This is a genomic window from Oscillibacter acetigenes (genome assembly GCF_025567605.1).
Taxonomy (GTDB): Bacteria; Bacillota; Clostridia; order Oscillospirales; family Oscillospiraceae; genus Oscillibacter; species Oscillibacter welbionis.
Genome location: NZ_JAOQKG010000007.1, coordinates 138,819 through 196,489 on the forward strand (window position 1 = coordinate 138,819; position 57,671 = coordinate 196,489).

General features: G+C 59.2%; 48 protein-coding genes (1 of these 48 only partly in view). 19 read left to right on the forward strand and 29 right to left on the reverse strand.

Translation table 11 applies throughout. The features are described from left to right. Positions 1-26: 26 nt before the first annotated feature. The 4 genes from OCV80_RS14570 to OCV80_RS14585 form a co-directional block, all read right to left on the reverse strand. The gene (locus tag OCV80_RS14570) at positions 27-383 is read right to left on the reverse strand and encodes a sporulation initiation factor Spo0A C-terminal domain-containing protein (RefSeq protein WP_267288523.1); all 357 of its coding nucleotides are present in this window, start codon (positions 381-383) and stop codon (positions 27-29) included. Between the two features lie 437 nt (positions 384-820). Next, complete coding sequence (locus tag OCV80_RS14575; RefSeq protein WP_267288524.1) at positions 821-3,775, reverse strand: S-layer homology domain-containing protein; 2,955 nt, start codon at positions 3,773-3,775, stop codon at positions 821-823. Positions 3,776-4,107: 332 nt separating this feature from the next. After that, the gene (locus OCV80_RS14580; protein ID WP_267288525.1) at positions 4,108-5,379 is read right to left on the reverse strand and encodes a hypothetical protein; all 1,272 of its coding nucleotides are present in this window, start codon (positions 5,377-5,379) and stop codon (positions 4,108-4,110) included. A gap of 276 nt (positions 5,380-5,655) precedes the next feature. Further along, positions 5,656-5,835, reverse strand: a complete 180-nt coding sequence (locus tag OCV80_RS14585; RefSeq protein ID WP_021750309.1) for a hypothetical protein — start codon at positions 5,833-5,835, stop codon at positions 5,656-5,658. 148 nt (positions 5,836-5,983) lie between these two features. Here OCV80_RS14585 and OCV80_RS14590 point away from each other — a divergent pair, with 148 nt between their 5' ends. Further along, positions 5,984-6,181, forward strand: a complete 198-nt coding sequence (locus OCV80_RS14590) for a ribbon-helix-helix domain-containing protein (protein ID WP_021750310.1) — start codon at positions 5,984-5,986, stop codon at positions 6,179-6,181. A gap of 196 nt (positions 6,182-6,377) precedes the next feature. On the opposite strand, the gene OCV80_RS14595 is transcribed toward OCV80_RS14590, so the two are convergent. Together OCV80_RS14595 and OCV80_RS14600 are read right to left on the reverse strand one after the other, a co-directional pair. After that, a complete protein-coding gene (locus OCV80_RS14595; protein ID WP_256264656.1) occupies positions 6,378-6,554 on the reverse strand; it encodes a hypothetical protein in 177 nt (58 codons plus the stop codon). Continuing rightward, entirely contained in the window at positions 6,551-7,651 is a 1,101-nt protein-coding gene (locus tag OCV80_RS14600) for an aldo/keto reductase (RefSeq protein WP_267288526.1), read from the reverse strand. The genes OCV80_RS14595 and OCV80_RS14600 overlap by 4 nt, the downstream gene beginning before the upstream one ends. 200 nt (positions 7,652-7,851) lie before the next feature. Here OCV80_RS14600 and OCV80_RS14605 point away from each other — a divergent pair, with 200 nt between their 5' ends. Continuing rightward, entirely contained in the window at positions 7,852-8,736 is an 885-nt protein-coding gene (locus OCV80_RS14605; protein ID WP_267288527.1) for a LysR family transcriptional regulator, read from the forward strand. Positions 8,737-9,108: 372 nt separating this feature from the next. Next, entirely contained in the window at positions 9,109-9,540 is a 432-nt protein-coding gene (locus OCV80_RS14610) for a cupin domain-containing protein (protein WP_267288536.1), read from the forward strand. Positions 9,541-9,681: 141 nt separating this feature from the next. Here OCV80_RS14610 and phnE read toward each other — a convergent pair whose 3' ends face one another. The 5 genes from phnE to OCV80_RS14635 form a co-directional block, all read right to left on the reverse strand. After that, positions 9,682-11,214, reverse strand: a complete 1,533-nt coding sequence (gene phnE, locus OCV80_RS14615; protein WP_267288528.1) for a phosphonate ABC transporter, permease protein PhnE — start codon at positions 11,212-11,214, stop codon at positions 9,682-9,684. After that, positions 11,211-11,957, reverse strand: coding sequence for a phosphonate ABC transporter ATP-binding protein (locus tag OCV80_RS14620; RefSeq protein ID WP_267288529.1), 747 nt, complete (start codon positions 11,955-11,957; stop codon positions 11,211-11,213). Before OCV80_RS14620 ends, phnE begins: the two co-directional genes overlap by 4 nt. A gap of 20 nt (positions 11,958-11,977) precedes the next feature. After that, a complete protein-coding gene (locus OCV80_RS14625) occupies positions 11,978-13,030 on the reverse strand; it encodes a PhnD/SsuA/transferrin family substrate-binding protein (RefSeq protein ID WP_267288530.1) in 1,053 nt (350 codons plus the stop codon). 384 nt (positions 13,031-13,414) lie between these two features. Continuing rightward, positions 13,415-14,278 (reverse strand): EamA family transporter, encoded by an 864-nt coding sequence (locus OCV80_RS14630; RefSeq protein ID WP_025545424.1) that lies wholly within the window; start codon positions 14,276-14,278, stop codon positions 13,415-13,417. Positions 14,279-14,865: 587 nt separating this feature from the next. Further along, entirely contained in the window at positions 14,866-15,222 is a 357-nt protein-coding gene (locus tag OCV80_RS14635) for a response regulator transcription factor (RefSeq protein WP_136891221.1), read from the reverse strand. 165 nt (positions 15,223-15,387) lie between these two features. Between OCV80_RS14635 and OCV80_RS14640 the strand changes: the two genes are divergently transcribed. Next, a complete protein-coding gene (locus OCV80_RS14640; protein ID WP_021750324.1) occupies positions 15,388-16,110 on the forward strand; it encodes a BglII/BstYI family type II restriction endonuclease in 723 nt (240 codons plus the stop codon). After that, positions 16,085-16,750 (forward strand): MT-A70 family methyltransferase, encoded by a 666-nt coding sequence (locus OCV80_RS14645; RefSeq protein WP_021750325.1) that lies wholly within the window; start codon positions 16,085-16,087, stop codon positions 16,748-16,750. Before OCV80_RS14640 ends, OCV80_RS14645 begins: the two co-directional genes overlap by 26 nt. A gap of 247 nt (positions 16,751-16,997) precedes the next feature. Here the strand turns inward: OCV80_RS14645 and OCV80_RS14650 are convergent, their stop codons facing one another. The 6 genes from OCV80_RS14650 to OCV80_RS14675 all read right to left on the reverse strand — a co-directional run bounded on the left by OCV80_RS14650 (position 16,998) and on the right by OCV80_RS14675 (position 24,043). After that, entirely contained in the window at positions 16,998-18,053 is a 1,056-nt protein-coding gene (locus tag OCV80_RS14650; protein ID WP_021750327.1) for a BMP family protein, read from the reverse strand. Between the two features lie 72 nt (positions 18,054-18,125). Continuing rightward, a complete protein-coding gene (locus OCV80_RS14655) occupies positions 18,126-19,052 on the reverse strand; it encodes an ABC transporter permease (protein WP_021750328.1) in 927 nt (308 codons plus the stop codon). A 1-nt stretch (position 19,053) separates the two neighbouring features. Beyond that, on the reverse strand, positions 19,054-20,112 hold the full coding sequence (locus tag OCV80_RS14660) for an ABC transporter permease (protein ID WP_021750329.1): 1,059 nt from the start codon (positions 20,110-20,112) through the stop codon (positions 19,054-19,056). A gap of 15 nt (positions 20,113-20,127) precedes the next feature. After that, positions 20,128-21,636, reverse strand: a complete 1,509-nt coding sequence (locus OCV80_RS14665) for an ABC transporter ATP-binding protein (RefSeq protein ID WP_119311703.1) — start codon at positions 21,634-21,636, stop codon at positions 20,128-20,130. Positions 21,637-21,652: 16 nt separating this feature from the next. After that, positions 21,653-22,465: a response regulator gene (locus tag OCV80_RS14670; protein ID WP_021750331.1), complete on the reverse strand. Its 813-nt coding sequence runs from the start codon at positions 22,463-22,465 to the stop codon at positions 21,653-21,655. A 63-nt stretch (positions 22,466-22,528) separates the two neighbouring features. Next, positions 22,529-24,043 (reverse strand): histidine kinase, encoded by a 1,515-nt coding sequence (locus OCV80_RS14675; RefSeq protein ID WP_249390900.1) that lies wholly within the window; start codon positions 24,041-24,043, stop codon positions 22,529-22,531. A gap of 197 nt (positions 24,044-24,240) precedes the next feature. On the opposite strand from OCV80_RS14675, the gene OCV80_RS14680 reads away from it, so the two are divergent. The 6 genes from OCV80_RS14680 (at position 24,241) to OCV80_RS14705 (ending at position 34,421) form a co-directional block, all read left to right on the forward strand. Beyond that, entirely contained in the window at positions 24,241-25,086 is an 846-nt protein-coding gene (locus OCV80_RS14680) for a tyrosine-type recombinase/integrase (protein ID WP_136891220.1), read from the forward strand. 303 nt (positions 25,087-25,389) lie between these two features. Continuing rightward, positions 25,390-26,274 (forward strand): tyrosine-type recombinase/integrase, encoded by an 885-nt coding sequence (locus OCV80_RS14685; RefSeq protein WP_158629747.1) that lies wholly within the window; start codon positions 25,390-25,392, stop codon positions 26,272-26,274. A gap of 30 nt (positions 26,275-26,304) precedes the next feature. Then, complete coding sequence (locus OCV80_RS14690; RefSeq protein WP_267288531.1) at positions 26,305-32,544, forward strand: S-layer homology domain-containing protein; 6,240 nt, start codon at positions 26,305-26,307, stop codon at positions 32,542-32,544. Positions 32,545-32,810: 266 nt separating this feature from the next. After that, positions 32,811-33,347: an LptM family lipoprotein gene (locus OCV80_RS14695; protein ID WP_136891160.1), complete on the forward strand. Its 537-nt coding sequence runs from the start codon at positions 32,811-32,813 to the stop codon at positions 33,345-33,347. 169 nt (positions 33,348-33,516) lie between these two features. After that, positions 33,517-33,729 carry a hypothetical protein gene (locus OCV80_RS14700; protein ID WP_136891159.1) on the forward strand — a complete coding sequence of 71 codons (213 nt, stop codon included), beginning with the start codon at positions 33,517-33,519 and terminating at the stop codon, positions 33,727-33,729. 245 nt (positions 33,730-33,974) lie between these two features. Continuing rightward, entirely contained in the window at positions 33,975-34,421 is a 447-nt protein-coding gene (locus OCV80_RS14705) for an RsiV family protein (protein ID WP_158629740.1), read from the forward strand. 853 nt (positions 34,422-35,274) lie between these two features. Here OCV80_RS14705 and OCV80_RS14710 read toward each other — a convergent pair. After that, a complete protein-coding gene (locus OCV80_RS14710) occupies positions 35,275-35,637 on the reverse strand; it encodes a helix-turn-helix domain-containing protein (RefSeq protein WP_021750345.1) in 363 nt (120 codons plus the stop codon). Positions 35,638-35,891: 254 nt separating this feature from the next. Between OCV80_RS14710 and OCV80_RS14715 the strand changes: the two genes are divergently transcribed. Together OCV80_RS14715 and OCV80_RS14720 are read left to right on the forward strand one after the other, a co-directional pair. Further along, a complete protein-coding gene (locus OCV80_RS14715; protein ID WP_119311695.1) occupies positions 35,892-37,163 on the forward strand; it encodes a site-specific integrase in 1,272 nt (423 codons plus the stop codon). A gap of 282 nt (positions 37,164-37,445) precedes the next feature. After that, positions 37,446-41,309 carry an S-layer homology domain-containing protein gene (locus tag OCV80_RS14720; protein ID WP_136891157.1) on the forward strand — a complete coding sequence of 1,288 codons (3,864 nt, stop codon included), beginning with the start codon at positions 37,446-37,448 and terminating at the stop codon, positions 41,307-41,309. A 65-nt stretch (positions 41,310-41,374) separates the two neighbouring features. Here the strand turns inward: OCV80_RS14720 and OCV80_RS14725 are convergent, their stop codons facing one another. Further along, positions 41,375-41,503, reverse strand: a complete 129-nt coding sequence (locus OCV80_RS14725) for a hypothetical protein (RefSeq protein ID WP_256264649.1) — start codon at positions 41,501-41,503, stop codon at positions 41,375-41,377. Between the two features lie 51 nt (positions 41,504-41,554). Here OCV80_RS14725 and OCV80_RS14730 point away from each other — a divergent pair, with 51 nt between their 5' ends. The 3 genes from OCV80_RS14730 (at position 41,555) to OCV80_RS14740 (ending at position 43,111) form a co-directional block, all read left to right on the forward strand. After that, entirely contained in the window at positions 41,555-41,800 is a 246-nt protein-coding gene (locus OCV80_RS14730) for a response regulator (RefSeq protein WP_021750350.1), read from the forward strand. A gap of 744 nt (positions 41,801-42,544) precedes the next feature. Continuing rightward, positions 42,545-42,814, forward strand: coding sequence for a hypothetical protein (locus tag OCV80_RS14735; RefSeq protein ID WP_136891156.1), 270 nt, complete (start codon positions 42,545-42,547; stop codon positions 42,812-42,814). Positions 42,815-42,832: 18 nt separating this feature from the next. Continuing rightward, positions 42,833-43,111 (forward strand): hypothetical protein, encoded by a 279-nt coding sequence (locus OCV80_RS14740; RefSeq protein ID WP_021750353.1) that lies wholly within the window; start codon positions 42,833-42,835, stop codon positions 43,109-43,111. 193 nt (positions 43,112-43,304) lie between these two features. Here the strand turns inward: OCV80_RS14740 and OCV80_RS14745 are convergent, their stop codons facing one another. From OCV80_RS14745 to OCV80_RS14775, 7 genes are all read right to left on the reverse strand, one after another. After that, positions 43,305-44,732 carry a sugar ABC transporter ATP-binding protein gene (locus tag OCV80_RS14745; protein ID WP_025544383.1) on the reverse strand — a complete coding sequence of 476 codons (1,428 nt, stop codon included), beginning with the start codon at positions 44,730-44,732 and terminating at the stop codon, positions 43,305-43,307. Positions 44,733-44,736: 4 nt separating this feature from the next. Then, entirely contained in the window at positions 44,737-45,555 is an 819-nt protein-coding gene (locus tag OCV80_RS14750) for a sensor histidine kinase (protein ID WP_021750356.1), read from the reverse strand. An 8-nt stretch (positions 45,556-45,563) separates the two neighbouring features. Continuing rightward, the gene (locus tag OCV80_RS14755) at positions 45,564-47,147 is read right to left on the reverse strand and encodes a response regulator transcription factor (RefSeq protein ID WP_021750357.1); all 1,584 of its coding nucleotides are present in this window, start codon (positions 47,145-47,147) and stop codon (positions 45,564-45,566) included. Positions 47,148-47,287: 140 nt separating this feature from the next. Beyond that, positions 47,288-48,265: a sugar ABC transporter substrate-binding protein gene (locus tag OCV80_RS14760; RefSeq protein WP_158629738.1), complete on the reverse strand. Its 978-nt coding sequence runs from the start codon at positions 48,263-48,265 to the stop codon at positions 47,288-47,290. An 80-nt stretch (positions 48,266-48,345) separates the two neighbouring features. Continuing rightward, positions 48,346-49,293: an ABC transporter permease gene (locus OCV80_RS14765; protein WP_021750359.1), complete on the reverse strand. Its 948-nt coding sequence runs from the start codon at positions 49,291-49,293 to the stop codon at positions 48,346-48,348. Between the two features lie 14 nt (positions 49,294-49,307). After that, positions 49,308-50,801, reverse strand: a complete 1,494-nt coding sequence (locus OCV80_RS14770) for a sugar ABC transporter ATP-binding protein (RefSeq protein ID WP_021750360.1) — start codon at positions 50,799-50,801, stop codon at positions 49,308-49,310. Positions 50,802-51,166: 365 nt separating this feature from the next. Further along, positions 51,167-51,421 carry a hypothetical protein gene (locus tag OCV80_RS14775; RefSeq protein ID WP_136891155.1) on the reverse strand — a complete coding sequence of 85 codons (255 nt, stop codon included), beginning with the start codon at positions 51,419-51,421 and terminating at the stop codon, positions 51,167-51,169. A gap of 627 nt (positions 51,422-52,048) precedes the next feature. Here OCV80_RS14775 and OCV80_RS14780 point away from each other — a divergent pair. The 3 genes from OCV80_RS14780 to OCV80_RS14790 all read left to right on the forward strand — a co-directional run bounded on the left by OCV80_RS14780 (position 52,049) and on the right by OCV80_RS14790 (position 54,731). Further along, positions 52,049-52,696, forward strand: coding sequence for a hypothetical protein (locus OCV80_RS14780; protein WP_181446428.1), 648 nt, complete (start codon positions 52,049-52,051; stop codon positions 52,694-52,696). A 201-nt stretch (positions 52,697-52,897) separates the two neighbouring features. Continuing rightward, on the forward strand, positions 52,898-54,202 hold the full coding sequence (locus OCV80_RS14785; protein ID WP_136891154.1) for a DUF4417 domain-containing protein: 1,305 nt from the start codon (positions 52,898-52,900) through the stop codon (positions 54,200-54,202). Between the two features lie 304 nt (positions 54,203-54,506). Then, a complete protein-coding gene (locus OCV80_RS14790) occupies positions 54,507-54,731 on the forward strand; it encodes a hypothetical protein (RefSeq protein WP_119311689.1) in 225 nt (74 codons plus the stop codon). Positions 54,732-55,245: 514 nt separating this feature from the next. On the opposite strand, the gene OCV80_RS14795 is transcribed toward OCV80_RS14790, so the two are convergent. The 3 genes from OCV80_RS14795 to OCV80_RS14805 all read right to left on the reverse strand — a co-directional run. Further along, a complete protein-coding gene (locus OCV80_RS14795; protein ID WP_119311688.1) occupies positions 55,246-56,442 on the reverse strand; it encodes a mandelate racemase/muconate lactonizing enzyme family protein in 1,197 nt (398 codons plus the stop codon). Beyond that, positions 56,439-57,149: a FadR/GntR family transcriptional regulator gene (locus OCV80_RS14800; protein ID WP_119311687.1), complete on the reverse strand. Its 711-nt coding sequence runs from the start codon at positions 57,147-57,149 to the stop codon at positions 56,439-56,441. The genes OCV80_RS14795 and OCV80_RS14800 overlap by 4 nt, the downstream gene beginning before the upstream one ends. 350 nt (positions 57,150-57,499) lie before the next feature. Further along, positions 57,500-57,671, reverse strand: the final stretch of a protein-coding gene (locus tag OCV80_RS14805; protein ID WP_136891151.1) for a TRAP transporter substrate-binding protein. The gene runs 869 nt beyond the window's last position; the window shows 172 of its 1,041 coding nt (coding positions 870-1,041); its start codon lies off the right edge, out of view — the gene reads right to left on this strand; its stop codon occupies positions 57,500-57,502.

Sequence of the window (57,671 nt, forward strand, 5' to 3'; positions counted from 1 at the left end):
ATCCCGGAACAGACAGGCGAGGGGCATCAGATCAGCACACGGCGGCTGGGGTCACTCAAAACTTCCCGTTGGATGTAGGAGGCAATGATATCAATAAACTGGGAGGCGCGGGGCGGAGCCGTCAGCGTAAATCCCGCCATTTTGACCAGAAGCGGTCGGTTTGTATGCCACGCGCAGAGAACGACAGTCCGGATGTTCCGCTCCACGTTGGAGGGATGGCACCAGGTCTGCAGGGCCACGACTTCATAGATCTCTTCGGTGACATTGAGCAGGCGGGATTCGTCTTCCAGGACCAGAGCAATGGCGCGGACCGTCTGCGGGTAACCGCGGTAATTGCGCGTAATGCCAAAGGGGCGCAGCGTTTCCCGGATGATCGTGTCCATGGAGAGCACCTCCTCGAAATTTGCGATGAGAAGATTGTACGACGAAAAACAGCAAAGCCTGAAAAAACGACATCTCTCAGAAAATTCGACATCTTCCATTGCGTGTGGAAGCTGCGCAGCCTGTCTTCCAGAATTTGGAACCCCCTTTCAATCTATCATAATATATTTTTTTACTTTTGTCTTGAATCTGGCTGTATTTTACAAAAAAATGAGCGCCGGAAGACCGGCACCCATGGGGAAGAGGGAAAAGTTATCTGAGCAGACAGGATCTCCTTCAACTCCTGGAGAGACCTTTTTGAAAGCTGCGGGCCAATACGCGGGGCTGGAGGACGATGTTCAGCACTACTGGCCTGGATGTGATGGAAACAGGGAAAGCCCCCGCTCTTACGAGCGGGGGCTTTCTTGCGCAACAAGTTACTTGAAAGAAACTATTTGCCTTACGGCTGGGCAGTGTAGACGAAGCGGACAGTGTTGGAAGTGAACTCATCCACAACTCTGCCGTCTTCATTTTCGATGGTGATAATTACATAGTAATTACCACTTTCCTGGATCGCGATTTGTCCCAGGTTGTTCCAATCATTAACCTCATAGGCAGTCTCGTTTACATGCTCCTTGGAGCCGACTTCCGCATCGCCCTCGGTGCTGTTGGCCTTCATCAGAGTCACAGTAACAGGATAGTTAGCGGGAATCTTTCCGGTGCCGACCAGGTCAACAGTAACGATATTGCTGTTGCAGACGAAATTCTCCACACCGGTCAGGTCCAGCTCGCCGCTTTCCTGCTCACCGTCGTCTTTGGCAACGCCGCCCACGTCGGTGACGCAGATGAAGGTGATCTCGCCGTCCTTCACGTACAGATCGATCTCCACAGTGCCCTTGGTCTCCAGATCCTCGTCTCTCACGGCATCCAGAGCGGCCTCCAGACGGGAGATGCTGTTGATCTCGCGGTCATACACGGAGTCGTTCCGGTCGGAGTTGCTGCGGCCATCGATGATGGTGGCGTTGGCGATGCTGACATCGTCGAACTTGACGTTATCGATGGAGCCGCTCAGAGCGTTGCGATAGATCTGGTCCGTGTTGTCCAGCGCCAGATCCTCTACGACGATGCCGTCGGAATCCTCATCGATAGAAGAAGCGGTCTTGTCATAGTCCTTCAGCGTGTAGACGCCGTCCTCGTCGATGCTGTCCACCTCATAGAAGCCATGGGCACTCAGCTTTTCATCGATGGTGATGTCCTCGCTGGTGTTGTCCTCCATGGACCAGAACTCGCGGACGTACTTGTCGGTGCCCACCTTGTCGGTGCTGCTGCCGGCGGCGTACAGGATGTCGGCGGAGCCAACGGAAGCGCTGCTGTCAACCAGAATCACATACAGGGCATCGCGGTCCTCATCCTGGTCAGCAATCACGATGACATTACCAGAGGTGCCGGCCTTCATGCCGCCCATGGCATAGACGGTGTCGATATCATCGGCATAATCATCCACGCCGAGGTACTGAGTGTTCTCGTCCACATAGAAGGTCTTGCTGCTACCGCCGGTGGTGGAGAACTTGGTGTCGTCCATAGCCAGAGCATTCTTCAGACTGGTGTCCAGACCATCATCCTCATCGATGCCATAGACGGTATAGTCTCTGTCCCCGTCCCAAGCAGTGGCAATGTCATCATCAAAGGTATACAGTCCCTTGACATCAGTAAACGCATCCTTACTCGCATCATCAATGATAGACTTCAGTGCATTGTCCGCATCAGTTTCATCCAGCTCGATGTCAGAGGCAGAACCATCCGCCAGGGACACGGCCTGGGCGTACCAGGTAAACTTGTTGGCATTGTAACGGCTCTCCTCGCAGTAAACGCCGGTCACATAGTACACGTCGTTCAGGTCCGCACCAGCGGCGCCCTCCACACCGATAACATAGCCGTCGGCGGTCAGGTAGATGGTGTACTCCTTGTCGAAGTCAAAGTTTTTGGTGATGCCGTCCACGAAACCATCGGTGCCATCCTTGCTGCGGGCGAACTCATACTTGGTGCCGTCCATGGTGACGGTCTCGTCCTCACGGAAAGCGGTGACTTCGCCGGTGACAGCCTCGGCCTCGTAAGAAGCCAGGACTTCATCGCCGAACTTGCCGTCGCGGAAGGCCACGGCCAGGACACTGCCCTCGTCATAGGAGGAGGCATAGCCCCGCAGGGTCTTCTCGGCATCGTCGTACTTGTCGTAGTAGTCGTTGCTGTTGTCGCCGTCCAGATCGGTGAGGGTCAGGACCTCGGAGGCGCCGTTGCGGCTCTCAGCGGTGCTGACGTCGGTGTCGACCTTGTCGATCTTGGCAACAGTGTAGCGGGAAACCACAACGGTCTCCACATCGCCGTTGTCATTCTCGTAAGCCTCGACGATATCGCCCACGGCAACCAGCTCAGAGGACTTCACCTCATTGTCATCGCCGTTCAGGAAGTACTTGGCATCCTTGGCTTCGGAGCTGCTGTAATTCATGTAGCTGGAGCTGGTGACCACCTGGCCGACGTCCATATCGTCGTCCTCCACCACATAAGTGGCGTCAGCCTCGTTGGCATAGGTGCCCACATCGTCGCCATCATAGACCCACTTGCTGGAGGGATGGCCGAAGATGTCGGTGGCATCCTCCTTCTCCAGGTCCTTGAAATACTTCTCGCCGAACTGCATCAGGCCGTCGCCGTTGCGCTCGCCATCGATGTTGCCGTCGGTGTTGGTGTTGTTTTCCACGTCCTTGCGGGTGGAAGTGGTGTTGATGGTGATGTCGCCCACAACGATGGTGTCCTTCTTGTCATACTCGACCATGGTGGCCTGCAGCATGTTGAAGGCGTACAGGGCGGCCTCCTGACGGGTCACAGCCTGGGAGCCCACGAACTCGTCGTTGCCATCGTCCAGACCGATGCCGCTGGCCTGCTTGATGACGCTGACCTGCCAGTTGGCGCCGGTGTAGCCCTCGATGGAGCTGTCATAGCCCAGAGCGCCCAGCAGCATCTTCATGAACGCGTTGCCGCTCAGGGTGCCGGTGGGACGGAAGGTGCCGTCAGCATAGCCGCTGATGATACCCTGCTGAGAGCAGTAGGTGATGTAGCCCGCGAAGGTGTTGGTCACGGGAACATCCTTAAAGGGAGCGGTGCCTGCGCTCAGAGCGGAGGCAGTGGTGGGGCCCAGGATCAGGTTGCAGATGATCTTGGCGGCCGCGCCACGGGTCAGGACATCATCGGGACGGAAGTCGCCGTCGGAATAACCGTCGACAACACCCAGGGCAGAGATTACATCCACAGCTTCTTTGTAGGTGATCTCGCTGTCGTCCGTGAAGTCCTTGGCGCCGGCGCTGACGGTGACCAGAGACATGGTCATCACCAGAGCAAGCACCAGAGAAAGGAACTTCTTCATTGGGATTTCTCCTCCTTCAAAAAATTTGCGGTCCGCCGGAAGACCCCAGGCGGGTCTGGGATTCGTGTGGGGGCTAGCCAACCAACTTGTGTCGGCCTACACCAACCGCAGAGCCGGATGCGGGGCGCTTCCGCCGTTCGCAAGGCCAATTTACGGGAAAAAACTGCCGGTGTCCAGCGTTTCGCAAACCTTTTAATCCAATTGAAAAACGGCGCACAAATCGCATGGACAGCCATGTCACGCCATCATAACACGGACGCGATTTCTGCTCCGGCCGCGGCGCGGGCCAAAAAAGAGAGCGGCCCCTGAGGGCCGCTCTCCTTTTGCGCCGTTCACAGCAGAACCTCCTCACGAATGGGAAGGGCGTACCGCTGCCCGGCCTGCACCAGGCGCCCGTCCTCCACCATGTGCTTGAGGATCAGGGCACACTGTCTGTCGCCGACGTGCAGGAGCGCCGCCAGATCCTGCCGGTAGGCCGGACCGGACTGCTCCAGAAATGTACGGATGACGTCATACTGCTCCTCCGGCGGCACCACCTGGCCGGCGGGGTAGTATTTGCCGCCGACCCGCACCAGCTTTCCCCGCTCAGCCAGCTGCCGGAGACGCTCGTAGGCCGCCACCTTGGACAGGCCGAGCAGCGACATGGCCTCCGACCGGGAGATGGTGCCTTTTTCGGCGGCGTAGGCCAGCAGCCGGGCGTCCTCGTTCTCCCGGCGCTCCTCCCGGCAGAGATCTCCCAGGCTGATGTGCTCCATCCCGCCCCGGATCAGGGCGGTCCGCACCATCTTGGACAGCCGGGGCTGGTCCAAGGGCCGCCGGGAGTTGGGCGTCAGCAGCACGTGCGGGTCCTCACCCGGCCGCCGGCGTCCCGCCGCCGCCCGCAGCAGGCGCCGCAGGGTGACGCCCAGGGCCAGGTCCCGGTCCGGCAGCCGCACCAGACCCCGGTCCAGATCCACCTGGTCCCAGGTCAGGGCTGTCATCTCCCGGACCTGCATCCCCAGCTTCCAACCCATCCAAAGGGCAAGCCCCACCGGGGAGCTGCCCTCCGCCTGGAGCAGCTTCCACATCAAAAAACCGTCCACCTCCCGCCGAGGGAGGGAGTCCTTCTGCCGTCCCTCCGGCAGATAGTCGGAGAAAACGGCATACAGAGTGGGGACGGCGATGCCGCTGATCCGGGCCACATAGGGCCAGTCGTGGGATTCCAGATGGCGGATGATGAAGTCGTGCCGCAGATCCATCAGGCTGATGCCGCCCAGCCCCGCCCGGTCCAGAGTTTTTCTGGCCAGGCGGGAAATGGACTCCGGCGGCATCTGCTGCCTGCGGCGGTCCGAGACCACCACGAAGGGAGTAGGCGGGTCGGGGCGCTCCGCCTGCCGGCGCAGGCAGCCCTCGGTCTCCGTCTCCAGCGGGATGGTCCGGTCCGGCAGCCGGAGCTGATGGGCAGAAAAGTCCACATCGTTCCAAGTGAGGCGCTGGATCTCCTCCCGGGTCAGCCCCTGCCGCCAGGCCAGGCGGAGGATCAGCCCCGCCGCCGTCTGCGTCTGCTCCGCCAGAAGCTGGGCCATGGCCCGGGCATCCGGCCGTCTCATGGTTACTTTGCTCACGTTCCGTCTCCTCCCGGTCAGGGGGAGCGATGAACGGCGGGTTACGACCGTATGACATACGGACTGAACCCTGCACCGCTTTGGACGCTCCCGGTCAGGAACGCCCAGAATTGTTCTGCTGTCTCCATGGGATGGCGGGTGCGGGCAGCTGCCCACGGGTGCCCGCACCGGGCGTACCTGCCGCCTCTGACTTTCACCGTGTTTCTGTCTGTTTCTGTCTGCCGCCGTTTGCCGGGAGAGCCGAAGGAGCTTCGATGGGGCCCGGCACCCCACCCGTCACACGGGCTGGCTATTCTTGCCGGACTGCTTCTCCCACGCCGCAAGGCCCCGGATGATTAGGTCCCGGAACATCGCGTCCCGGGGGACGCCGGGGTAGCTGCTCTGCTTTACCGCGGTCAGTTCCGCCGCCAGCTCCGGCGTCACGGAGATGGTAAACCGTTTTTGATCTCTGTTCATGTACGCAGCTCCTTTCCATATAGTGGTTAAGTGAATTGGTGAACCTATTAAAGTTATTATAGTGGTTCACTGAACCGAAGTCAAGGGGGCTGCGGCTCTCTTTACACCGGTGGTTCACTCGTGTATAATAGGGCCAGAGGTGATAAGGATGGCAACAGACAGACCGCGTTACACGGTATCCGTGGACAATGAGCTGTTTCAGCAGATCGAGGATTTCCGCTTTGAGCGCCGGTTCCAGACCCGTTCGGAGGCGACCGTGGAATTGATCCGGCTGGGACTGGAATCCCTGAAAAAGGAACAGCAGACCCCGCGGGAGAAGCCGGCGGACGAGGCACGTGACGACTGACCGTCCGCCGGCGGCTCCGGCCGCGGGGACACCCGTGAAAACGGGAGCGCGCACCCCCGCCCTATCCTATCGGAGATAACTGAAACAGTTCTGATTCCGGCGCACCTCCGGGGGAGGCGGGAATCAACGAAAAAAAGACGGCTGCCGGGTTGGCAGCCGTCTTGGTGATTTTGGGAGATAGATACGGGAAGGGCACTCAGTAGAATTCCTTCAGACAGGCCTCCGCATCCGCCCAGGTGCCGGTGAAGGGGACGGGCGTCTCCATCTTCAGGGGCACCAGGGCGGTGGCGGAGCGGAGGACGGTGGGGATGTCAGCAGTCAGCCGCTCATTGATGTAGCCGGCAAAGGTGCAAGGAACGGCCAGGGCCCTCACGCCTGCCGGAAGTAGGATGCGATCTCCCGCATCCGCGCCGACTGGGATACATGGAAGGGGCACCGGCGGTCACAGTGGCCGCAGCTGATGCAGGCATCCGCACCCAGAGACAGGTTCCGGTAGTGCTCTGCCGCCAAGGCATCCCCCGCACGGGCCAAGTCATAATACTTGTTGATGAGGCCCACGTCCAGGCCGGCGGGGCAGGGCTGGCAGTGGTTGCAGTAGACGCAGGTGCCCTCCACGTCTCTGGGGGTGAGGGAGCTGATGACGGAGTAGTCCCGCTCCGCCTCCCCAGCCCGCAGAAAGCCCAGGACCCGTTCCAGATCCGCCCGGTCTCGGACACCGGGCAGCACTGTCAGGACGCCGGGCTTGTCCAGGGCGTACTGGATGCATTGATATTCCGTCAGGGCCTGACCGAAGGGAGAGGTACGAGCATCCAGCAGCTGCCCGCCGGCAAAGGCCTTCATCACGGAGATGCCCACGCCCTCCGCCTCGCACCGGCGGTAAAGGGCCATCCGCTCCGTGGCGCTGCCGTTGGCATACTCGCCGTGCTGATAGTCGTAGCTGGGGTTGATGCTGAACATCATCATGTCCGCCAGGCCGGTGTCCAGCACCTCCCGGGCCAGGGCCGGCGTATGGGTGGAGAGGCCGATGTGGCGGACGACGCCCTGGGCTTTCAGCGCCTCCAGATACTGAAGAACGCCCTTGTCCACATACCGGCGCCAGTCGCCGGACTCGTCCATACAGTGGATGAAGCCGTAGTCGATGTAGTCCGTCCGCAGCTGCTCCAGCTGCCACGCTACCGACCGCTTGACGGTCTCCAGATCCGTGGTCCAGCTGTAAGGTTTACCGGCGGCGTAATTGGCGCCGAAGTGGACCTGGTAGAGCACCTGCCTGCGCACACCCGCAAGGGCGGCGCCGAAGATGGGGAAGCAGGCGGAGTCGGCAGTGGCCAGGTCGAAGTAGTTGATCCCCTGCTCCAGGGCCATCTCCAGCGTGGCGGCACCCTCTTTCGCCCCGGCGGCGGGGAGGCCGCTGGTGCCCACGCCCAGGACGCTGATCTGGTCCCCGGTGCGGCGGTTGACACGGTATTCCATAGGTCGAAACCATCCTTTCCTGTTGCAACTCTGCGGCAGCCGGAGTCCGGGCGCCGCGCCTCACATGACCCTATTATACCGCCTGAAATGAGAAATAGCGAATACCTGTTTTCTATGCTGAGACATACATTTCACACATATCACACTTGCGGCCCCACTGCGGCCATGATATGGTAGGGGAGAAGAGGAGGTGCGGCCCGGTGGAATTTCGGACGCTGAAGTATTTTTTGACTGTGGCCCGGGAGGAGAACATCACCCGGGCGGCGGCGCTGCTCCATCTGACGCAGCCCACCCTGTCCCGCCAGCTGATGCAGCTGGAGGAGCTGGGAGTCAAGCTGTTCCGCCGCAGCCAGCACCACATCGTTCTGACGGAGGCCGGGATGCTGCTGCGCCGCCGGGCTCAGGAGATCGTAGAGCTGGCGGAGAAGACGGCCCGGGAGCTCCGACCGGCGGAGGAGATCACAGGCCGGATCTCCATCGGAAGCGGCGACCTGCGGAGCATGACGTATCTGGCAAAGCTCCTGGCTGCCTTTCACCGCCAGCATCCCCGGGTCCAGTATGAGATTTACAGCGGAGACTCCGACGGGATCAAGGAGCGGATCGAGCAGGGACTCCTGGACATGGGACTTCTGCTGGAGCCGGTGGACACCAGCCGCTACCAGATCCTCCGGCTGCCCGTCCGGGAATCCTGGGGCGTCCTGGTGCCGGAGGATTCGCCTCTGGCCCGGCGGGAGGCGGTGACGCCCGGGGACCTGGCGGACAGCCCCCTGATCCTGACCACCCGGGAGCTGATGCGCCGGGAAATGATCCGCTGGTTCGGCCCTTACGCAGACCGGATCCAGGTGGCGGCCAGCGGCAACCTGCCTTACAACCAGACCCAGCTGGCCCGGGAGGGGCTGGGGATCTATCTGGTGATCCGGCTGGATTGCGCCTATGACGGGCTGCGGTTCGTGCCCCTCTCTCCGCCGCTGGAGTCGGGCACGGTTCTGGCCTGGAAGAAGACCGAGGTCCTTTCTGCCACCGCTGCTGCCCTGCTGCGATTTGCCGAGAAATACGTCGGCGGAATATCAGACCATCCGGTATAGGCATTGGACAAGGCGAAGTTCCGGATTTAGAATGGAGGCGTCCCTGCGGGGACGTCTCCACTTTCTGCCCTGAGGTGCGGGCGATGACGATCCAGGAGGCCAGCGAGTGCGATCAGATCTCCATGGAGGTCCTGAGGTCGGGCAGGCCGCGACCTGGAGCGGCTGAACCTGATCCTGACGCTTCGGGACATCGGCTTCACCGGAGAGGAGACGGGGGGCTATATGCGGCTGCGGCTACTGGTGGAGATACGGGCCGCCGCGCTGGCGGATATTCACACCCGTGAGCGGCAGGAGACACGCTGGCGGCAGAACATCCACACCGGGGCGGCGGTCTGCCCCGCATTCATAAGAAAGCATTGGGAGGTATGTTGCATGAAGATCATGGACAAGGCTACATTTGAGGAACAGAACGTGTTTGGCCTGGGCGCGCCCAACGACGCTTTTGCCCGGTACTTTGCCGGCCGGTCCTATCTCAATCCCCTGACCCGCCCGGAGGACGGGCTGTTTCTGGCCAACGTCACCTTCGAGCCCGGGTGCCGGAACAACTGGCATATCCACCACGCCTCCGAGGGCGGCGGGCAGCTGCTGATCTGCACCGCCGGCGAGGGTTGGTACCAGGAGGAGGGCAAAGAGGCGGTCAGCCTGGAGCCCGGCAGAGTCATCGTCATCCCGGCGGAGGTCAAGCACTGGCACGGCGCCAAGCGGGACAGCTGGTTCAGCCACATCGCCGTCGAGATGCCCGGTGAGGCCTGCTCCAACGAGTGGTGCGAGCCGGTGAGCGACGCGGAATACGAAGCACTCTGAGCGGCCCCCGGCCGGGGAATCGCAAGGCACGGACAGTCCAAAGACTGTCCGTGTCTTGCTTTGCAGCAGTTCCGCCGGAATCCTTCCCGCCGGGGCGGAACGGGGGGCTGCACCGGATCCGGCTGCTGGCGGGCATCGGCCTCAGGCGTCCCTGCGGCGGCAGAAAGCGGAGACCAGATCCACCAGCCAGGACAAGGCGATCATGCCCAGCGCCAGAGTGCTGACATCATGCCAGGCGTATTGGTTCAGGGCCAGGATCAGCGGCGCGCCGATTCCGCCCGCACCGGCCAGGCCAAGGGCGGAGGCCTCGCGGATATTGACGTCAAACCGATAGAGCCAGGCGGAGAAGAACTGAGGCACCAGCTGCGGCAGGGCCGCGTGGCAGACGCAGGACAGCTTCGGCGTCCCCATGGCCTCCAGAGCGTGATACGCCCGAAAATCCAAGGTGTCGATGGCCTCTGTGAAGCGCTTGCAGAGAAGTCCCACGCTGCACACTGCCAGGGTCAGCACTCCGGTAAAGGAGCCGGGGCCGCAGACGCGGATGAAGATCAGTCCATAGATCAGGAAGGGAACGGACCGGATGGCGGTCACCAGTGTCCGGAACAGCCAGGCGGCGGGGGCCGGGAAAAAGCGGCTGCTGCCGAGAAACGCCAGAGGAACGGAAAAGACGGCGCCGACGCAGGTCCCCACCAGCGCGATGGCGACGGTCTCCAGCAGGAGATAGGCAAGTCCGCTGCTGTCCAGGCGGAAAAACAGCTCCCAGTTCGGATGCAGGAGGCCGGTGAAGAGCGTCTTCACCATCTGCATGCTTGTGCGGGACAGGTCGGGCGGCGGAAGCGTGACCGTGCAGAACAATACCAGCGCGGCCGCCGCGCCCGCCAGCAGCCGGCGCCCCTGCCGGCCCAGGGTCCGCTCCTGCTGCACCAGACGGGTGAGCCATGTGCTGAGATGCTCCATGAGATAGACCACGGCGAAGAGGAGCAGCAGGATCGTCCCCACCTTGTCGTACTCCCGCCAGGAGACCTTTTCATTGAGCAGCAGGCCGATTCCGCCTGCGCCCACATAGCCCAGGATGGCGCTGTGCCGCACATTGCCCTCCAGCAGATAGAGGGCGTTGGTGAGATAGGCCGGCAGGATCTCCGGTAAGGTGGAGCGGAAGAACGCCTGGGCTGAGGCGGCGCCCATAGCCCGCAGGGCCAGATAGGGACCCTGGGGCGCGCTCTCGATGTCCTCATAGGTCAGGCGGGTCATGATGGCAAAGGTGTAGACCGTGATGGCGGCCGTTCCGGCAAAGGAGCCGATGCCCAGAAAGAATGTGGCCAGCAGGGCCAGGATCAGGGCCGGGAAGGAGCGGAGCACCTGGATGCAGAAGCGGACCGCCTTCTTGACCGGGCCGGGTCCCGGCAGGGCGGCGGCGCAGGCCATGGCGGCCGGGATGGACAGCACCGCGCCCAGAAACGTCCCGGTAATGGACATCTGGATCGTGGCCCACAGCAGGGGCAGGACCTTCCCGAGGAATCCCCAGTCCGGCGGAAACATCTTTGCGGCGATGTCCGTCAGGTGGTCGCGCCGGCTCCACATCAGGGACAGGTCGCATCCGGTGAACCAGGCGGCTCCCAGGAACAGCAGCACAAAAGCGGCCGCAGCGAGGCAGCGGATACGTCTTTGTTTCATACGGCCGCCGCCTCGCCGTAAATATCCCGCAGGACGGCCTCCGTCACATCCCCGGGGGCGCCGTCAAAGACAACGCGTCCCCGGTTCATGCCGACGATATGGGTGGAGAACTCCAGGGACAGGTCCAGATTGTGGCTGTTCATTAGGATGCTGACGCCGCGTTGGCGCTGAATGTCCCGGAGCAGGCACAGGATTTGCCGCCCGGTGACGGGGTCCAGGGACGCCACCGGCTCGTCCGCCAGCAGGATGGAAGGGTTCCGCATCAGGGCGCGGGCGATGGCCACCCGCTGCTTCTGCCCGCCGGAGAGGTTTTTCACCGGCTCCTCCAGCTTGTCCGCCAGCCCGACCTCTCGCAGGATCGCGGCGGCCTGTTCGGACCGCTCCCGTCCGAACGCCCCCAGCAGGGAGGCGGCCAGGGACATGTCCGGCAGGCAGGCGTTCAGCACGTTCTGGATGGCGGACAGGTTCTCCACCAGGCAGAAATCCTGGTAGATGGTGCCGATCCCCTGCTGGACCGCCCGCTTTTCCCGGCCTCGGGCGGCTTCAAAGTGCGTCCCGCTATAGAGGACTTCACCGCCGCTGCACAGCTCCGTTCCATTCAGGATGCGGAACAGGGTGGTTTTCCCAGCGCCGGACGGGCCGATGACCGAGAGAAACTCGCCGTCGCCCAGGGTGAAGCTGACATCCCGCAGCACCTCGCCGGAACGCTGAAATTGTTTGCGGATATGGATCGCCTGCAGCATGAAATCCCTCCTGAAGATGGTCACGCTTCCATAGATTTCAAAAGCGCCTGGGCCGCCCGCTCTCCGTCATAGTCGGAGTCGCTGCCCCAGTCGTAGCCCACCTGGCTGAATATGCCGAAGATCTCCTGGCCCTCCTCGGTCTGGGCCAGCTCAATGAAGGACTCGCCCACTGCCTGCCGGAAGGCTTCGTCCGCCATGGTGTCAGAGGTCTTGCTGTACGCGATCATGTCGTTGTAGATGCCGTCCGTCACACCGATCACGCCGGTCTGCTCCACCATGGGGGCTGTGCCGCCGAAATCGGATTCCCAGATGGGGGCGTTCTTGATGCGGATGTGGCCGTAGGACACCATCACATCCACCTGACCGGCAGCCAGCCGGGCCACGGAGGTGGTGTGGGAGTCGCACTCCACCACATTGTCCAGATCGCTGATCCCCTTACCGTAGTGCTCCTGCAGCCACAGGGAGGGATAGATGTACCCGGAGGCGGAGGTGGGATTCAGCACCGCCCAGGTGGCGCTGTTCAGGTCGTCCCAGGTCAGCTCCTCCCCGGCGTTGACCTTGGAGAGCAGCTCCTGGCCCTTCTCGCTGGGACCGGCCAGCAGGATACAGCGGTAGTAAGTGCTCATGTCCTCTGTGTTCTCCTCGATGGTGCCGTCGTTCCAGTCGGCGGGGTTCTCAGAGTCCTTGTTGATGGCATAGCGCAGAGCGGTCAGCAGCACATCGCAGTCGTCGGAGAAGAGCACGTAGTTGCCGCCGGAGATGAAGCCCAGGTCCGCGCTGCCCGCGCTGAGGGCCTCGCCCACGGCGGTGTAGCTGGTGCCCACGGTCATGTCGATCTCGCCCACGTCGTAGCCCTTTTCCAGAAGCTTTGCCTTCAGCAGCTGCTCCAGCGGCTCCGTGGACTCGGAGATGAGGTCGGCGTCCGCATAGGGAGAAAATGCGATTTTCAGAGAGTCCACCTGCTGTACATCGGTGTCGGACGGAGCCTCCGCCGTCTCCCCGGCGCCGCAGCCGGCCAGGAGTCCGGCGCACAGCGCCAGGCTCAACAAAAGTGCGGAAATCTTCTTTTTCATGGGAATCCCTCCAGTTTAATTTTCTGCGCAAAACAAAACGGGCACGCGCCTCATCAGCACATACCCGTTCAGACCTTCACGCAGATGCTGATGCCCCCGCTTCCGCCTGGGAAGCCGGGTGCGGTCGGCCCTTACTGGGACCCTCTCAGCCTGGAACACAGGCTCCCTCGCAATCTGGTTCTTGTCATCTATGTGAGCGTGGCGCCAGGGAGCTCCCCCTTTCGCCGCATTCCTTAAACCTCGGCCAGTATAGCACGCTGTACAGAAAAAAACAAGAGTGGAAATTTTCCCCCGGCCGCCAGCTGGCGGCCCGCCGAAAGGAACACCTGTCCGGCATCGGGTGGGCGCGAAGAGAACCCCGCTGGAGGGGGATGGCTCCGGCGGTCAGAACAGCATGGCCAGCGTCCCGGCCACAATGAGGGCAAGACCTGCGGCGGAGCGAGATGTGAGCCTCTCCCGAAACACCAGCCGGGAAAAGGCCACTGTGACCAAAATGCTCAACTTGTCGATGGGCACCACCACGCTGGCGGGGCCGCTCTGAAGCGCCCGGTAATAGCACAGCCAGGAGGCCCCGGTGGCCACGCCGGACAGGCAGATGAACGCCAACTCCCGCCGGGGCACCTGCCGCACCGCACCGGCCTTGCCTGTCACCAGCACCATGAGCCAGGCCATCACCAACACCACACCGGTGCGGATGGCGGTGCCCAGGTTGGACTCCACGCCCTGAATGCCGGCTTTGCCCAGGATCGCGGTGAGACTGGCAAACACCGCCGAGCCGAAGGCGTAGAGCATCCAGCTCCCGCACTGGGGTGCACAGCCGGCGGCGGGGGACCTTTTCTCCAGCATCAGGAAGGTGCCTGTGCCGATCAGCACCACCCCGATCCCCTGAGGCAGGCCGATGGGCTCCCCCAGCAGAAAAAAGGCCAGCAGGATGGTGAGCACGGTGCTGGATTTGTCGATGGGCACCACCTTGTTGATGTCACCCAGCTGGAGGGCCTTGAAGTAGCACAGCCAGGAGGCTCCGGTAGCCAGGCCGGACAGCAACAGAAAGAGGAGCGTTGTGGGGCCGATGTTCCGGATCTCCCCCTGGGAGCCCACGACAAACACCATGGTCCACGCAAAAACCAGCACCACAAGGGTGCGGATGGCGGTGGCCACGGTGGAGTCGGTCTTCCGGATGCCGCACTTGGCCAGAATGGCCGTCACACCGGCGAAAAGCGCGGATCCAGCCGCGAAGAGAATCCACATACGCATTCCTCTTTTCTGATGACTGCCCCTTGGACAGTGCGCCCTCGATGCCGCCCCCTGCGGAGACGCCGTGCCCCCGGATGGCACATCCGTGCTTCACGCCGTTCCGGCGGTGGTGCAGGCAGCCAGGGCGGAGCTCCCTCCGGCGCGTTGCGCCGCCGCCGGACAAGAGCAGGCGGCCGCCCTCCGGTAGGCTCCGGCAGTCGACACGGTCCTGATCGTTTGCACCGTTTTCAAAAATATCGGGGGAGGGCCGGACGGGGGGCGGCGGAGGCTGCCGTACCTGCTGTGATCTCCAGCCCTGCACACTGCGGTGCGCCGGGAAGCTGGACGTTTGCCCGTAAAAGCCCTGACAGGGCGGGGGCCGCGGCCGGAGAAAGGAGCGGCCGCGGCCCGGCGGCCACCAGCGATCTCAGTATGGATATTATACCACAATATTTGCCGCCCGCGCATCCATTTTCAATCAAGTGTGCGGACTCTGCACCGGGGAGCCATCCGGGTGCCTCTTGCGCTGCGGCAGCGGAGAGGCGGGACTTCCGGCTATGGCCTTTGCGAATTGACGCAGGGGACGTGACGGGACGGCGGGTTCAGTGTGTCTGCCGCTGCCACAGAACTTCCGCCTGTGCCCGTAGCGGGAAGGTGCGGTTGGGGCAGGACAGCAGCTCGTACAGGATGTTGAATTCCCGGATGGTCACGGGGATCTCCGCTCCAGCAAGAGAGGCCGTCAGCGCGTCGGCATACAGAAGAAGTCCGTCCACGGACAGCTTCCGGCTGGCCTCAATATTGGCCCGGCGCAGCAGTGCCCGCACCCGCATGAGCAGCCCGCTGAAGTCGCCGGGCTTCACCATATAGTCGTCAATGCCTGGGTCGTACCCCTTCTGAAAACTCTCTGGGGAAATGTACCATCCTGCCACAGCACCCAACTGGCTGCGCTCTGTTAACATGTGTCCTCTTTCCGAAATTTTTGCTGCCCGGCGGGGGCTGCGGGACCCGGATTGGTGAAACGTAAAAAAGAGGCACCCCCTGAAAATTATGGCGCATTCAAAAAATGGTGGTGAAAACGGGAGGAAAAGATGTTATAATATCTAAAACACAGGAGGACAGCCGCCTTGGACTTGAGAGAGTATATTGCGCCCGACCTTTTAGAGAAGTTTGAATTTTACAGCTATAATCACGCGCTTGAGATTATCACACAGGCATTTCCGGCGGAGTGGAGCGAGATTGTGGACTGCCTGCGTCAGCTGCGCATCACTACGGACGATCTTCGGGAGTCCGGCGGAAACGAGACCAAGATCCCCAAAAAGTTTGATGATGTGCTGTATCCCCGCGGATGGCGCGAGATCCGCATTTCCGGCGACCTCCACATCAAGTTCTATCCGCGGCAGGCCGAACAGCGGGGACGCTTTTCCCAGGAGCCGTTTGAGGAAAAGGTCATACCCGGGTATATCGACGGACATAATATCGACTTTCTGAAAAACCGGATCGCCTTCGATCTGGAGTGGAACAGCAAAGATCAGACGTTCGACCGGGACCTGCTGGCCATGCGGACGTATTATGACTGCGACCTTGTCAGTGCAGGGATCATCATTACGCGCTCTGCCGAGCTGAACGACATCTTCAAAACCATTTACGACTATGACGGAAAGACCCGCCAGTGGAAACCCATTCTGCGGAAGTACGGGGCCAGCACCACCTGGATGGGGAAATTGACCTATCGCTTGGATTCCCGCAGGAACGGCGGATGCCCCATTCTGGCAGTAGGCATCAGGAAACCGTGCATCACAGATTGGGAGGAAGGGTACATCGATGAGCACAATCCAGGAAACATCTGAAAATCTGCTGCGTTTCTGCGGCGATCAAAAATACGCCACCATATATGCCGACCCTCCCTGGAGGTTCCAGAATCGGACCGGGAAGGTAGCGCCTGAGCACAAGCGGCTGAATCGCTACGAGACCATGGAGCTGGAAGACATCATGGCGCTGCCGGTGGCACAGGTGGCGGCGGAGAAGAGCCATCTGTATCTGTGGGTACCCAATGCCCTGCTTCCCGACGGCCTTGCGGTCATGAAGGCCTGGGGATTCGAGTACAAGGGCAATATCATCTGGGAGAAGGTTCGCAAGGACGGAGAACCGGACGGCCGGGGTGTGGGGTTCTACTTCCGGAATGTGACGGAAATTCTGCTCTTTGGTGTCAGGGGCGGCGGGAACAGGACGCTGCCCCCGGCCAGGTCCCAGGTGAACCTGCTGCGGGCACAGAAGCGGGAGCACTCCAGAAAACCGGACGAATTCATCCCCCTGATCGAGCGATGCTCTCCAGGGCCGTTTCTTGAGCTGTTTGCCCGCGGGGACCGGGAGGGCTGGGCCATGTGGGGCAATCAGGCCACAGCGGAATATGAACCCACATGGAATACCTATAAAAACCACACGAAAAAACCGGAAGACTGCCGGGAGGAGAGAGCTTCCCGCTCCTGATGACCCGAAGAACAGGGCGGACCGCGCCGTTCCTGTGGGGCAGAATATCGGAAAAACGGCCGTGCGATTTTTGATCGCACGGCCGTTTTGCGTCTGCGGGCCAGGGAGGAGGGGAGCGGCTGCCCGCCATCCAATGCCCGGCACTGCAGGCCCCGTTCTACCGTTGGGCAGAAGTTTCCCGGGCAGGGGGGAAAGCGGCTCCATCCAGGCATCTGGATGGAGCCGCAGTGGTTTGCGGGTATAAATCTTACTGCATAAAGCTGCCGTCCACCATCTGGTCCAGGTAGCCCTGATACTTCTCCTGAACATCGGCGGGCACCAGGTCGCTGAGGGCACCCGCGGACAAGGCACCGTTCTGCAGGGTGCCGTAGATGACCTCGCCGCCGAAGGAGCCATCCTCCACAGCCTCCATGCACAGGCCCACAAGGGAGGCATTGTCCGTCACCTGGCTGCCGATGATGCACTCGTTCTGGCCCAACAGATCGGAGGGCTGGGCGATGTCATAGATGCTCACGGAGCCGCTGGCGGCATTGGCTTCGTCAATGGCCTGCCGTGCGCCGGAGTCCACAGCGGAGGCGTCGCCAAAGAACACATCAGCGCCCTGGTCGATCATGGCCTTGGCAAACTCAATGCCCTTGTCGGCGGCGGAAAAGTCGCCGGAGTAGACCACATCCAGAGTGGAGACGGTTTTGCCCTCCTGCTGTCCCACATAGGCGGCGGCTTCCTTGAATCCGTTATACTTGCCCAGGGTGGTATCCAGTTCCATGGCGCCAATGAAGGCCACCGTGCCGCTCTTGGTCATAAGACCGGCCAGGGCACCGGCGATCCAGCCCACCTGCTGGGCATTGGGCAGCAGGGAGGTCACATTGCCGTTGACGGCTTTGGCGGGAGTGTCCTCGCCGCCGTTCAGCAGGGCGAAGGCCACATCGGGGAACTCCTCCGCCGCCTGAAGGACGGCGTCGGTGTACTGGTTGCCAGGGGCGTAGATCAGGTCATAGCCCAGGTCACAATAGGAGATGATGGTGTCATAGTAGGCAGACTGGGCGATGCTGTCGGAGACCTCCGTGGCCCAGCCGCGCTCTGCGGCGGCATCCACCATGGCGTTGTAGCAGGACATGCCCCACCCGCCGTCGGAGATGCTGGAGTCGCAGATCATGGCCACCCGGTAGCTGCTGTCGCCGGAGTCTTCGCCGGTTTCTCCGCTGGACGTGTCAGTGCCGGAGGTGTCGGTACCGGAGCCGCCGCACGCCGCCAGCGACAGGCACATGACCAGGGTGAGAAGCAGAGCCAATAATTTTTTCATGTTCTTTCCTCCCAATTCTTCATAAATGTGGATGCCTTCTATTGATAACAGCCGCGTGGGCGGCGATTATCCTCAGCGCTCCTCCTTGAGATAGGGCTTGCCGGAGCTCTTGGGGCCGGCCTTCTTCATGCCGATGCCGGCCAATACCACCACGGTGGCGATGTAGGGGATCATCTGGAAGAACTGATAGGGCACGCCGAAGCTGCCCACCTGCAGCCGGATCTGCAGCGCGTCGCAGAAGCCGAAGAACAGGCACGCCAGCAGCACGCCGGCACCGCTCCACCGGCCGAAGATCACCGCCGCCAGGGCGATGAAGCCCCGGCCCGCCACGTTGCCGTCCACGTAGGTGTTGGCGTAGCAGGTGGTGAGATAGGCACCGCCGATGCCGGCCAGGGCGCCGCAGATGACGCAGGCGGCGTACTTCACGCCAATGACGTTGATGCCCAGAGTTGCCGCCGCCTTGGGATACTCGCCCACGGCCTTGTAGTTCAGGCCGGACTTGGTACGGTTGAAGTAGATAACCGTGAAGATCACCAGGCCGTAAGCCAGGTACACCATGGGCGTCTGGTCCAGCAGGAGGCGGACCAGGAAGTTGTCGGAGGTGATGCCCAGGGAGGAGGACAGCGTGTTCATCAGACCCACCTGCACCAGCTCGGACCCGGCGCCGAAGTAGACCCGGTAGATGAAGGCCGCCAGGGCCGGGGCGAAGATGTTGATGGCCATACCGTAGACGATCTGCTCCGCGCAGAGGGTGACGGTAGCGTAGGCGAAGATCATGTTCACCAGAATGCCCACCGCCGCGCCAGCCAGCACGCCCAGCATGGGGCTGCCGGTGATGAGGCTTACCAGAAAGCCCACCAGAGAGCCGATAGAGGCCAGGCCCTCCAGTCCGATGTGGACCAGGCCCGCCCGCTGGGAGTACAGCTCCGCCAGCGCCAGAAAGATCAGGGGCGTGGCCATGCGGACGCTGGAGAGGATGATGTTCATGACAAATTCCATATCAGGCCGCCTCCTTCCGTCTCTCCGTCAGCCTTCCCAGGAACGCCTTGAATCCGGGCAGCTTCACCATGGCCAGACCCGCCACGGTGAACACGATCACCAGGGCCTGGATGATGTCGGATACGCTGGTGGGCACGCCGGTGGCCGCCTGCATGGTGGTAGAGCCCACCCGCAGAGCTGCGAAGAAGATGGCCACCACAATGGTCGCCAGAGGATGCAGCTGACCGATCAGGGCCATGGCCACGCCGTCGAATCCGTAGCCGTTGCCGAAGCCGTTGATGAGCCGGAACTGGGTCCCCAGCAGCTCGGCGCTGCCGCCCAGGCCGGCGATGGCGCCGGAGACGATAAAGCTCATCAGGATGTACTTCTTCACCGCGAAGCCGTTGAACTCCGCCGCCGTCATGTTCAGGCCCACGGCCCGCAGCTGGAAGCCCTTGGAGGTGTAGAACAGGAAATAGTACACCAGCAGTCCCACCGCCAGGGCGATGACGAAGGCGGAGGTGACCCGCAGGCCGAAGAGGCGGCTGAGCTGAGTGGCCTCCGGCACGGCCTGCGTCTGCGGAACGCTGCCGTCCCGCAGCCAGTCGGTATATACCACGCCCATGAACAGCGTGGCCACATAGTTCAGCATGATGGTGATAATCATTTCATTCTGGCCACGGTAGACCTTCAGCAGGCCGGAAATCAGGGACCAGAGGCCGCCAGCCACGGCGCCGCCCACCAGACACAGGAGAATGGCGGGCAGTCCTTCGATCCCGCTCTGGGTGGCAATGTAGCAGCAGACGATGGAGCCCATCAGGAACTGGCCCTCACCACCCAGGTTGAACACGCCGCAGCGGTATGCAAAGCAGGCGCACAGGCTGGTGAAGATCAGCGGCGTGGAGCGGGCCAGGGTGGTGCCTACGTTCCGCAGGCTGCCGAAGGCACCGATCCAAAGGGACTCCAGCGCCACAAAGGGATTGGCACCCAGCACGGCCATGATGATGCACCCGATGACGAAGGCCAGCAGGATGGAGATGATGGGTACCAGGAAACTGACGAGTTTTCCGCTGTTTTTCATGCGTTCTCCCCCTCCTTATTTCCCGGCCATGGCCAGGCTGATCTCCTCAATGGGAGGATTTTTGCCGGAGAACACGCCCATGATCTGCCCCTCGAACATCACCACAATGCGGTCGGAAACCTCCAGGATTTCGTCGAAGTCCGCGGAGATCAGCAATACGCCGCAGCCCTTGTCCCGGGCCTCGATCATGGTGTCGTGGACGAAGCGGGTAGCGCCGATATCCAGGCCCCGGGTGGGGTGGACGGCCACCAGCAGGTCCGGGCTGCCCTCCAGCTCCCGGGCCAGGATCACCTTCTGCTGGTTGCCGCCGGAGAGGTTCCGCGTCTCCTGCTCCACAGAGGTGCAGCGGATGTCGTACTTCTCCTGCATCTTCAGGGCGTAGTCCCGGATGGCCTTTTTCTTCAGAAAGTAGCCCTTGGCACTGGAGAACTCCGGAGAGTCCGTGGCCTTGAGCACGATATTGTCCTTCACGGACATATTGCCGATGAGGCCCATCTTGTTCCGGTCCTCCGGGATGTGGGATACATTTTCCAGAATAAAGCCGTTGGGGGTGAACTGAGCCACCTTGGAGCCCTTCATGTCCACCTCACCGCCGTCCGGCGTCAGCACGCCGGTGACCACCTGGGCCAGCTGGCTCTGGCCGTTGCCGTCCACGCCGGCAATGCCCACGATCTCGCCCCGGCCCACGGTCAGGGAGACGCCGCTGAGCCCTGCGTGCTTGGATTCTTTGTGGTAGTCCACGCTCCGCATCTGGATGACGGGATCGCCCGGCTCCTCCACCTTGCCGTAGTGGGAGGGGGCCAGCTCCCGGCCGATCATCAGGTTGGCCAGCTCCTGGCCGTCGGTCTCGGAGCGATCCAGGGTGGTGATGACCTCGCCGGTGCGCAGAATGGTGATACGGTCGGAGATCTGCAGCACCTCCCGCATCTTGTGGCTGATGAAGATGACGCTTTTGCCCTCCTCCGTCAGCTTATGGATGATCTGGAACAGTCCCTCTACCTCGATGTCTGTCAGGGCGGCGGTGGGCTCGTCCAGAATCAGCAGCTCCGCGCCCCGATACAGGGTTTTCAGGATTTCCACCCGCTGCTGGGCGCCCACGGCAATCTCCGTGATGGGCCGGTCCAGCTCCACGTCCAGACCATAGCGCTCCGCCAGATCCAGGATTTCCTTCTTCCGGGCCTCCTTGTCGATGAAAATGCCCTTGGTGTTCCGGTCCCCCAGGATGATGTTCTCGAACACCGTCATGGCCTCCACCAGCATGAAGTGCTGATGCACCATACCGATGCCCAGCTTCACCGCCTGGGCGGGAGAGTCGATGCGGACCTCCTTCCCATTCAGGAAGATCTTTCCCTCTGTGGGCTGGTACAGCCCGATGAGGACGTTCATCAGCGTGCTCTTTCCCGCGCCGTTCTCCCCTAACAGGGTATGTACCTCGCCCTTGCGGACGGACAGGTTGATGTCCCTGTTGGCGTAGAAATCGCCGAAGCGTTTGCTGACGTGCTCCATTCTCAGTAACTCATCCAAAGTTTCAGCCCCCTCCTTACATGCGGTGCTTCCCCATGCGGGCAAGCATCAGCTCCTTTTTCTCCTGCAGCGTGCAGACCATGGGCTCCGCCCAGGAATACTGCTGCATGAACACCCCCTGAAACTGGCAGATGGCGTCCTCATCGCCGCTCATGAATGCCTGAAAATCCGAGTCCGCCAGGTCCATCCGCACCCGCAGGCTCCCCCGGCTGCGCAGGAACATCTCCTCCGCGCCATAGTCCCGCAGGGTGTCTGCCAGCTCCTTGATGGTGCGGCGGTAGCCGGTGCCGTCGGCGTTCTCTCCCCATAGGTTTTCCACGATCTCGTGAATGGACACCGGCCGCCCGTCCCGATACACGCACAGGGCCATCAGCTCCTTGGCCTTGCCGGAGCGGAAGTGCACCGGCTCGCCGTCCACCAGCATGTCGAAGGCCCCGAAGGTGTGGAAATGGATGCGCTTGCACTGGCGGCGGCGCAGCAGCTTGGCCCGCTCCATCACATCGGCGATGTCCTCCCGGTCAAAGGGCTTGAAGATGATGTAGTCCGCCTTCATCTTCAGCGCCTCCACCGCAAACTTCGGGTGGGCCGTGGCGAAGACGATGATGATGTCGCTCCGCAGCCGCCGCAGGGCCTGGGCCAGATGGATGCCGTCCATCCCCGGCATGTCGATGTCCAGCAGGGCAAAATCCACCACATGGCCGGCGGCGTACTCAATGGCCGCGTTGGGATCGGTGAATTTCCCCACAATTTCAAAATCAGGCATGTCCGCACATTTCAGCTCGAAGAGCTGCAGATCCAGCAGCATGTCGTCCACCAGAATGGTTTTCAATCGCGGTCACCCCTGTCTCATGTTTCTATTGTACCAGATGGAGCGTACGGAAACCGTACGCTTTCAGGTCGATTTTGAAAGATTTTCCATGTTTTTCCCCCGCTTTCCATAAGTCAGGACAGCCTGTGTGCCCATGCCCACTGTGCTGGTGATCCGCAGCTCGCTGCCGGGGAAGCGGGCTATGCGCCGCCGCACATTCTCCAGCCCGATGGAGCCCTTCTCTCGGACAGCTTCCAGGCCGAAGCCCACGCCGTCGTCCGTCACCGTGACCTGCCAGTGGTCCGGCAGCTCTTCCAGCTTCAAAGAGACGGTTCCGCCGCCCACCTTGGGCTTGATGCCGTGGAGGATGGCATTCTCCACAATGGGTTGGATGGTCAGCAGGGGGATGGGAAAGTCCACGTCGGGAATCTCGTAGACCATGTGCAGCCGGTCCCCCAGCTGCTGCTGGTTGATATCCGCATAGGCCCGGACCGCCCGGATCTCCTCCCGGAAGGAGCCGATCCCGCCGTCGGCAGTGACGGAGTCCAGTGTGAACCGCAGGTAGCGGGCGAAGTCTCCGGCCATTTTGTAGGCCGCCTCCGGCTTCAGGACGATCAGGGCCTGCAGAGCGTTGAGGGTGTGGTAAAAGAAGTGGGAGCGGATCTGGTTCAGCAGCATATTGCCCTGTTCCCGCTCCAGCTGCTCCTGCAGCTGCTGGATGGCCCGCTGGGATTTTTCCAGCTGCAGCTGCCGCAGCCGGCCCGCGTAGTAGACGCCCGCCGCAGCCAGCAACGCCACCAGCAGGCTCACCGCCACCCCCAGCCACAGGCTGATCTGGAGATACCAGGGCCGCAGGGGCGCCAGGGAGACGGTCCAGACAGAGTTGAACAGCTCCTGCGCGTGGTCCACAGTCCGCACACCCTCCGGCAGCGGGTCCGCCGTCTCGAGAATCACCTGTTTCTGTCCGTCGTCCGGATTGATGCGCCAAATTTGGCAGGCGAAGCCCTGGGCATTTACCCGCTCCACGGAGCTTCCGGACAGGGCGGCCGGAAAGTCCAGCGTCACGGAGACAATGCCCCAGAAATACCGCTGGCCCTGTTCGTCCGTCAGAAAGACCGGCAGCCGCCCGGCGATGCCCAGGCCGCCCTGGATCAGCTGGAAGGGGCCGGCGATATACAGCGCCTCTTTTTCGATGGCAGCTTGAGCCTCCAGATTGCCGGCCCCGTCCCCGTACATGTTCAGCCCGACGACATCCTCGTTTCCCTCCAGGGGAAAGACACCGTCCACGATCCCGTCCGGCGCGAAGAGGACGTTTCGCACATAGTCCTCCCGCAGCAGGACATGGGCGACCCTGCCGAAGTCCGAATAGTCCCCGCTGGTCTGGATGAGATAGGCCTCCAGAACGCGGGTTTTGCTCATCTCGGAGAGCATAAACTCATACGTCTCCGCCCCGATGGCGCTGGCGACATAGCCCATGCGGTCCCGCTCCTGGTTCCGGCGGCTCCACTCCATGCAGCCAACAAGCACCAGTCCGGCCGCCAGGGCCAGTACAAAAGCCCGTCCGGCGTGAATCAGAGGCGTCCGCTTTGCGGTCCGCACCAAGGCGATCCCTCCCTTTTTTTGGCACCTGCCTTTTTTATTAAAGAATACGTCAAATCGGCCCGCAATGCAAGCAGAGGGCCGGGGCCTATCCGTCGGTGTCAGAGCAGTGTTCTGCCGCGCAAAATCCATTGGATACATAGACAGCCGGCCGGAAGGTAAAATATAGAGGATAATTGTACGGGAGGCGATATGCAGTGCAAGACTATACCATCACAGGAGAACAGCTCCAGGCGTTCAGGCAGCGCCTGGTGTGGGAGGAAAAGAGCCCCGCCACCATCGAGAAATACCTGCGGGATGCGGCGGATTTTACCGCCTGGCTGGACGGCCGGGCGGCGTCCAAGGCGGCGGCGGGGGCCTGGAAGGCCGCCTTGCTGGAGGCGAAGCTGGCGCCGGCCACCATCAACGTCAAGCTGGCGGCGGTCAACCGGTTCCTTGTATTTCTGGGCTGGCCGGCGTTTCGGGTGAAGCCCCTGCGCATCCAGCGGCGGCTGTTCCGGGACGACAGCCGGGAGCTGACGAGGCCGGAGTACCTCCGCCTGCTGGAGACCGCCCGCACCCAGGGCCGGGAACGGCTGGCGCTGCTGCTGGAAACCATTTGCGGCACCGGAATCCGGGTGTCCGAGGTGCGCTATGTCACCGTGGAGGCCGTGTACCGGGGAAGGGCCGAAATCTCCTTGAAGGGCAAGATCCGGACCATCCTGCTGCCGGGCAAGCTCTGCCGCAAGCTCCTCAAATACGCCAGGAAACAAAAAATCGCTTCCGGCGAGATTTTTCTCACTAGAAACGAAAAAGGCATCTCCCGCCGGCAGATCTGGGCGGAGATGAAAGCGCTGTGCGACAAGGCGGGCGTGGCACCTAGCAAGGTGTTTCCCCACAATCTGCGGCACCTGTTCGCCAAGACGTTCTACCGTGTCTGCCGGGACGTGGCCAGGCTGGCGGACGTTCTGGGCCACTCCAGTATTGAGACGACCCGGATTTACCTGATCTCCACGGGCACCGAGCACGCCGGGACTCTGGCACGGCTGGGGCTGATCTGTTAGAAATAGGACAGAATCGCCATTCCGATGCGGATGGCTGCAAAAAAATAACTAGACATACATAATTGATTTTAACAGTAACCAAATTCTAGCACAAAGCACCGCCAGCCGCAAGAGCTTTTACCGATTTGGGCAGCATAAAATGGCCGGAAAAGCGTCGAATTTTGTCCGGCTGCTGTCTTTGCGCCATTTTTGAGCCCGCGCAGGCTGCGCGGGCTTTTTTGCGCACATTTGCCCCTGGTCTGCAGGCCCTGTTTCGGTCCCTTACAGGAGGAAATGGCGATTCTGTTGACAGGAGGCGGGGAGATGAGGAGTCCAGAGGCTCTGAAGCCGCGGGAGACACACCGCACACCGGACTGGCCCGGCGCCGAGCTCAGCATGGAGACCATCCGGGCTTATCTGGCGGACCTGTCCGGCAGGGGACGCCGCAAGGGCACGGTGCAGATGTACAGTGCCAAGCTGCGGGCCCTCTATGACTACCTGCCCCCGGACAAGCAGATCTCCCGGGGAACGCTGGCTGCTTGGCGAGCATTCCTGCTGGAGGCAGGGTATTCCCCCAGCACCGTGAATACCCACCTGTCTGCCGCCAACGGGCTGATGGAGTACATGGGGCGGCGGGACCTGCAGTTGGTGGGGCAGCTGGAGGCGGACAAGGGCCTCCAGCCGGAACTGAGCCGGGTGGAGTATCTGCGGCTGCTGCAGGCTGCCAGGATACTGGAAAAGGAGCGGACCTACCTGCTGGTGAAAATATTCGCCCTGGCGGGCATCCGGGTGGGGGAGCTGCCTCAGGTGACCGTTGAGCGGGTGCGGGCCGGGCGCCTGCCGGTCCGTACCGGCAGGGAGCGGCGATACGTCCCGTTGCCCGCCTGTCTGCAGGGGGAGCTGCTGGACTACGCCCGGCGGCAGGGCCTGACGGCGGGGCCGGTGTTCTGCACCCGGAACGGGAAAGGCATGAGCCGGACCCAGGTGACGGAGGAGATCCAGACCCTGTGTCATGACGCCCGGGTAGAGGAGGAAAAGGGAACGCCCCGGTGCCTGCGGAAGCTGTATCTGGCTACCCGGGCGGAGGTGGAGCGCGGCGTGCGCCTGTTGGCGGAGCAGTCCTACGAGCGGATGCTGGACACGGAGCAGCTGGCCGCCGGGTGGGCGGAGGGAACCGGTCATTCCATCCATAAGGATGTTTACATATAAGATCACTGAAATATAAAAGGAGGAGAAGTGATGAAGAAACGGATCTTGTCAGCATTTCTGGTCCTCTGTATGATGCTGACAATGGTTCCCACTGCTGCCTTGGCGGCAGAAGACCCTGGCGGCGGCAACGGGAGCGACCGGGTCCACACAGAGAGCAACGACGGCGTCGTGGTGGACAAGACGGTCAACTATGATGAGGACGGAAATTATTCCCTGACCCTGGAGGCCTATGTCACCAACGAGGTGACCAAGGGAAGCAAGACCACACCGCTGGATATTGTGCTGGTGCTGGATGTCTCCGGGTCGATGGATGATGACCTGGGAGAGAGCACGTGGGAATATACCCCCACTGATGAACAGAGATGGTCGTATAGCGACATCAACGGGTCTCGGTGGACGACGTATTATTTCCGCGATGATGACGGCAACTACTACGAAGTGGAAGCTGAAAGTGATGGTTCTTGGGGGAACCGGCAATATTCCATCGGGTATTATACCGGCAGCGGGGTTTACCGGGACTGGAATCAGCTCGGTACTACCAGCAGGAACCAGAATGCCAACCTTTGGACAGGTACTCTTTACACGCGCCAAGAGATAACGACTTCCAAGATGGAGGCCATGCAGAGCGCTGTAAACGGCTTCATTGATCAAGTGGCCGAAAACGCGGCGGGTGCAGACAATGACGTGACCCACCGAATCAGCATTGTCAAGTTTGCGGATGACTCCTACGCGGACAGCGTCGGAAACGACCGCCAAGACGACTATTATGCCTACAACTATACACAGATCGTCAAGGACTTTACCACCGTCGATGCGGCGGGCGTTCAGCAGCTGACCGGCGCAATCGAAGCGCTGGAGCCCGCCGGCGCCACCAGCGTAGACTACGGCCTGACCCTTGCGCAGGACGTCCTGGACGGACAGTGGAGACACGACGGCGGCGAGTGGTGGGTCGAGGATCCGACGCTGACCGGCGCCCGGCAGGACGCCAAGCAGGTCGTGGTGGTCTTTACCGATGGTGAGCCCAACCACGGCAACGACTTTGATGACGATGTCGCAGCAACCGCTGTCAATCTGGCCCACGATTTGAAAAACAACGGCGTGACCGTGTACACCATCGGTATGTTTGAGGATGCGGATCCCGATGATATACGGGACAACTTCAACAAGTACATGAACGGTGTGTCTTCCAACTATCCCAATGCCACGGCAACAAATCGGTTCGGACAAGCAAGCTGGAATTTTTGCAATCTTGGCACCCGCGTGACGGAAGGCAACTACTACTTCGCGGCGGACGATGCCGAGGAGCTGGAAAACGCTTTCAGCACCATCGCCGATAACGTGAGCACCTCCAAGGTGGCGGCCGGCGCGAACACGGTGCTGTCCGACACGCTGTCGGACTTCTTCACCTTCCCGGAGGGGCTGACAGGCAGTTCCGATGCGGTGACGGTCCAGTATGCGAAGGTCACTGGGCAGGACCAATACGGCAAATATACCTGGGATTCTCTGCAGACGCTTGATGGCGTTACCCCTGTGGTAAATGCCGACAGCAAGACCATCACTGTGGAGGGCTTTGACTATACAGACCATGCGGTGACGAAGACTACTGAGAACGGCAACGTCACTTGGTCCGGCGGCAAGCTGGTCCTGACGTTCCCCATCCAGCCCGATGTAAACGGCAGCTGGAGCGACGCCGATACCTATGTGACAAATGACACGGGCGAACACAAGGCCGGTCTGAGCGGCTACATGGTGGATGAGAAGCCGAATCAGTCTCTGGAGCTGACGGAGTCCCCCGAAGCGCCGGTGGAGACGTATCAGGTGTTGTATGTTGCCAACGCCGATGATGCCGACGGTACGGTCACGGACCCCAAGTACTACATCACCGGCGGCGAGGCCATGGTGCTCCAAAACATGTTCACCCGGCCGGGGTATGAGTTTACCGGGTGGAACACCGAGAAGAACGGCGCCGGAACGCCTTATGCGGCGGGGAGTGCCATCACTATCAAAAACACCGATGTGACCCTGTACGCCCAGTGGAAGTCCTCCACGGCCAGCTATCGGGTAGAGTACTATCAGCAGAATTTGAAAGATGATAACTACTCGATCGTTGCAGCTGATACATTGACACCCTCTGGTACTGTCGGAGATACTGCCACTGCTGAAATCAAGGAATACGAAGGCTTCACTTATAATGAAAGCCGTTCGAATTCCTCCGGTATCATCGCCGAGGACGGCACGCTGGTGCTGAAGCTGTACTACGACCGGAACGAGTACACAGTGACGTATGAGTATGAAGGTACAGTCCCTGCGGGTGCGCCGGAAGTGCCGGGTGAACAGACCTGCAAGTACGGTGAGACTGTGGAACTGGCAAAGATGCCGGATGTCACAGATTACCGCTTCAGCGGCTGGTATTCTGAAGATGTTGCGCTGAGTGGAGGTTCATTTACAATGCCCGATCATGCTGTTGTGATCGAGGGCAGCTTCTCTCAGCTCAACAGCTATACGGTGACTTACGACTTGAATGGCGGCACAACAACAAGTCCCCAGACCGTATTTCCCGGGCTGGCTTACGGCGATAAGACACCGAGAATTGAGGATCCGACTAAAGAACCCAGCGAACTTTATTCGTATGAGTTTACCGGATGGTCTCCTGAAATAGCGGATACTGTAACCGGGGACATTACGTATAGAGCGGAGTATACGCGCACAGAACGGGAATTTACCGTAACCTATTATCTGGACGGGACTCTCTACGCTGAACCAGAGTCCTACACCTACGGGGAAACCGTTGTAATCAAGAAGCAGGCAGAAGACGCTACTGAATGGACTACAAATGACCTTCAGGAAAGCGACATTATTGAAGGCCTGTTCTACATGCCTGAGCACAACGTTGTCTTCACCGCAACCACCGACGGCACGGTGACGCCCGACGAGTGCACATACACTGTCGTGTACCATTATGTGGACCGAGATGGGAATGAAGAAACAGAGACCGATCCCAAGGATAGGCCGTCCACGGCAGGCACGCCGGTCAGCGGGCTGTATAACACTGACCGTACGTCTTATAACGGTAGCACATACATCTTTGACCGGGCGGAACTGAACGATGTCGAGATTGTAGACGGTGAGACTCTCCAAGCAGGCCATAACTCCATCGACGTCTACTATGACATCGACGAGCTGGGTCCCGACGACGAACCCGACGGGACCCCCGACAAGGACCAGATTGTCTTCACCTATGTCAGTGCCGATCACGCTATGGGCTTTGTAAGCCTGGAGAAAGAAGTCGTCACCAGAGACCAGACGACCGGCATGGCCTCTCCGACGGGAGCTGTGGCGACAGCAGAAGAGGGCTGTGAGTTCGTGGAGTGGACCGATGACTACTATCATAGAACTGACACGAACGCGGGAATGAAGTCCCTGGCAGGCTTGCCCTACGACGAGGACACCACCTTCACAGCGAAGTTCCAGAAAGCTGGAGAGGAGCCGGGGAATACCATCTCGGTGATTTTCCTTGCGGAAAACGGCACGTTCAGCAATGAGCAGACCACCTACACGGCAATCGTGGAGGTTAATGCAGATGGCAAGTATCGCCTGGCCGAAGGCGATATCTTGGAGGCAACACCTGATACAGGCTATGGGGATCCCAGCTGGACCTGCAACTATGAGGACTGTGATGCTCCGAAGATCGGAGACCCGGTAGAGGATTGGGATCTCTTTGTTGTGACCTTCCACCCCGCAGGGGTCGTGCCGACCCAGGTCACGGTTACCTATGCGTGGGCCGGCGATCACCCGGAGGGCGTGGAACTGCCTGAAACGGAAACACTGGCTGCCGGCAGCAATTACACCATTCAGCCGCCCAGTGAATTGCAGGTTTCAGACGAGCAGGGGACCTGGTATTTTATCGGCTGGTATGACAAAGTCGGTGTCCCTTACGGCGGAACGATTTCTGCCATCGATGCCGACACCACTTTGTACGGGCGCTGGGATTTCCAGGCGACTCCCGAAGAGCCCGAGCCCGATCCCGGAGACGGCCGTTTTATGGTGATCAAAGAGCCGGATCAGACCTCTGTCACCGTGGGCGATCCCATCACTTGGACCATCACCATTGCCAGCATGACGGATGAGACGTTGACCCTGGATGTGACTGACAAGTTGGAAGGTGTGACGCTGACAGATGAGGAGGGCAATACGGTCACCAATCCGGTTATTGTCGAAGGCTGGACCTATGCAACGCTGTACGCCAGCTATCAGACCTCACTGGACGATGTGAACCAGAAGATCGTGAACACCGTGGTAGTCACGGACACGGAACATCCGGAGGATCCCCCGGTGGAGGTCCCGGCGGACCCCGTGGAGGTGAAGCCCTATGCCATCACCATCACGCCGGCGGACATTGTGATCTACACCGGCGGAACCGGATACAGCGGTGTGCTGGACGATGCGGGCGATTTTGTCGGCAGCACGGAACAGGGCCTGCCGGAGCCGGGTTATCACATCGATCTGCCCGACTCTGTGGAAGCGTGGCTCACCAGCCATGGCGTGGACCTGACGCAGGCTGCAAACCTGGCGGACTACCTGAGCTTCTACTATTATGACCAGGAGACTGGTGCGGCGATCCGCCGCTGGGATCTGATGGACCAGGGCGTCTACTCGAGAGATGCAACCGGCAACGTGAGCCGCTATGTATATAGCCTGAGCCCGAACCAAATCGAGGGTGAAAATGAAGGCGTCAAGGTCCGGCTCCAGTTCACAGATGACGGCAACATCATCACTACCGACAACATCCGAATGGAAGAGGGCGTTGTTTCTGCCAACTATGAGATGACCATCTACGACGGCGGTCTGAACCAGAGCGAGATTCAGGCGGTGTTCTCCGCCGGCGGTGATACGCTCGTCTGCAGCGTTGATATCGGTACCGGCCATCTCTTGGTCAAGAGCGTCACAGACGAGGGCACTTCCACCAACGAGATCGTGACCAGCGCCGACACTGTGGACGCGAACCAGATCACTGCCGTTGACAACGGCAATGTGACCTATTATGTCAATGACAGTGAGGTCCAGGTGGATCCCGGCCGCGTGCAGCTGCTAGTGGACAGCGTCTCCAACAGCGACGCGTTCGACGCCGCCATGGGCGCTGACGCCCTTGCAAAAGTCGCGGCCACGGACAACACGCTATCCGCCCCCCAGTACGAGATGGCCTATCTGGACCTGGTGGACACCCAGAACGGCAACACCGTGGTAACCCTGGGCAACCAGCAGGCGCTGACCATCTACTGGCCCATGCCCGCCGACGCCGACGAGGACGGCGCGTTCTACCTGGTACACTATACCGGCATGGACCGTGAGAGCGCCAGCGACACAGGCGACTTGGCTGGTACCGCGCATACTGTGGAAAAGATCCAAGCTACCCGCGACGGCGACCATCTGGTCTTCACTGCCGGCAGCTTCTCTCCCTTCGTGCTGGTGTACGAGAAGGAGAGCAGCGGGGGCGGCGGCAGCACCGGAGGCGGCGGTGGAGGCGGCAGCCGGCCCACCCTGAACACGGAGGACCATTACTCCTATATCATCGGCTACTCCGACGGCACGCTGCAGCCCTACGGCACCATCACCCGGGGCGAAGTGGCCACCATCTTCTTCCGCCTGCTGACGGACGACACCCGGGAGGAGTACTGGAGCCAGGTCAACGACTACACGGACTGCAGCTCCGACCTGTGGTGCAACAACGCCATCTCCACCCTGACCAACATGGGCATCATCGACGGGTTCTCGGACGGGACCTTCCGGCCCTATGCCAAGATCACCCGCGCCCAATTTGCCAAGATCGCGGTGGGCTTTTTCGAGACCACCCGGGAGGACTACCAGGGATACTTCACCGATGTGGATATTAACGCCTGGTACACCGAGTACGTAGAGGCGGCAGCCCGCGTGGGCCTGATCGAGGGCTTTAATGACGGGACCTTCCGCCCCAACACCAACATCACCCGGGCACAGGCCTGCGTGATCGTGAACCGCGCCCTGGGCCGCAGCCCGGATGAGGATCGGCTGCTGGACGAGGACGAGATGATCACCTGGCCCGACAACAATCCGGAGGACTGGTTCTATGCCGACATGCAGGAGGCGACCAACAGCCACGACTACACCTGGGTGACCGTCAGCGGTGACAAGGTCGAGAAGTGGACGGAGAAGCTGGAACAGCGCGACTGGGCGGCTCTGGAGCACGCCTGGTCTACGGCTCACTCTGCCCCCGGCGGCGAGGTGACCAAGTAAGCGCGTACTCTGGCAGAATTTGATTCCCCAAAGGCCGTGGGAGAGGCATTTGCCTCTCCCACGGCCTTTTGACGGCCTCCGATGGCGCATCGGGACTCTTCGTGGCCAGCGGTCGCGCCGGCGACATTCCGGAGGCGTGATCCTCCGGAGGTGGAAGAGGAAAAGCGGCCGCCAAAACTTTTTTGCCCTTTGGGGCGTCTTATAAGACAGCCGGAGTCCCACAGAGGATGACGCCGGCAAACATCTTGAGGAAAGGATCATAAACGATGCAGAAGAAGCTCATTTTCTTGGCATTAACAGGGCTCCTGTGCCTGTCCCTCGCAGGCTGCGGCCAGAGCGGCAGTACCTCGCCGGAGGGGGGCAGCTCTCCGCAGGCGGAGCAGCCCGCGGAGGAGACCGCTGGAGAAGATGGGGGCCGGACCCCTGAGGAGGACGGTGCGGATACGGAAGCGCCCCAGTATACAGATAATTTTTCCATAGATACGGAGGCTGTTACAGCATTTGCAGAGCAGATCCAGGCCGCAGTGGCGGAAAAGAATCTGGAGGCGCTGGCGGACCTGGCGTCGTATCCGCTGTACATCGGCTTTTCCGATGGAGGGGAATCTGTGGAGTCCCGGGAGGACCTGATCGCACTGGAAGCGGACCGGATCTTCTCAGAAGAGCTGGTCTCTGAGATCGCCGGGGCGGACCCCGGGGGGCTGGCCCCCAGCAAGGCAGGATTTGCCCTGTCCGCCAGCGGCAGGCCCAATGTGGTGTTCAGTGTTGTCGATGGCAGACTGGCCATTGTGGGAATAAATTACTGACCTGCTCTTCCGCAGGGGACAAAAGGCGGCTGGCGGCGGGGGAGGCGTCGCTGCCGGAAAAGCTGGAGCTGCTGGGCAGGACCATCCGGTATCCGGAGCTGGACGTCTATTCCGCCACCCAACTGCTGGAACAGACGGAGGAGCATAGCAAGGCCTAGGCGGAGGCGGCGTGGTGTATATCCAGGCCGACGGCAGTCTGGCCGCCGGTATGCTGTATTTGCGGGGCGGCCCGGAGCACCGGGATGACCATTGGATGATGGTGGACAAGGGCACGGGGCTGCCGGTGTGGATCGACTCCACACTCCGCTCGGCAAGGGGTTCCCTGGGCACGGCGGAAGCGCTTGGACAGGCCTTCCGCAGAGGTCTCAGGCTGGAGATCTGACAGTACGGCCCGGCCCCAGATGGAAGGTGGAGGGCCGCAGCGGGCGCGTCAGTGTGGAGCTGATGGGATTTGTGTGGGACCTCTCCGGGAAGGAACCGGCCTCCCGTGCCGCAGAAGGGAAATGATGCAACAATGATGCCTTTTTGCGGCTGCTTTGCCGGAAACAGGGCTTATGGTATCGGTATCAAAAGGGAACAGGCGCCCGGACGGGTGCTGCGGATGAATATGGAATGGAGGAATTCATCATGAAAAAGAATCGGATGCAGATTTCCACGCTCCTCACACTGCTGCTCTGTATGCTGCTTCTCACTGCCTGCGGCGCGTCTGCCGCGGAGAGTGAGGGGACGGATCCGGAGACTCCGCCGCAGGAATCGGCGGCTGCGCCGGAGACGGAAGAACCGTCTGCCCAGCAGGAGGACGTCACGCTGGAGGAGCTCCTGGGAGAGGACTATGTGAATTACCTGACGGAGACGATCACGATGCAGATGGCCAACCGCATGGACAAGGACCCGGAGGTCCGCTACTTCCCGATTGAGGACAACACGCCGTTGAGCGACTATGTGACCATCGGCGGGACCACGAAGTTCGAGGTGGACGAGGAGGGAAATCCGGTGATTTACTTCCCGGCCGGAACCGTGACGGATGAGGCAAATGGCGAGCAGAGCTTTCGGATCCCGAAGCTGTATCAATAACCGGAGAAACTGAAAACAGGCCGCCGGCTGCAGCCGACGGCCTGTTTCATTATTTCTGGGCAGAAAAGAACTGCCGTCCTGAAAGGGGGGGCTGCATTGCCGCCATCAGAGCAGGAATACTTTTGCAGACTCCAGCCAGAGTGGGCACAAGATCAAAAGGCGCCGGTTTACACTCCGGCGCACCCTGGTGGCAGGCGCCAACATCGCCGGCTTCAAGCGGGTGGCTGAGGCCATGATGGAGCAGGGCGTATTCTGAGGCAAAGCATCCCACGGCTCTTCAGCCGCATAGCAAGGCGGAGCGTGAATAATGGCGGACATGAGCAGATGGCTGATGTGAGAGATGGCATACCATCAGATATGTACCAGAAATGGGAACGGGCATCCGATAAGAGCACTCTGGTGAAGACCCGGGCGAAAGGCCCTGAAAAAGCCGGGCAGAGCTGCTGCGGACAGACAACATGGTTCTGACAGACCCACCTCAAGCAGAGATAGTAAAGAAGCACAAAAGCCAGCACCGGGCAAGATATTTCCTGTCCGGTGCTGGCTTTTGCTGTACGGATCACGCTGTAAGCTGGAGGAGCTGCTTCTATGCACCCATCTGAGCGTTTCTTGTTCTAAGGAATTCTATGTTTCAGCATTCTGTGTAAGGAAGCGTTTGTAAAGAGCGGCTGGCCGATGGGATATACTTCCGGACTGATGATCTCCGGGGGGCATAACACCGGAGAATGGCTCCCGGTCTTATCTTGACAGGCCAACGGCCATAGACTTTGCAGCCGGCCTGTGAACTTCATGCAGCGGTGCTGCGGGGAAGGCGATGCGTCTATCAATTCCTCCATATTGGAGGGAGAGGAGCTCATTCGTCACCGCTCTCCTTCATTTGCAGCAATTTGATTAGATCGCTGGTCATTCGGTCAACCAGAAGCAGCTGGGCAGGGGAGAGCCCGGAGAGCTTTTCCATAACGGAGGCTGCCAGCAGATTGGAGTCCGGAAGGAGGGCCCTGCCCCGCAGGATCCACTCTGTGGAGGTTCCAAGAACTTCACAAAGATGAATCACAGTTTCCAGAGAGGGGCCGGCCAACCCCCGCTCGATTGTGGAGATGAACTGCGTGGAACGGTCAATCCGCTCTGCCAGTTCCTCCTGCGTCAGCCCAGCTTGCTCCCGGGACTGCTGGATCCGTCTTCCGATTGCGATGTTCAGCGGCTTCTTTCCCTGCATGATGATATACTCCTCAATATAATATCATCAGTTTACGCATAATAATGCTTGACTTAAACGAAATGTTATGCTTATAATTCTAAGTGTAATATACTTAGTTTTTGCGGAAGCGGTGAAGGATGATAAAAGGTAGCTGCCCTTTTCCAGCCATTGGCTGGGAGAGGGCAGCGTTTGCGTTATCCGGAAATCCAAATCATTCTTCTGATTTGTTACATAAGGATAACCTTTTGCCGCCGCCCGCCAAGAGAGGCATTATGCGAAACGAGTTCCGCCAGCCGGATGAACAGAATATGCGCCAGCTCCTGCACCAGCATCCGGAGGACCTGCCGGGGCTCATCCTCCGCCTGGCCTGGCTTCAGGGGCTCAGCCGGGAGGAGATCGTCGCCCTGAAATGGGCCCAAGTGGATTTCCAGGAGAGGAGTCTGTTTCTGGAGGACCGGACGGTCCCGCTGGAGGAAGAGACTGCCGGATGCCTCGCTGCCCGCTTCGAAAATGGCGGCGCGGTGTCTCCTTATGTGGTGATCTCCGATAAGTTCCGGGAACCTCTGCGGCCGGAGTCCGTCTCCCGCATTGCCAGAAATGCCCTGACTGCGGGAGGCCTGCCTCAGCTCCAATTGAAAGATCTGCGGCGGGACTACTTTTTCCGCCAGCTGGAGCAGCACGACTGGCCCTATGCCGTCCGGGTCAGCGGTCTGTCGGTCTCCACCTTCCAAGCCTGCTTTGCCGGAGACACCCCGCACAAAAAGCGTTCAACACAGGCAGGGCAGCAATTCGATGAATTCCGTCTGTGGCAGGTCCTTCAAAAGGAGGACAGCTCCGCCGCGGGCATTGCTCTGTGGATGAGCTGGCAAATGGGCGTGCAGGGCAAGGAGCTGGTGAATCTCACCTGGGACCAGGTGGATTTAGAGCGGGGGCTGCTGCATCTGCCGGAGCGGGACATGCTGCTGACCAATGCCGTGCGGCGGCTGCTGGAAAAAGTGCAGAAGGTCCGCTCCCCTGGGGAGGATCCCCATGTGCTGCTCTCCCCCCAGTCCCGGCGGCCTATGGATTTGGCCCGGCTGTCCAAGGTGGTGCAGACGGCGCTGATCCGGGGAGGTCTGGAAAATATCACGCTCCGGGACATCCGGGCGGCAGGCGGACAGCGGGAGGACGACCAGACCCTGCTGGAGTGGACCCGGGCCCATGGCAGCATCACCCGGCGGGATGTGATGGCGCTGCTGAATCTGTCGGACACTGCGGCATATCTCCGCCTTCGCCGGCTGGTTGGCCGGCGGGAGCTGGAGCAGGTGGGCAAGAAATACTATCTCCCCGGAACAGTGGTGCCGGAGGAAAAGCAGTGGGAGGTGATCTCAGCCTATCTGCAGGAGGCGGGGTTTGCCTACTGCCAGGATGTAGCGGAGCTCCTGCACGTCGGAAAGCGCAAGACGGCAGGTATCCTGCGGCGGATGGTGAGGGACGGCCAGCTGCTGCAGTTTGAAAAGCGGTATTATCTGGCGAAGCAGCCTGGGCAGAAGCAGATTCAATGAGGGGCGGCGAAGGGCTTCGCCGCCTCTTTTATTCTCCGCGCCAAGGTTACAAAATATAACAAATTCAAAACGTATTGCGTCCATAAGTTTTCGTTTGGATTAAAAACGGGCTGAAACTGTGGACTTTTTAGAGAAGTTTGGATAGAGTTGCCTCAGCGGGGACGCCGGGGCGGATGCGACTCTTCGGCGAATGCGCCGGCAGGGCTAGCGCCGGCGGAGGCATCGAATGGGCCCGGAGGCCGCGGCGGACCACCGCAAATTTCAAAAGGAGGAGAAATCCCAATGAAGAAGTTCCTTTCTCTGGTGCTTGCTCTGGTGATGACCATGTCTCTGGTCACTGTCAGCGCCGGTGCCAAGGACTTCACAGACAGCGAAGACCTCAGCGGCGAAGCCTATGCGGAAGCTGTCAACGTGATGTCCGAAATGGGAATCATCGACGGCTATGCCGGCGGTGCTTTCCAGCCCCAGGGAACCCTGACCCGTGGCGCTGCCGCCAAGATCATCGCCTGCATGATGCTTGGCAAGACCACGGCTGAGGCCCTGGGCACCCAGGCCGCGCCCTTTAAGGACGTGCCCGTGGGTTCCACCTTTGCCGGCTACATCGCCTACTGCGTGGAGTCCGGCCTGATCGACGGCTACGCCGATGGCACCTTCCGGCCCTCTGCGCAGCTGACCGGCTTTGCCTTCCTGAAAATGCTGCTGACCGCTCTGGGTTATGACAGCGCCATCGAGGGCTTCACCGGCACCAACTGGACCGTCAATGTGGCCTCCCGCGCCATCGAGGCCGGTCTGACTAAGGGCAATGAGAACTTTGTTGGCACCCGTGCCGCCACCCGTGAGGAGGCCTGCCTGTATGCCGTCAACGCTCTGAAAGCCACCCTGGTGGAGTATGAAAACAAGGGCACCGACGTCACCGTCAACGGCGCCACTGTTGCTATCGGCGCTTCCAAGCCCACCTACGTGACCAGCAACATCCACGACGCTGCCACTTCTATCAACGACGCCACCGACAACGTGAAGAACGGCTGGACGGTTGAGTTCGCTGAGAAGTATCAGCCCGACCTGGCTCTGAAGGACACCGCCGACGACTTCGGCCGTCCGGCCCACACCTGGACCTGGAAGAAGGCCGAGATCGGCACCTATGTGGACTTCGACAAGATGGTGGCCGAGTACACCACCAAGGTCACCGGCGAGGACCTGTACAACCTGCTGGGCAAGACCGCCATTGATGACAACACCCTGTTCGTCTATGTGGACGGCGAGGATGAGAATCTGGGTGATGCCGCCTTCGGCAAGGCCGACATGGTGAAGAAGAACGACGAGACCATCGGCCGGACCGGCAACGGCGTGCTGACCCAGGTGTTCCTGGACACCCAGGACGACGAGATCACCGTGGCCATCATCAACACCTATCTGGCCAAGGCCGCCGAGGACTACGACGAGAAGAACGACGACGTGGACCTGGATGTCTACTATGTGGACAACAACGGCACCAGCCGCAAGCCCGTCTACATGAAGACCGCTGACGAGGATAAGCCCCAGAAGCAGACCATCTCTGTGGACGGCGAGGACTTCGCCATCGAGGAAGTGGCTGAGAACGACCTGTTCCTGGTGACCATCGCCCAGGGCGTGATCCAGACCATGGACGCTCCCGAGGTCCTGTCCGACACCAGCATCTCCAACTTCCGCCTGGAGAAGTATGTTACCGCCGGTGGTACCCAGTATGACTACGCTGACACCGTCATGTATGATGAGGAAGTGCTGGATCAGTATGACGACGCCAATATGAAGGACGTCACCTACAATGTGATCCTGGACGCCTACGGCTACATGATCGGCATTGAGCAGAACGAGGATCCCGACCAGTACGTGTTCCTGACCGGCATCGACGGCAAGAACAGCAACCTGTCTGTGCGGAACGCTGACGCCAACGTCATCTTCATGGACGGCAACATGGATACCGTCACCGTGAACATGACCAAGAGCGACATCGACACCACTGGCAAGAACCTGTCTCAGCTGAACACCTGGTGCACCTACACGGTCAACAACGACAACGTGTACACCCTGAAGGAAGTGGCCGTGTCCACCTCCAAGAACGTCATCGACGATGACACCGATGTGGCCCAGTATGCCCAGGATGTGGGCAGCAATGGCGCTACCATCGATAAGAAGCACGTGTCCCTGAAGGCCGCCAACAACAGCAGCTACGTCTACGGCAACGACGACTCCGTCTACCTGAACGTGGAACTGAAGAACGTTGAGGTCGAGGATACCACTGGCGGCGATCAGCGCCAGATCGTGGACGACGTGGAGTCCGTCACCACCGGCGTGAAGAACGTCAACCTGGTGATGGAGGACCTCAAGAAGGATGGCAACTACATCGCTCCTGCCGCCGAGATCTACACCCTTTACAATGATGACGGCTATGTGATCGCCGCTGTCACCATCGGCGAGAACGAGGGCACCTCCTCCAACTACGTCTATGTCACCAGCAGCAACGTGAACCGCGAGGCTTACGACGATGAGACCGAGTGGACCTGGACCCGCGAGGTGGTCGTCAACGGCGAGCTCGTGGAGATCTCCGAGGTCGGCGACTCCCTGGAGTGGATCGGCAACGCCTCCAAGAACCAGGGTGAGATGGCTCAGGGCGAGTGGTTCGAGGTCAAGTATGACGCTGACGGCAATGTCCGTAAGGTCGAGGCCATCGACTTCTCCAAGGCTGCTGACAAGTTCGTCGACGAGGTCGAGGACGTGGAGGACGCCGTGGAGGACTTCGACACCGTCCTGCTGTCCGACACCAACACTGTTGAGAAGCTGACCTTCAAGAACGGCACCCTGTACACCGACCGGAACGCCACCAAGGGCTTCTCCGTGTCTCCCGAGGTGAAGGTGGTTCTGTCCCTGGCCGACAAGAAGGGCAACGAGTTTGATGATGTGGATGACTCCTACACCGGCTACAACGGCCTGGAGAAGGCTCTGCGCGACATGAATGCCCAGGGCACCTTCGGCACCGGCGTGGTCGAGGTGAGCGCGATCCTGGATAACGGCGTGGCCACCAGCATCGTGATCAACGACAAAGCCAAGGCTGGCTCTGATGTGAGCAATCCCACGGTTCCCGAGGGTGAGTTCCTGCCCGCTTCCTGGAATCCGACTACGAAGGGGATCGAGCTGCGCTACTATGAGAAGTCCATGAGCGACAGCGAGATCAAGGCCGCCATCGAGGACCTGCTGGGCGCTCCCGTGGATCGCCTGAACAAGTTCATGGGCTATGTCACCCTGGAGAACGGCGACATGTACCGCGTGAACTTCACTCAGATCGAGGTCGTGGCCATCAGCATTGACGGCGAGGTTGTCAGCTATCCCGACAAGGGTGATGCCGCCAATCTGACCAACATTCCCGCTGGCAACTACTTCGACATCAATGAGAATCCCGATGGCTTCATTGGAGGCAGCAACAGAGGTCTGCTGACCGTTCCCAGCACCGGCAAGGTGACTGTGAGCAACACCAACAAGGACCGTGAGTTTGTCACCGCCTACGAGCTGGATATTGACGGCACGATCACCTCCGATGTGTCCGCCGAGGTCAACGGCAAGACCGTTTCCGACGGCGACTACATTGCCGACGGTGAGGTTGTGGAGCTGACCTTCACCACCGCTGGCGACTACACCGTGAACGGTGAGCTGGTCCGCGCGGCTGCCAACGACACCTATGAGATCGAGGCGACCGAGGCCATCATGGTGAGGAGTGTTTCCAACTACATGACTGAGGAAGATATCGCGGACATTGTGGATGCCTATAATCCTGGTACTCCCACTGGTGCGACCATCACTCGGAGCGGCGACACTCTGAACATTGTTCTCAACAATACCGTATCTGATTGGACCGATGTAAGCGGCACTGGCTTGTTTGTTCTGGCAGAAGATCTGCTGGAGGATAACTCCATCCTGATTACTTTCCCGGATGGATCTGCCGAGCGGATTGATAAGGGTACTAATGCAGCTGCGGCAGCTGCTCAGCTGACTCCGAAGCTGGGTAATGTGAGCGATCTGACGCCTACTCCCATCGTGATTACTGTCACGGTTGAGAACGCTGGCAGTGGCGCTTCTGTGGAGTATACTGTAAATCTCAGCCAGGCTGACTAAGCAGTATAGCTTCAAAAGTTTCTCAAGCAAAGCGGAGCCCCCCGGATTTCCGGGGGGCTTCCCTTTTATTCGTCCACTTCCAGAATCGTCACCAGACTGTAGGTCTGCCCGCTGGTGTTGCAGATGTAAATGGCGTTGGGGTAGTCTGGCGTGGCGGTAAATTTGACGCTGTTTTTGACCCATTTGACGGGCACAATTTCTCCTCTGCATCGACCTGCTGTATGCTGCGGACTCTTTCGGCACCCATGCAGGGAGGAATCTGCGCCATACAGGAGGATATCCTGCGGGGACGGAACGTGGAGCACGAGGGGAGGCCCTTTTCCAGCACGGAGAATCTGGAAGCCACGATGCGGAAGGGGGCGTGGTTCAACCTGTTCTGTCTGGACATCTGTATGGCTGGCAAGAGCGGCATGGAGTTTGCCTGGGAGCTGCGGTCCTGGGACGAGAGGGCGGGAGTCTTTTTTATCACCACCGCAGCAACGCATATTTGAAGGCGGGCTATCAGGCCACCCCATTCAATATCTCTTTAAACCAGTGCAGCGGGAGGAGCTGGCCGAGGCCCCGGAGGCGGATCTGCGCCAGCGGCAAGTACCCCGGACATTGACGCTGCGCGGCAGCGGCCGTGCTCTGCGGAATGGAATTGATGGCGGAATGGCCCGTGTAAACTTGAGGGGCCAGCCAGGCCAGCCGTTCCCCATCTCCTCCCGCTGGCGCTGCTGCCCCCGGCCTACGCCGCGGTGGAGGCTGATTGATGCGCAACCGCATGCTGGAGTTCCATGGACTGGTGGACAGCCGGGGCAATCTCATTACAGATAAGAAGATCACCGTGGATGGGGGAACTACACTCCGGAGGAGCTGAAACTGGTCCTGGACATCGAAAAATACTTGGCCCATGTCCAGGCTGCCTACTTTACAGAGCGGGACATCGCAGAGAAACAGCGGGACAGCTTTTATAATCCGGCCGACCCCTGGGACAATGGTGACATCTCCTTCACCGGCGGCATCCAGCCGCTGATGGTGAACGCCCTGACGGACGAGGGGCCTTCCGGCATCGACTACAGGGAGCGCGGGCCGATGTGGAGGTGGAGCAGACCGGAGCGAAAAGCAAAGCTCTCCATATCCATCAATCACCATCACACTGAACCGGCACAGAACGCGGACGTGGGATGTATGCCAGGGCTGCTCCTCCCGGCCGTGCCGGCATTGCCCTGGTGGCTCTCAACGGTGGCCAGAATGTGGAAAACGCGAATGGCCTTACCGTGGCGCGCCTTCCCGACGCAGAGAGCACCGCCCTCCGGTTTAACTTTGCTGTGGGACAGGCTCCCTTCCTGGTGATCCCACAGAGCGGTCGGACCATCACGCTCCGTCAGGGCGGCGCTGTGGCGGTGAACTGGTCCAACAACCGGCGCCAGAAGAACGAGGGCACTGCGCCAAAGTACGCGGGCTTCAGGCCCCCACATCCCATGTGGCGGTATTGTATCCGGATCTCACTGGCGGAGGGATAAAAATGTGGATCTGCTCCCATGGGACCGGACACACTGACCACCACCAGGGAGAACCAGACCTTTTCCTCTGTCACTCCGCCCTGGGAGATGGTGCGGGCGCCCATCTATGAGAGCGGCGCCTGCAGCTTCCGGGTGGCAGGTGTACGCAGTGTGCTGGGAGCAGTATTACGGCAGCTGCAATCCGCCCTGCTGGTCTTTGGGAAGGTGGTTCTGGGAACGATTTCTCACCCGCTTGGGGAAAAAGAAAAGCGTCCGGCTTGCCGCAAGGCAGCTAAACGCTTTTCGGCGGGTATCTGAAATGGGGATAAAACCCATGAATAGCGCTGCATGGCGGGCCGGGGCACCGCCAACGGGCATGTGCCGACACCGGCGGGCAACTGCCGCGCCATGCAAAATTCTGCGGATGCCTTTCGTCCTGCAGCAAAAAATGCTGGATGGAGGAAAAAGGAGGTCTTTGTGCCACAAGTCTGCCGCCGGTTTTCCATGGAAGTCAGTTGATGGTTCGCAGGCGCTGGAGAAATTCCTGGTTTTCCGTCTTTTCGCAGATCGCGTCAATGTTGGAGGAGATGACCCAAACCGCCATCCCGCGTTCTGCGCAGGCAACCAGCAGGTCGATAATCAGTTCATGATGCGCCGTCTCCTGCCCGGAAAAGGGAAAAAAGCAGACCAGCAGCTGCGGATTCAGCAGATACCATTTGAAATAGGAGAACCGGAGGCGCGCCGGTAAGGACCAAGTGCGCAGAGGCCGCAGCAGATCCTCTCGGGGAAACCATCTGGAGGCCTCCTCCAAAATATTCTCCGCGACCCGCCGGCGAACCAGACGGTATCCGGCCTTGGGAAGCAGGCAGGTCGTCAGGTTGTCCAGCGCGGTGAGGTTGTCAAACAATACACCGCCGGGACGGTCCGGCCGTTCGGTCTGAATCCCGATCTCCGTGCCGATCTGCTTTGTCATCTCTTCATGTGTCTGTGCCTGCCCGTTCAGCCACAGCATCCCACTCAGCCAGTTCCTGCCGCCCAGAAAGCACTCCCGGAGTCTGGCAGCAGCCGTGTAGTTCTCGTCCCGGAAGTAGGCGATCTCTCCGCTGTGAATCTGGCAGGTCAGCGGCGCCATTCCCGGAAAAGTGAGACCCTCCAGCCGCAGCACCTGCTTGTCTTCCCAGCGGCACTCTGTATGCTCCGCTCCGCGGTCCCGGGGCTTCCAGCCCAGAACTGCATAGAGCTGCTCCCCGTACTCCTCCGGGTAAAGCCGATAGCAGGTCCTGCGGTCCCGGATGACGTCGATCCGGTCACAGTAGCGGTACATGAATGTCTCGTCCAGATCCAGCAGGAATACCGCCGTCCCTTGGCGCAGCAGCAGCTGTACGCACTCCATCAGTTTTTCCACATCCCGCCGCCGCAGGATTTCTGTGATCCGGTCCAGGACCAGCAACTCTCCCCGCCAGAACCACACCCGAAATACACAGAGGCGGTAATAATCCAGCAGGGAGAGGTCGGCAAGCCGGCTCTCCAGCGGCACACGCAGTTCCATCCGCTGCCGGATCTCCTGGCTCTCCGGACTGTGCAGGCGCCGGACCGCGCCCCATCTCTGCGGCCAGCCGGCCGGACGGTCCAGCGCCAGCAGGAAGTCCCGCACCGTCAGCTCCTGCGAATGGAACCGGTGCCAGTTCACGATCCTGGCGTTTTGCAGGATCCAGCGTTCCAGTTCCAGCGGGCCCACCCGACGGCCGCAGGAAAAGGCCCGTCCCCGCTCCAGGTGTGTGCCGCCCTTGAACAGGTCCAGATATGCGGTGCCGGAGGTAAAATGGTCGTCCACATAGACCCCGATGCACTCCCCCCGGGAAATGGAGATTTCAAAACGGTAGAATTCGTCCTCCCTGCGGAAGCAGCCGTTCTCCACCCGGATCAATTCCTCTCTCACGGTTCTACGCCTCCCGGAAACGCAGCGGCAACGTCACGCAGCACTCCGTGCCAACGCCCGCGGCGCTGAACAAATGCAGGCCGTAGTCCTCTCCGAACATGAGCCGGATGCGGCTGTTGACATTCCGCAGGGCGATTCCTCCGCACGGCTGGGTCATATCCGCGCCCCCAACTCCGCCGAACTGCGCGTTGAGCCGCTCCACCTGTTCGTCCGGCATCCCTACGCCGTCGTCCCGCACCCGCAGGAAAAATGTCCGGTCGCTGTTTTCCACAATGATGCGGACCGTGCCGTGGCCCAGTTTGCCCTCCAGCCCATGTGATACTGCGTTCTCCACCAGAGGCTGCAGGATGAGCTTCGGCATCCGCACTTCCAAAAGCCGCTCGTTCTCCAGCTCCAGTTCCAGAGAGATTTTGTCACCGAATCGGCAGCGCTGGATGGTAAAGTAGTTTTCCGCATTGTCCAGCTCATCTGAAAAGGTCACATACTCCTGGACATTGGAGATGGTGTATCGGAAAAAGGTCGCCAGAGCCTCCGTGGTCTCGGCAATATCCGGACAGTTCGCCAGCAGGGCGTCTGTGCGGATGGCCTCCAGGGCGTTATAGAGGAAGTGGGGGTTGATCTGGTTTTGCAGCGCCAGATATTCCGCCTGTTTCTGCCGCAGTCTGGTGATCTCCTCTCCGTGAAGCCGCTCTTCCACATCTGTGAAAAATGCGCTCAGATCCAAATCCCGGTGCCAGTCCATCTGCAAAACGGCCTCCAGGTCCCGCTCCCGCCGGTAGCGCCGCAGCGCCCGCCGCAGTTTCCAGTCCGTCCACGGCCACATGGTATCACCTACTTATAAAGTTTCTTATAATCTGACGGGCTCACACCGGTAAGCTTTTTGAACAATCTGGAAAAGTATTTGAGATCCCGGTACCCCACCTGCTCTGCCACATCCTGCACAGACAGCTCCTCACCGCACAGCAGCTCCTTAGCTTTGCTGATGCGCAGCTCCGTCAGATAGTCCATGAAGTTCTGCCCGGTCTCTTTTTTGAACAGTGTGGAAAAATAGGTGGCGTTGAAGCCCACGGCGGTGCTGACATCCTCCAGCCGCAGGGCCTCCTGATAGTGCTGCTGGATATAGTGCTTTGCCTCTGTGATCGGCCGCATCTCCCGCAGGGCTTTCGCCTCCTTCAGCCGCTGGATCTCTGCCTGGATGCCCTGCCGCAGCAGCCGGTATACTGCCGCCATGTCCGTGCAGTGCCAGAACCGCTTATCCATCTCCTCCTCCAGGGGCGCTTCCGTTTCACCGCTTTGGCGCATTCCGTAGAGGCATGCCTCCAGAACCTGGCGGAACCAGTCCTCCACCATCTGCCCGTTCAGGTCCGGCAGCGCCTCCACCGTCCGGCAGCTCTCCTCCAGCTCCTGCACAAAGCGCACCTCATCCAGGCACTCGGCCGCCACCTGAAAGCTCTTTTTCCGGGACGCGTCCATCTGATACCGCCGGGCCAGATCCGGCATCTCCAGCGCGGCATCCCGCCAGGACTGCGGCCGGCACAGCCGATCCCTGCACAGCCAGAGCGCCTCCCGCATGGATTCCCCCACCTGCTCCAGAGAGTCCCTCCGGCTGCCCAGGCAGACGGTGGCCTGGACATTCCAGAACAAGTCCCGCTGATTTTCGATCTCCTTGCGGATTTTGGTGAAGCACTGCGTCACTTCCACCGCATGATAGGCCCGCAGGTACAGCAACACTGCGATCCCGGCATGGCCCAGCGAGGCCGCGAACTCCTCCGTCAGCAGGCCGCTCTCCCGCCGCACGATTTCCAGCGCATGGCGCAGCAGGATCCGGTAGCCGTCCTGATAGGATTCCGCATCGGGCACATCCACCCGGATCACTGCGGCGGCGTAAGTGCCGCTCCCAAAGTGAAATCCATACTCCCCGTTGGCCTGCCCGGCGCTCAAAAAGGAGGTGCCACGCTCCGCCGTTCCCAGCAGGGCGTCCAGCAGCAGCTCCTGCTGGTGTTCTCCGCTCCTTTTCAGCTGGAATTCCAGCGCGGCTTCCTGCCCCATCTTCTCCTTGAGGCGCAGCAAAATGCCGGTGAGCTCCTCCTGCTTGAGGGGCTTGAGCAGATAGTCCTCCACGCCGTATTTCAGCGCGTTCTGGGCATATTCAAATTTCCGGTATCCGCTGATGACGATGAAATGCAGCTTGGGCTGGAGGGCCTTGGCCCTCTGGATCAGTTCGATGCCGTCGCAGCCGGGCATCCGGACGTCCGTGATCAGCAGATGCGGCTGCTTTTCCCGCACCAGCTCCAATGCCCGCAGTCCATCGTTGGCGGTGCCTGCGATCTCGTAGCCAAGCGCCTCCCAGTCGATCAGCTTCTGCATCAGCAGGATCACCTTGTTTTCGTCATCGGCCAAAACGACCCGCAGCATCCGCAGCACCTCCCACGCAGATTCTGATAAGGAAAGGGAAAACGAACCCGTTTTCCCTTTCCCTGTCATTATACGCTATTTCTCGGTATTTGCCAAGAATTTTTGGAGAATCAGCGGATCAATTTGTCGCTTTTGGCAGCTTACTCGTAATCCGCCACGTTGGAGGAGTCAATCCACACGCTGTCCGCGATGATGAGATTGTTCTCCAGCGTGCCGCCGTCCAGCAGGGTGACAGCAGCTTCCACGCCGCTGGAAGCCATCAGACCGCCGTCCTGCGCCACGGTGCCGGTGATGCGGCCGTCCTTGATGGCCTCATAGCCGTCGGGGGTGCCGTCCAGGCCGGTGATGACGATGCCGCTGTTGGCACCGGCGGCGTTGCCCGCGCCCACGGCCATGCCGTCGTTCTGGCAGACGATGGCGTCCAGATCATAGGCAGACAGCCAGCTCTCCACGGTGGACTGGGCCTTGGCGGTGTCCCATGCGCAGTCCGCGGGAGCAATCACTTCCGTCATGTCCGGATAGTTGGCCAGAATATTGCGATAGCCCTCCAGGCGTGCGGTCGTGTCGGTGGTGGAGGAGGGGCCGGTCAGGATGGCGATGTTGCCCTTGCCGCCCAGCAGATCCGCTACATGCTGCATCTCATTCTCGCCGGCCTTGACGTTGTCGCCGCAGGACACGGCAGAGATGCCGGCGGACTCCCAGTCGGTGCAGGCGGATACGATGTTTATCATGATGACGCCGGCGTCGGCAGCGGCCTTAGCGGCGTCGCGCAGGCCATCGGGATCCACGGGCTCGAACAGGATGGCGTCATAGCCCTCGGACACGCACTGCTCGATCTGGCTGATCTGCTTGGCAGCGTCCTGATCGGCGCTCAGAATGTTCAACTCCACACCCAGCTCATCGGCCTTCGCCTGTGCGCCCTCGGTGACGCCGATCTGGAACGCGTTGGTCTGGTGCTGCTGGATGAGGGCAATCTTATAGGCGCCGTCTCCGCTCTCGGCGGACGCATCCCCACCAGTGCTCTCCTCGGTGGTCTCGGTGCCGCTGCTGCAGCCGGTGAGGGCGGCCAGCGCCATGGCGCCGGTCAGCAGCAGAGCCAGAAACTTCTTCTTTTTCATGTTCTTTCCTCCTTGAAATGTTTGGTTCATTTCGATATATATCAAGAGCAGGACGGGGAACGCCCCTCTCTCAATACCGTTCAGCGTTTCTTGCTCTTGCCCTTCACGTCGATCAGCACAGCCAGTACGATGATGGCGCCCTTGACGATCTTCTGCCAGTGGGAAGACACGCCCATGATGTCCAGACCGTTGGCAATGACCGTGATCAACAGACAGCCAATCACCACGCCCCAAGGCTTGCCCACGCCGCCGGTCATAGAGACGCCGCCCACCACGCAGGCCGTGATGGCATCCATCTCATAGCTCTCAGCCGCTGTGGGCTGGGCAATGGTAACACGGGAGGTCATTAAAAAGCCGCTCAGGCCTGCCAGAAGCCCCGCGATGGCAAAGGTGGAGATGCGGATCTTGGTGGTGTTGATGCCGGAGACCTGCGCTGCCAGCAGATTTCCGCCGCAGGCATATACCCGGCGGCCGTAGACTGTCTTCGACAGCACGAAGGAGCAGAGCAGAATGGTAATCACCAGAAAGACCGCCAGCATGGGAATGCCGAAGATCGAAGACGCCGCCACAGCCTTGTACGATTCGCTGATTCCGATGATGGGTTTGCCGTCGGAGATCAGGAGGGCAAGACCACGGACCGCCGTCATGGTTCCCAGTGTCATGATGAACGGAGGCAGGTTGCCCACGGCAACGCCCACGCCGTTGACAACGCCCACGGCCAGGCCGCCCAGCATGGCTACGATCAGCGGCACGAAGATCGGATACTGTCCCTGGCCCAGCATGGCGGCCAGGATGCCGGTGAACGCGACCGTTGAGCCCACTGACATATCAAAGCCGCCCGCGATGATGACGAACATCATGCCGAATGCCAGAATGCCGTTGATAGAGGCCTGCTTCAGAATATTGACCAGGTTGGCAGGCTGGATGAAGCTGGGCTTCAGGCAGGTCAGCACCACCACCAGCGCAATAAAAATCACGAAGATGAAGTATTCGCTGATCAGCGATTTTGCACGACTCTTTTCTTTCATAGTTCTTCCTCCCTTTACACCTTGATGGCAGAGGCCAGCGTCATGATCCGCTCCTGGGAGAATTCCTCCCGGCTGACCTCTCCGGAATAGTTGCCCTCGCACATGACCATAATCCGATCACAAATACCCATCAGTTCCGGGATCTCCGAAGAGATCATGATGACCGCCTTGCCCTGGCGCACCAGATTGCCCAGCAGCAGGTAGATATCCCGCTTGGCACCCACGTCGATGCCGCGGGTGGGCTCGTCCAGAATGATGATGTCCGGATCGTTCAAAAGCCACTTTGCAATGACGATTTTCTGCTGATTGCCGCCGGAGAGGTTTCCAACGATCTGGTCTGCGGAAGGAGTCTTGATGTTGAGCTTTTCGATATACTCCTCAGACGCGCGGCGGGCTTTTCCCTTGTTGTAGAGTCCGTGGGTCAGGAGCTTTTTGATGGCCACCATGGCAATGTTGTCGTTGACCGTGCCGCTGAGATTCAGTCCCGTGACCTTTCGGTCCTCGGTGATAAGCGCAACACCCTGTTTGATGATGTCCTCCGGAGAGGAGATCTTCACCCGCTTGCCGTGGACAAAAATCTCTCCCTGTGAAAGGGCGTGCATGCCAAAGATGCCTTCCACCAGCTCGCTGCGCCCAGCGCCCACCAGCCCGCCGATTCCCAGAATTTCACCGCGGCGGACGGACAGGCTCACGCCCTTGACCTTGTTGTCGGCCCGGACGATGTTTTTTGCCTCAAAGACGACCTCGCCGATGTCCGCCTCCAGCTTTGGATACACATCCGTGATCTCCCGTCCCACCATCATTTTAATGAGCTGGCCTTCGTCCAGCTCCGTTGTGGTGCCTGTCCCGATGTACTGTCCATCCCGGTAGACGCTGACCCGGTCGCAGATGGAAAAGATCTCCGCCATACGATGGGAGATGTAGATGATGGCAACGCCCTTCTCCTTCAGGCGGCGGATATGTCCAAACAGCAGCTCCACTTCCCGGTCGGTGATGGCGGCAGTGGGCTCATCCATGATGATAACCTTGGCGTTGACGGAGATCGCCTTGATGATCTCGATGAGCTGGCACTGGGCAACTGTCAGGTTCCGCAGCGTCTCCTTGGGCGAGACGTGCAGTCCGCACTCCTCAATCAGCTTCTGAGCCTGTTCAATCTCGGCCTTTTTGTCCACCAGACCGTTCTTGCGCAGTTCCCGTCCTACGAAGATGTTTTCGTATACGGTCATATCCAAGATGGGATTGAGCTCCTGGTGGATCATGGCCACGCCCATGTCCATGGCTTCCTTGGGGTTGGAAACCATATAGGGCTTGCCATCAAACAGGATCTCACCACCGGCATCCCTGGTGTAAATCCCCATCAGGATTTTCATCAGGGTCGATTTACCGGCTCCGTTTTCTCCCATCAACGCATGGACCTCTCCCGGCCGTACCTGCAGCTGGACATGGTCCAGCGCCTTGACGCCTGGGAAGGTTTTGCTGATATCCTTCATTTCCAAGATATACTCCATGCAGTTCTCCCCCCTCACATATACCTCTTTGTGATTATTTTATCGAACACCCGGCATTTTTGGAACGCCTGTTTTTCACATGACAGGGGAGGATTTTTGGCTTTTTTTCAAAAACGTCATTTTGTGTAAATGTGTAAGTGCTTTTTTGTTATATGTTTACAAAAACCTTCTGCATCTGCAGAGCAGGCGGCACTTATGCACGGTCAGACATTTTCACTGAACGTCTGGAAGTCCCTGTGACATATAAAAATAGCCACACCTAAGGGTGTGGCTATTTTAGTGTGGCTATTTTATATCAGGCGCTGAGAAAAGGTACATATCTCAAAGTCCTGCGGCATGGGGGTGTAGACAATGTGCGTGCTTTTTTAAAAGGCTGACACGCTGACAACGGAATCTGGTATATGAGGCATTGCATCCTTGATACCGGTACGGCAAAGCTCCAATAAAAATTTTTTGTTTTTATTTTCGGGTAACCTTATATAAAAGGCCAATAGTCTCTCATACATCCATCTGGCTTCACTTTTCTCCTGCACGCTATGAAATCCAGAAAGCGCAGGATTGCTGGAGACTGACGGACGCAGGCCGGCGGCCCCGTGCGTGAAAAAGGGGCCTGCGCTCATACCCGTTCCCGCTCTGTTGTGTGCTGTTGTGTCGGGAAGGTACTGGCTCGGTATTCCGCCTGCCTCGTGACTTCTGCCTGTGACGTTTCTGTTCTGTGTCCGCCTGAAAGCGGAACGGCACATGTCAGGCTGAAACTATGCCGCATCGATCAAAGAAAGGTGCTCCTCAGCACAAAAAACCATGTGTACAGTGAGAGGATTGTAAAAGCACCAGGGATAGATCTTTTGCGGGATACCGTTTCGGCCTTCCGTCCAAAAGCTGCCCGACTGTTTGGAGCCGGGGACCCGGATATCCAGACAGCTTTTAAAATGCTCCTAAATGGGTTCATGATTATCCCCGGGCTAGGCTGAACACATGAAACGGGACTGGTTTGCCGCATGTTTTGCGCGGGAAAATCAGATTGTTCCCCGCCTCACACTGCCGAAAGGCAATGAAAATCAAATATAATTTGTCATAAATCTGTCATCAGAGAGGCACAAATCCCTTAGAAAACAGACGTTTTTCATGACATCTTATTGGAAAGGAGGGGAAATTCCGTAACAGAGAAGGAACGGCTCCAGCTTCGTCTGCAGCCGAAGACCCGGGAGAAAATCGAGCGCTGGCAGAGCGATGCCAGCTGCTGCAGCATGAGCAAGTCCGTGGAAAAGGCGGCGAACTTCTACACGGCCTACTTGACATCAGACGATAGTAGCGTGCTGCTCTCACCAGCGATCCAGTCAGCCATCGACGGTCAGCTGCAGGTGCTCAAAAAGCAGATCAGCTACAAGAGGTATATTGTGACGGAGATCATTCCGAATGACCGTCGGCCTACCCGCAAGCAGGACCAGCTTATCACAAAGCCGACGAAAGACTTCATGGATGTGAAAGAGCTGCTGGAGTATGAGGACTATGTGCAGAAGCCAACAAAAGCTCATGCGTCGTCACTCATCACCCTGATACTGGAGGAATACTGGAAACAGGTGCAGCAAACGGACGGCTATCTGAAGTACATCGCAATGCAGCCTCGCGCGGAGCGTCTCGGCTATAACAACGCACAGGCATGGCGGGCTTTGCTCCGTGCTCACCACAATGACATCGCAGCGGCTATGCACTTTCACGTGAGCTATATCTTCCAGCACAATGCGGCTGCCGTGACTGCACAGCCGAGGCTGCACATCGACTGCAAGCAGATGCAAGAGCTCCAGAAGCTGCGGATCGCTCTGGGCCATCAGCCAGACAACCACGAAGAAGAACAAACCCGGTCCCGGGGCGGCATGACCATGAAGGGGTGGTAAGGTTCTGCACTGCATAAAACTCAGATGCGAATTCTGAAAATTGTTTCTGCTTTGAATAATTACAGATTCTTTCGTGATACTCCGTCTTTTTATTGCTGATTTAAAATTGCTCATGTTGCGGCGCGAAACTGTATAACTTTTTCCAATCGGGAGCCTGTATGTAGGAGGACTTATTCCTTACTTCACACAGGAGGCCTATTTATGACCGAAGAAAATTACAATTACCGAACCAGTCAGGCGCTGCTTCGCAATCAGTTTCCCGGCAACGGAAAGTTGAAAATCCCCATCATTCCCATGTTCCAAGAAAAGCCCGGAGACTTTGACGACCTTTTGTTGATAGGCTTCGACAAGACCCATTTGGAGGATCAGAATCATCTTGACCGGATGGTTCACTTCTTCCTATATGACTATCGTTTTGAGCGGGTTTGGAAGCACCCAGATAATGACGTCGAAAAACTGTCCCGCTACCGTGCGGTGCTATCGCCGGATTTCAGTATGTACCTGGAGATGGCGCCTGTCATGCAGATTTACAATGTATTTCGTAATCGCTGGTGCGGTGCATATTGGGCATCCAAAGGAATCCGGGTGATTCCTGCCGTCAACTGGGGAGACGAATCTACGTTTGATTTCTGCTTTGAGGGGATTGAAAAAGGAAGCGTTGTTGCTGTCTCAACTTATATGGCCACAGAGCATGACAACTGCTGTGACCAGAAAGAATGGTTCATAGCAGGATATGACGAGATGCTGCGGCGCATTGAGCCGGAAAAAATCATCTGTTACAATACACCGTTTCCTGAAATGCAGGGCAATATCATCTACGTGGATTACGAGCGTAGTTTCCGTGGTGAAGATTTGGACGCCTTTAAAATCGGCAGCACATCGAGTGGTGATCGTGATACAATAGAGCCGTACCTGATTGGCAAAGGCGGCGGCAGTGCTTATGGCGCAGACTGGAAACCAAACCCTAAAAAACCAAACGATTGGAAGTTCTTAGGGAATCCGGGCGATATCAATCAGACATATAATAAACACGGAGAGCTTTATGAGACCCATATTGGCCCAGATGGTAAAGCCGATTATGAGATTCATCATTCAGACCATGGTAACCCGGGGGAGCATGTAAATCCCCACGCCCATGAAATTATATGGACACCAACAGGTCCAAGCTTTAATCCTATGGATATGCCATTGAAGCGATTCATACAAAGAAAGGAGATTGTTTCCATGACTCCTTTGATTCCCGCTAATACACCCGAACAGAATCAATTTGTTTCAATCAGTGATTTTAAATGGTGTGTGGACAAAGGCGGTGAAATCGACTTTATTTGGGATGGGAAAGAATACGGGATCAGCCATTCCAGGGGACGAATCATTGCCTACCTGTGGGGGCAGCCTGATACTACACAATACTTCGCAACAGCTGACGATGTCCTGAACTATATGGTAGGATCTGACCGCCTGCGCGATGTGATCACGCAGGTTACTGTGCTTGACCGGACTATCTAAGATAAAAGTGTCTTGTCTGCTGCTTATAAACCACCGGTATTACCGGATTTCACAGGCCGTTTCATGACACGCGGACGATTGGAGTATCCTTCGGGGTACTCCGATTTTTTATTGTTAATTGGAAAGCGGAGCCGATTGCTCTGGCCATCGGCGTGGATGCCAAGACCCGCTCCGGCATCCTGGACCACACCAAGGCCAGCTTCCCCTTGGACACCTACGCCAACGTCACCGACGATATACAGCGGCAGGCGGCCCAGGTGATGGACACCTTCATGACCGAGATCTTCGGAAAGGGGCTGATACCATGGCAAAGCGGCGAAAGCCCGGCAGCGGCAATCAGATCGGCGACCACCTCTGGGAAGGGCGGTATTCACCCGGAGGGCCGGACGGCAAGCAGAGCTCCCGGAATGTCTGCGGCCATACCCCGGAAGAGTGCGAGGAGAAGCTGAGAGTTCTGATTGCCGCCATGAAAGCGAAAAAAGAAACTCCCGCGGATGCGGGAGTTTTCCTGTCTGTGGTATTTCTGTAGTCAATCAAAAACACCAAAAAAATCGGGGCACTGCAAATACGCAAAAAGCAAAGAAAAGAACCTGATTTCTCGTGAAATCAGGTTCTTTTTGGCAAAGACTACTGGACTCGAACCAGCGAGCTTCTGCGTGTGAATCGTACGCTTTTTCAGTTGAACTGTATGGCTATATTGGTCGCTTTTTGCTGAAGAAGTTGCATGGGATGAATTTTTTAGATGTTTGATTCTGAGGGGGGAACCCGAAAATCGGACGAGAAATTGGAAAGGACAACCGGGCCTACGATGGAAGTCCATATAGATGCGAAGATAAACTAGGTGCGGAAAGAACGGGTTGTCCTGTCCTTTTCGCTCTATTTGTTGTTTTTAGCTGTTAACGAGGGTAATTATCATCCGATCTACTCCACTGCCTCTATCTGCGTTTTTCCTGTTAGGGGCCGATGCTTGGGGCAAGTTCCCATCGCAGCGGATTTGAAGCTGCCATGCTCGGCACGGTCTGTATCTCAAAAAATTGGTTACCTTATCGGACCTCGATATGTCCCAGCGATTCCGCCATGGCCTTGTCAGAAAGCTCCTGCCCTAGGCCAGGCAGATCCGGCACAGTCAAATAACCGTTTTCCGGTACGTAAGCGTACTTTCCGTAGGACACACAGTCAGGATGCGCTGCCATATGGTAGGTTTCGTGGATGTAAAAATTGGGGATGGCGGCTTCCAGCTGAATGGCAGCGGCCTCCGCGATAGGAGTTCCGGCTACATGGCACTGGACGCGGACATCATAAATGTGTGCCAGGTCGCAGATCTTCTTGGCCTCGGATAGGCCTCCGCAGTTGGTGATATCCGGCTGAATCACAGAAATAGCTCCCTGTTTGAGCAGCTGTTCAAAGCCCCAGCGGGTGTGGAAACGCTCACCAGTGGCCAACGGTGTCTCGACTCTCCGGGCGATCTCTCCGTAAAGGGCGGGATTGAAGTTAGAGGTGGCCTCTTCGATCATCAGCACGCCGTACTTGCGGGCGATCCGCTCCAGCTGCACGGCCGCGGTCACATCGGTCCCGCAGAGATTTTCCAGGATGATGCCCAGCTGGTCACCGCACCGCTCCCGCACTGCTGCCAGGCGGGATTCTGCAAGATCCAAAATCGTTTTCTCCAAGGGACCGGTGGTCATCTCCCGGGGCAGGGGCTTTGCCTGCTCGTCAAAAGCCACGGCATTGAATTTGACGGCAGGATACCCGTCCTTCTGGATCTTGGCGCAGGTATCGGCCAGCTGCTGTATAGTGGCCTGTAGGCGGTAATCATCCAGATAACCCAAATGGCACTGGGAGAGATAACACTTGAGTTTGTCACGATGCTTGCCGCCCAGCAGAACATAGATGGGGACCCCCAGCTTTTTGCCCTTGATATCCATCATGGCGGTGTCCAAGGCACTCATGGCGGAGTAGACCGTCACACCGCCTCCGCTGAGGTGTCCCCGGAGCACATTATGGATGTCCTCCCAGATGACCTCGTTGTTCATGGGGTCCTTCCCCAAGACCAGCTGAGAGAGGTCCTTGAGCATATAGGCCACGCCGTTTTCACCGGTTCCTACGGAAATGCCGGCTTCACCATACCCGCAGATCCCCTCGTCCGTATTGACACGGCACACCGCCGGACGAAAAGGGAAGGGGGAAAACTCCTCACCGACATGGCGCAGGAGGAAAATGTCGACGCTTGTAATCTTCATGGTTCAATCCTTTCTTGGAGTGCCAAAAATTTATCCCTCCGGTTTTGTGCGTGGGCCCCCATCACATTTTTGGCAGATACCGCGTCATGCGCACAAAAGGCCTGTATCAGTCGCTCATGGTATGGAATACCTTCCTCCGCGCCCAGGGTCACATAGGTGCGATGCATGACCGGCTGGAGAAACTCCAGTAAAAGCGCGTAAGTCTGAACCACCAGGGAATTCTGCGTGATCATCGCGATTTTCGAGTGAAATTCCACGTCCACATTGGTCAGCGCCTCCAGATCGTTTTGATCCTTGGCGGCAATCAGGCGCTTATGGATCGCTTGCAGTTCCGCCAGCTCCTCCTGGGTGCAGCGCTGGACAGCCATGGCTGCCACACTGTCCTCAATGAGGCATAGAAAATCCAGCACTTCCACAATATCTTCAAACTGCAAATCGCCGATAGGCACGATATTGAGCATGTAATTGCCGGAAATCTGCCGCTTGACATAGGTTCCGGTGCCATTTCGGGTCTCTACCATCCCATAATCAGCCAGTGTACGGATGGCCTGGCGGACAGAGCTCCGACTGACGCCTAACGTTTCAGTCAACTCCTGTTCAGAGGGCAGCTTTTCGCCTTCCTTCCAGGTCCCCTGGAGGATCTGGTCCCGCAGCTGTTCAAAAACCTTCTCTGCAATATTCACTCGCGTAATCTGTTTGAGAGCCATAAAGTCCACCGTACCTTTTGTCAAAGTTTGGTATGTATGGAAAATGCATACAATCCTTTACAAAATTATCCTAACAAATACAAGCATTGTCAAGGCTGGGTTTCGCCCAAAATCCAGAGTCTTCTGCACAGGACCAAGGAAATCGATTCACAGCTCTCTGAACACTCTGCCTCATATTCTCTTTCTGCTGTCCAGAGAAGACCAATCCGGAAACAGTGCGATCCGCACCGCCAGTCTCATCACCGGCTCCGGCTCATCGGTCAGGTGGGACAGTAGCCAAACATTCGGGGCCAAAATGATTTTGAAAGAGGCAGGGGGGCTTTTCACACCCCCTGCCCTCTCTATATTGCTTATTCCGCAACGGAAGCAGTTTCCACCTGTGCCAGCAGGCTGTCCACCAGATCGGTGCCGATTTGTTCGCGGACCAGATCGTAGACGTTGGCGGAGACATCAGCCATCTCCTGAATCATGGCGGGCTCCAGAGTGATGATCTCCAGGCCGGCATCCTGAATGGTGGACTTC

Excerpts from the sequence above, each read along its gene's own strand:
- OCV80_RS14570 (WP_267288523.1), bottom strand. The coding sequence starts at position 383 with ATGGACACGATCATCCGGGAAACGCTGCGCCCCTTTGGCATTACGCGC.
- OCV80_RS14575 (WP_267288524.1), bottom strand. The coding sequence starts at position 3,775 with ATGAAGAAGTTCCTTTCTCTGGTGCTTGCTCTGGTGATGACCATGTCT.
- OCV80_RS14585 (WP_021750309.1), bottom strand. The coding sequence starts at position 5,835 with ATGAACAGAGATCAAAAACGGTTTACCATCTCCGTGACGCCGGAGCTG.
- OCV80_RS14590 (WP_021750310.1), top strand. The coding sequence starts at position 5,984 with ATGGCAACAGACAGACCGCGTTACACGGTATCCGTGGACAATGAGCTG.
- OCV80_RS14600 (WP_267288526.1), bottom strand. The coding sequence starts at position 7,651 with ATGGAATACCGTGTCAACCGCCGCACCGGGGACCAGATCAGCGTCCTG.
- OCV80_RS14610 (WP_267288536.1), top strand. The coding sequence starts at position 9,109 with ATGAAGATCATGGACAAGGCTACATTTGAGGAACAGAACGTGTTTGGC.
- phnE (WP_267288528.1), bottom strand. The coding sequence starts at position 11,214 with ATGAAACAAAGACGTATCCGCTGCCTCGCTGCGGCCGCTTTTGTGCTG.
- OCV80_RS14620 (WP_267288529.1), bottom strand. The coding sequence starts at position 11,957 with ATGCTGCAGGCGATCCATATCCGCAAACAATTTCAGCGTTCCGGCGAG.
- OCV80_RS14625 (WP_267288530.1), bottom strand. The coding sequence starts at position 13,030 with ATGAAAAAGAAGATTTCCGCACTTTTGTTGAGCCTGGCGCTGTGCGCC.
- OCV80_RS14630 (WP_025545424.1), bottom strand. The coding sequence starts at position 14,278 with ATGTGGATTCTCTTCGCGGCTGGATCCGCGCTTTTCGCCGGTGTGACG.
- OCV80_RS14635 (WP_136891221.1), bottom strand. The coding sequence starts at position 15,222 with ATGTTAACAGAGCGCAGCCAGTTGGGTGCTGTGGCAGGATGGTACATT.
- OCV80_RS14645 (WP_021750325.1), top strand. The coding sequence starts at position 16,085 with ATGAGCACAATCCAGGAAACATCTGAAAATCTGCTGCGTTTCTGCGGC.
- OCV80_RS14650 (WP_021750327.1), bottom strand. The coding sequence starts at position 18,053 with ATGAAAAAATTATTGGCTCTGCTTCTCACCCTGGTCATGTGCCTGTCG.
- OCV80_RS14655 (WP_021750328.1), bottom strand. The coding sequence starts at position 19,052 with ATGGAATTTGTCATGAACATCATCCTCTCCAGCGTCCGCATGGCCACG.
- OCV80_RS14660 (WP_021750329.1), bottom strand. The coding sequence starts at position 20,112 with ATGAAAAACAGCGGAAAACTCGTCAGTTTCCTGGTACCCATCATCTCC.
- OCV80_RS14685 (WP_158629747.1), top strand. The coding sequence starts at position 25,390 with ATGAGGAGTCCAGAGGCTCTGAAGCCGCGGGAGACACACCGCACACCG.
- OCV80_RS14690 (WP_267288531.1), top strand. The coding sequence starts at position 26,305 with ATGAAGAAACGGATCTTGTCAGCATTTCTGGTCCTCTGTATGATGCTG.
- OCV80_RS14695 (WP_136891160.1), top strand. The coding sequence starts at position 32,811 with ATGCAGAAGAAGCTCATTTTCTTGGCATTAACAGGGCTCCTGTGCCTG.
- OCV80_RS14705 (WP_158629740.1), top strand. The coding sequence starts at position 33,975 with ATGAAAAAGAATCGGATGCAGATTTCCACGCTCCTCACACTGCTGCTC.
- OCV80_RS14710 (WP_021750345.1), bottom strand. The coding sequence starts at position 35,637 with ATGCAGGGAAAGAAGCCGCTGAACATCGCAATCGGAAGACGGATCCAG.
- OCV80_RS14715 (WP_119311695.1), top strand. The coding sequence starts at position 35,892 with ATGCGAAACGAGTTCCGCCAGCCGGATGAACAGAATATGCGCCAGCTC.
- OCV80_RS14720 (WP_136891157.1), top strand. The coding sequence starts at position 37,446 with ATGAAGAAGTTCCTTTCTCTGGTGCTTGCTCTGGTGATGACCATGTCT.
- OCV80_RS14730 (WP_021750350.1), top strand. The coding sequence starts at position 41,555 with ATGCAGGGAGGAATCTGCGCCATACAGGAGGATATCCTGCGGGGACGG.
- OCV80_RS14740 (WP_021750353.1), top strand. The coding sequence starts at position 42,833 with ATGGGACCGGACACACTGACCACCACCAGGGAGAACCAGACCTTTTCC.
- OCV80_RS14750 (WP_021750356.1), bottom strand. The coding sequence starts at position 45,555 with ATGTGGCCGTGGACGGACTGGAAACTGCGGCGGGCGCTGCGGCGCTAC.
- OCV80_RS14755 (WP_021750357.1), bottom strand. The coding sequence starts at position 47,147 with ATGCTGCGGGTCGTTTTGGCCGATGACGAAAACAAGGTGATCCTGCTG.
- OCV80_RS14760 (WP_158629738.1), bottom strand. The coding sequence starts at position 48,265 with ATGAAAAAGAAGAAGTTTCTGGCTCTGCTGCTGACCGGCGCCATGGCG.
- OCV80_RS14765 (WP_021750359.1), bottom strand. The coding sequence starts at position 49,293 with ATGAAAGAAAAGAGTCGTGCAAAATCGCTGATCAGCGAATACTTCATC.
- OCV80_RS14770 (WP_021750360.1), bottom strand. The coding sequence starts at position 50,801 with ATGGAGTATATCTTGGAAATGAAGGATATCAGCAAAACCTTCCCAGGC.
- OCV80_RS14775 (WP_136891155.1), bottom strand. The coding sequence starts at position 51,421 with ATGAGCGCAGGCCCCTTTTTCACGCACGGGGCCGCCGGCCTGCGTCCG.
- OCV80_RS14780 (WP_181446428.1), top strand. The coding sequence starts at position 52,049 with ATGAGCAAGTCCGTGGAAAAGGCGGCGAACTTCTACACGGCCTACTTG.
- OCV80_RS14785 (WP_136891154.1), top strand. The coding sequence starts at position 52,898 with ATGACCGAAGAAAATTACAATTACCGAACCAGTCAGGCGCTGCTTCGC.
- OCV80_RS14790 (WP_119311689.1), top strand. The coding sequence starts at position 54,507 with ATGGCAAAGCGGCGAAAGCCCGGCAGCGGCAATCAGATCGGCGACCAC.
- OCV80_RS14795 (WP_119311688.1), bottom strand. The coding sequence starts at position 56,442 with ATGAAGATTACAAGCGTCGACATTTTCCTCCTGCGCCATGTCGGTGAG.
- OCV80_RS14800 (WP_119311687.1), bottom strand. The coding sequence starts at position 57,149 with ATGGCTCTCAAACAGATTACGCGAGTGAATATTGCAGAGAAGGTTTTT.